General features: G+C 65.9%; 59 protein-coding genes and 1 tRNA gene (3 of these 60 only partly in view). 34 read left to right on the top strand and 26 right to left on the bottom strand.

The genetic code is table 11. The features are described from left to right. Both IFE19_RS01815 and IFE19_RS01810 read right to left on the bottom strand, forming a co-directional pair. Window positions 1-108, bottom strand: the 5' portion of a protein-coding gene (locus tag IFE19_RS01815; protein WP_207825186.1) for a DUF6525 family protein. It extends 117 nt beyond the left edge of the window; the window shows 108 of its 225 coding nt (coding positions 1-108); its start codon is at window positions 106-108; its stop codon lies off the left edge, out of view. After that, the gene (locus IFE19_RS01810) at window positions 105-428 is read right to left on the bottom strand and encodes a hypothetical protein (protein ID WP_207825183.1); all 324 of its coding nucleotides are present in this window, start codon (window positions 426-428) and stop codon (window positions 105-107) included. The genes IFE19_RS01815 and IFE19_RS01810 overlap by 4 nt, the downstream gene beginning before the upstream one ends. A gap of 87 nt (window positions 429-515) precedes the next feature. On the opposite strand from IFE19_RS01810, the gene IFE19_RS01805 reads away from it, so the two are divergent. The 13 genes from IFE19_RS01805 (at window position 516) to IFE19_RS01745 (ending at window position 9,997) form a co-directional block, all read left to right on the top strand. Continuing rightward, window positions 516-1,202, top strand: a complete 687-nt coding sequence (locus IFE19_RS01805; RefSeq protein WP_207825181.1) for a S24 family peptidase — start codon at window positions 516-518, stop codon at window positions 1,200-1,202. 164 nt (window positions 1,203-1,366) lie between these two features. Next, on the top strand, window positions 1,367-1,654 hold the full coding sequence (locus IFE19_RS01800) for a hypothetical protein (RefSeq protein ID WP_207825180.1): 288 nt from the start codon (window positions 1,367-1,369) through the stop codon (window positions 1,652-1,654). Between the two features lie 76 nt (window positions 1,655-1,730). Continuing rightward, on the top strand, window positions 1,731-3,668 hold the full coding sequence (locus IFE19_RS01795; RefSeq protein ID WP_207825178.1) for a ParB N-terminal domain-containing protein: 1,938 nt from the start codon (window positions 1,731-1,733) through the stop codon (window positions 3,666-3,668). Further along, complete coding sequence (locus IFE19_RS01790; RefSeq protein ID WP_207825176.1) at window positions 3,668-4,084, top strand: hypothetical protein; 417 nt, start codon at window positions 3,668-3,670, stop codon at window positions 4,082-4,084. The genes IFE19_RS01795 and IFE19_RS01790 overlap by 1 nt, the downstream gene beginning before the upstream one ends. Window positions 4,085-4,101: 17 nt before the next feature. Continuing rightward, window positions 4,102-4,506 carry a TetR/AcrR family transcriptional regulator gene (locus IFE19_RS01785; protein ID WP_225910349.1) on the top strand — a complete coding sequence of 135 codons (405 nt, stop codon included), beginning with the start codon at window positions 4,102-4,104 and terminating at the stop codon, window positions 4,504-4,506. Between the two features lie 7 nt (window positions 4,507-4,513). Further along, entirely contained in the window at window positions 4,514-5,578 is a 1,065-nt protein-coding gene (locus IFE19_RS01780; protein WP_207825173.1) for a DUF5131 family protein, read from the top strand. Beyond that, the gene (locus IFE19_RS01775) at window positions 5,575-6,081 is read left to right on the top strand and encodes a hypothetical protein (RefSeq protein WP_207825171.1); all 507 of its coding nucleotides are present in this window, start codon (window positions 5,575-5,577) and stop codon (window positions 6,079-6,081) included. The genes IFE19_RS01780 and IFE19_RS01775 overlap by 4 nt, the downstream gene beginning before the upstream one ends. Further along, window positions 6,078-6,635, top strand: a complete 558-nt coding sequence (locus IFE19_RS01770; protein ID WP_207825169.1) for a hypothetical protein — start codon at window positions 6,078-6,080, stop codon at window positions 6,633-6,635. Before IFE19_RS01775 ends, IFE19_RS01770 begins: the two co-directional genes overlap by 4 nt. After that, window positions 6,632-6,901, top strand: coding sequence for a hypothetical protein (locus IFE19_RS01765; protein ID WP_207825167.1), 270 nt, complete (start codon window positions 6,632-6,634; stop codon window positions 6,899-6,901). The genes IFE19_RS01770 and IFE19_RS01765 overlap by 4 nt, the downstream gene beginning before the upstream one ends. Continuing rightward, on the top strand, window positions 6,898-7,599 hold the full coding sequence (locus IFE19_RS01760; RefSeq protein ID WP_207825163.1) for a DUF7168 domain-containing protein: 702 nt from the start codon (window positions 6,898-6,900) through the stop codon (window positions 7,597-7,599). Before IFE19_RS01765 ends, IFE19_RS01760 begins: the two co-directional genes overlap by 4 nt. A gap of 77 nt (window positions 7,600-7,676) precedes the next feature. Continuing rightward, a complete protein-coding gene (locus IFE19_RS01755) occupies window positions 7,677-8,093 on the top strand; it encodes a hypothetical protein (RefSeq protein ID WP_207825161.1) in 417 nt (138 codons plus the stop codon). Between the two features lie 222 nt (window positions 8,094-8,315). Continuing rightward, a complete protein-coding gene (locus IFE19_RS01750; RefSeq protein ID WP_207825159.1) occupies window positions 8,316-9,548 on the top strand; it encodes a tyrosine-type recombinase/integrase in 1,233 nt (410 codons plus the stop codon). After that, window positions 9,545-9,997: a hypothetical protein gene (locus IFE19_RS01745; RefSeq protein WP_207825157.1), complete on the top strand. Its 453-nt coding sequence runs from the start codon at window positions 9,545-9,547 to the stop codon at window positions 9,995-9,997. The genes IFE19_RS01750 and IFE19_RS01745 overlap by 4 nt, the downstream gene beginning before the upstream one ends. A gap of 226 nt (window positions 9,998-10,223) precedes the next feature. Here IFE19_RS01745 and IFE19_RS01740 read toward each other — a convergent pair whose 3' ends face one another. Genes IFE19_RS01740 through IFE19_RS01730 form a run of 3 tightly spaced genes read right to left on the bottom strand, consistent with a single transcriptional unit; the run spans window position 10,224 to window position 16,028 of the window. Further along, window positions 10,224-11,543: an alpha/beta hydrolase gene (locus IFE19_RS01740; protein WP_207825155.1), complete on the bottom strand. Its 1,320-nt coding sequence runs from the start codon at window positions 11,541-11,543 to the stop codon at window positions 10,224-10,226. A 23-nt stretch (window positions 11,544-11,566) separates the two neighbouring features. Continuing rightward, a complete protein-coding gene (locus IFE19_RS01735; protein WP_207825153.1) occupies window positions 11,567-14,614 on the bottom strand; it encodes a TonB-dependent receptor domain-containing protein in 3,048 nt (1,015 codons plus the stop codon). Window positions 14,615-14,672: 58 nt separating this feature from the next. Then, complete coding sequence (locus IFE19_RS01730; RefSeq protein WP_404822149.1) at window positions 14,673-16,028, bottom strand: dicarboxylate/amino acid:cation symporter; 1,356 nt, start codon at window positions 16,026-16,028, stop codon at window positions 14,673-14,675. Window positions 16,029-16,262: 234 nt separating this feature from the next. Between IFE19_RS01730 and IFE19_RS01725 the strand changes: the two genes are divergently transcribed. Beyond that, complete coding sequence (locus IFE19_RS01725; protein WP_207825151.1) at window positions 16,263-18,101, top strand: sensor histidine kinase; 1,839 nt, start codon at window positions 16,263-16,265, stop codon at window positions 18,099-18,101. Next, entirely contained in the window at window positions 18,098-19,441 is a 1,344-nt protein-coding gene (locus IFE19_RS01720) for a sigma-54-dependent transcriptional regulator (RefSeq protein ID WP_318780462.1), read from the top strand. The genes IFE19_RS01725 and IFE19_RS01720 overlap by 4 nt, the downstream gene beginning before the upstream one ends. A 25-nt stretch (window positions 19,442-19,466) precedes the next feature. Here the strand turns inward: IFE19_RS01720 and IFE19_RS01715 are convergent, their stop codons facing one another. The 6 genes from IFE19_RS01715 to IFE19_RS01690 all read right to left on the bottom strand — a co-directional run bounded on the left by IFE19_RS01715 (window position 19,467) and on the right by IFE19_RS01690 (window position 24,470). Next, complete coding sequence (locus IFE19_RS01715; RefSeq protein ID WP_225910348.1) at window positions 19,467-20,828, bottom strand: transporter; 1,362 nt, start codon at window positions 20,826-20,828, stop codon at window positions 19,467-19,469. 17 nt (window positions 20,829-20,845) lie between these two features. Then, the gene (locus IFE19_RS01710; RefSeq protein WP_207825149.1) at window positions 20,846-21,691 is read right to left on the bottom strand and encodes a Crp/Fnr family transcriptional regulator; all 846 of its coding nucleotides are present in this window, start codon (window positions 21,689-21,691) and stop codon (window positions 20,846-20,848) included. Window positions 21,692-21,778: 87 nt separating this feature from the next. Next, complete coding sequence (locus IFE19_RS01705; RefSeq protein WP_207825147.1) at window positions 21,779-22,510, bottom strand: hypothetical protein; 732 nt, start codon at window positions 22,508-22,510, stop codon at window positions 21,779-21,781. Between the two features lie 5 nt (window positions 22,511-22,515). Continuing rightward, window positions 22,516-23,229: a C39 family peptidase gene (locus tag IFE19_RS01700; RefSeq protein WP_207825145.1), complete on the bottom strand. Its 714-nt coding sequence runs from the start codon at window positions 23,227-23,229 to the stop codon at window positions 22,516-22,518. Then, window positions 23,226-23,657: a hypothetical protein gene (locus IFE19_RS01695; RefSeq protein ID WP_207825143.1), complete on the bottom strand. Its 432-nt coding sequence runs from the start codon at window positions 23,655-23,657 to the stop codon at window positions 23,226-23,228. The genes IFE19_RS01700 and IFE19_RS01695 overlap by 4 nt, the downstream gene beginning before the upstream one ends. A 69-nt stretch (window positions 23,658-23,726) precedes the next feature. Then, a complete protein-coding gene (locus tag IFE19_RS01690; RefSeq protein ID WP_207825141.1) occupies window positions 23,727-24,470 on the bottom strand; it encodes a hypothetical protein in 744 nt (247 codons plus the stop codon). Between the two features lie 463 nt (window positions 24,471-24,933). On the opposite strand from IFE19_RS01690, the gene IFE19_RS01685 reads away from it, so the two are divergent. Continuing rightward, entirely contained in the window at window positions 24,934-26,373 is a 1,440-nt protein-coding gene (locus IFE19_RS01685) for a glycosyltransferase family 2 protein (protein WP_225910347.1), read from the top strand. Here IFE19_RS01685 and IFE19_RS01680 read toward each other — a convergent pair. Further along, the gene (locus tag IFE19_RS01680; RefSeq protein WP_207825137.1) at window positions 26,360-27,409 is read right to left on the bottom strand and encodes an endo-1,4-beta-xylanase; all 1,050 of its coding nucleotides are present in this window, start codon (window positions 27,407-27,409) and stop codon (window positions 26,360-26,362) included. The two genes, IFE19_RS01685 and IFE19_RS01680, sit on opposite strands and share 14 nt — an antisense overlap. 302 nt (window positions 27,410-27,711) lie before the next feature. Here IFE19_RS01680 and bcsS point away from each other — a divergent pair, with 302 nt between their 5' ends. Next, a complete protein-coding gene (gene bcsS, locus IFE19_RS01675) occupies window positions 27,712-28,422 on the top strand; it encodes a cellulose biosynthesis protein BcsS (RefSeq protein ID WP_207825136.1) in 711 nt (236 codons plus the stop codon). Between the two features lie 63 nt (window positions 28,423-28,485). On the opposite strand, the gene IFE19_RS01670 is transcribed toward bcsS, so the two are convergent. After that, window positions 28,486-29,499 carry a UDP-glucuronic acid decarboxylase family protein gene (locus IFE19_RS01670; protein WP_225910346.1) on the bottom strand — a complete coding sequence of 338 codons (1,014 nt, stop codon included), beginning with the start codon at window positions 29,497-29,499 and terminating at the stop codon, window positions 28,486-28,488. Between the two features lie 62 nt (window positions 29,500-29,561). Beyond that, the gene (locus IFE19_RS01665) at window positions 29,562-30,674 is read right to left on the bottom strand and encodes an NAD-dependent epimerase/dehydratase family protein (protein WP_207825134.1); all 1,113 of its coding nucleotides are present in this window, start codon (window positions 30,672-30,674) and stop codon (window positions 29,562-29,564) included. Between the two features lie 371 nt (window positions 30,675-31,045). Between IFE19_RS01665 and lepA the strand changes: the two genes are divergently transcribed. After that, on the top strand, window positions 31,046-32,854 hold the full coding sequence (gene lepA, locus IFE19_RS01660; RefSeq protein WP_207825132.1) for a translation elongation factor 4: 1,809 nt from the start codon (window positions 31,046-31,048) through the stop codon (window positions 32,852-32,854). A 250-nt stretch (window positions 32,855-33,104) separates the two neighbouring features. After that, entirely contained in the window at window positions 33,105-35,963 is a 2,859-nt protein-coding gene (locus tag IFE19_RS01655) for a M16 family metallopeptidase (protein WP_207825130.1), read from the top strand. 61 nt (window positions 35,964-36,024) lie between these two features. Here IFE19_RS01655 and IFE19_RS01650 read toward each other — a convergent pair whose 3' ends face one another. Further along, on the bottom strand, window positions 36,025-36,462 hold the full coding sequence (locus tag IFE19_RS01650) for a hypothetical protein (RefSeq protein WP_207825128.1): 438 nt from the start codon (window positions 36,460-36,462) through the stop codon (window positions 36,025-36,027). Window positions 36,463-36,550: 88 nt separating this feature from the next. Here IFE19_RS01650 and IFE19_RS01645 point away from each other — a divergent pair, with 88 nt between their 5' ends. The 3 genes from IFE19_RS01645 to IFE19_RS01635 are packed head-to-tail and all read left to right on the top strand — an operon-like array spanning window position 36,551 to window position 40,182. After that, window positions 36,551-37,294, top strand: a complete 744-nt coding sequence (locus tag IFE19_RS01645) for an NYN domain-containing protein (RefSeq protein ID WP_207825126.1) — start codon at window positions 36,551-36,553, stop codon at window positions 37,292-37,294. A gap of 48 nt (window positions 37,295-37,342) precedes the next feature. After that, window positions 37,343-39,214, top strand: coding sequence for a cobaltochelatase subunit CobT (cobT, locus tag IFE19_RS01640; protein ID WP_207825125.1), 1,872 nt, complete (start codon window positions 37,343-37,345; stop codon window positions 39,212-39,214). Next, window positions 39,211-40,182 carry an esterase-like activity of phytase family protein gene (locus IFE19_RS01635; protein WP_207825123.1) on the top strand — a complete coding sequence of 324 codons (972 nt, stop codon included), beginning with the start codon at window positions 39,211-39,213 and terminating at the stop codon, window positions 40,180-40,182. The genes cobT and IFE19_RS01635 overlap by 4 nt, the downstream gene beginning before the upstream one ends. A gap of 176 nt (window positions 40,183-40,358) precedes the next feature. Here IFE19_RS01635 and IFE19_RS01630 read toward each other — a convergent pair whose 3' ends face one another. From IFE19_RS01630 to IFE19_RS01620, 3 genes are read right to left on the bottom strand one after another with little or no spacing between them, the layout of a single operon-like run. Further along, window positions 40,359-40,949: a demethoxyubiquinone hydroxylase family protein gene (locus tag IFE19_RS01630; RefSeq protein WP_207825121.1), complete on the bottom strand. Its 591-nt coding sequence runs from the start codon at window positions 40,947-40,949 to the stop codon at window positions 40,359-40,361. 10 nt (window positions 40,950-40,959) lie between these two features. Next, complete coding sequence (locus IFE19_RS01625; protein WP_207825119.1) at window positions 40,960-41,499, bottom strand: disulfide bond formation protein B; 540 nt, start codon at window positions 41,497-41,499, stop codon at window positions 40,960-40,962. 36 nt (window positions 41,500-41,535) lie between these two features. Further along, entirely contained in the window at window positions 41,536-42,117 is a 582-nt protein-coding gene (locus IFE19_RS01620) for a YqaA family protein (protein ID WP_207825117.1), read from the bottom strand. A gap of 205 nt (window positions 42,118-42,322) precedes the next feature. On the opposite strand from IFE19_RS01620, the gene hppD reads away from it, so the two are divergent. The 10 genes from hppD to IFE19_RS01570 all read left to right on the top strand — a co-directional run bounded on the left by hppD (window position 42,323) and on the right by IFE19_RS01570 (window position 48,429). Further along, window positions 42,323-43,408: a 4-hydroxyphenylpyruvate dioxygenase gene (gene hppD, locus IFE19_RS01615; RefSeq protein ID WP_207825115.1), complete on the top strand. Its 1,086-nt coding sequence runs from the start codon at window positions 42,323-42,325 to the stop codon at window positions 43,406-43,408. Beyond that, the gene (locus tag IFE19_RS01610) at window positions 43,409-43,594 is read left to right on the top strand and encodes a hypothetical protein (RefSeq protein ID WP_207825113.1); all 186 of its coding nucleotides are present in this window, start codon (window positions 43,409-43,411) and stop codon (window positions 43,592-43,594) included. Between the two features lie 28 nt (window positions 43,595-43,622). Then, a complete protein-coding gene (locus IFE19_RS01605; protein WP_207825111.1) occupies window positions 43,623-44,702 on the top strand; it encodes an isoaspartyl peptidase/L-asparaginase family protein in 1,080 nt (359 codons plus the stop codon). Then, window positions 44,699-45,067: a cupin domain-containing protein gene (locus IFE19_RS01600; protein WP_207825108.1), complete on the top strand. Its 369-nt coding sequence runs from the start codon at window positions 44,699-44,701 to the stop codon at window positions 45,065-45,067. The genes IFE19_RS01605 and IFE19_RS01600 overlap by 4 nt, the downstream gene beginning before the upstream one ends. Continuing rightward, a complete protein-coding gene (locus IFE19_RS01595) occupies window positions 45,064-45,534 on the top strand; it encodes a methyltransferase family protein (protein WP_225910345.1) in 471 nt (156 codons plus the stop codon). The genes IFE19_RS01600 and IFE19_RS01595 overlap by 4 nt, the downstream gene beginning before the upstream one ends. After that, on the top strand, window positions 45,525-45,815 hold the full coding sequence (locus IFE19_RS01590; RefSeq protein ID WP_207825107.1) for a hypothetical protein: 291 nt from the start codon (window positions 45,525-45,527) through the stop codon (window positions 45,813-45,815). The genes IFE19_RS01595 and IFE19_RS01590 overlap by 10 nt, the downstream gene beginning before the upstream one ends. A gap of 67 nt (window positions 45,816-45,882) precedes the next feature. After that, on the top strand, window positions 45,883-46,890 hold the full coding sequence (locus tag IFE19_RS01585) for a fumarylacetoacetate hydrolase family protein (protein ID WP_207825105.1): 1,008 nt from the start codon (window positions 45,883-45,885) through the stop codon (window positions 46,888-46,890). A gap of 63 nt (window positions 46,891-46,953) precedes the next feature. Further along, window positions 46,954-47,475, top strand: a complete 522-nt coding sequence (locus tag IFE19_RS01580) for a CcdC protein domain-containing protein (protein WP_207825103.1) — start codon at window positions 46,954-46,956, stop codon at window positions 47,473-47,475. Further along, window positions 47,472-48,281, top strand: a complete 810-nt coding sequence (locus tag IFE19_RS01575; protein WP_207825101.1) for a hypothetical protein — start codon at window positions 47,472-47,474, stop codon at window positions 48,279-48,281. The genes IFE19_RS01580 and IFE19_RS01575 overlap by 4 nt, the downstream gene beginning before the upstream one ends. Before the next feature lie 63 nt (window positions 48,282-48,344). Next, window positions 48,345-48,429: transfer RNA gene (locus IFE19_RS01570), tRNA-Leu, on the top strand. Window positions 48,430-48,813: 384 nt separating this feature from the next. Here IFE19_RS01570 and IFE19_RS01565 read toward each other — a convergent pair. Genes IFE19_RS01565 through IFE19_RS01555 form a run of 3 tightly spaced genes read right to left on the bottom strand, consistent with a single transcriptional unit; the run spans window position 48,814 to window position 49,788 of the window. Next, window positions 48,814-49,047: a hypothetical protein gene (locus IFE19_RS01565; protein ID WP_207827733.1), complete on the bottom strand. Its 234-nt coding sequence runs from the start codon at window positions 49,045-49,047 to the stop codon at window positions 48,814-48,816. Next, complete coding sequence (locus IFE19_RS01560) at window positions 49,028-49,408, bottom strand: hypothetical protein (RefSeq protein ID WP_207825099.1); 381 nt, start codon at window positions 49,406-49,408, stop codon at window positions 49,028-49,030. The genes IFE19_RS01565 and IFE19_RS01560 overlap by 20 nt, the downstream gene beginning before the upstream one ends. Then, on the bottom strand, window positions 49,405-49,788 hold the full coding sequence (locus IFE19_RS01555; protein ID WP_207825097.1) for a M15 family metallopeptidase: 384 nt from the start codon (window positions 49,786-49,788) through the stop codon (window positions 49,405-49,407). The genes IFE19_RS01560 and IFE19_RS01555 overlap by 4 nt, the downstream gene beginning before the upstream one ends. Window positions 49,789-49,822: 34 nt before the next feature. Here IFE19_RS01555 and IFE19_RS01550 point away from each other — a divergent pair, with 34 nt between their 5' ends. Further along, window positions 49,823-50,122, top strand: coding sequence for a hypothetical protein (locus IFE19_RS01550; protein WP_207825095.1), 300 nt, complete (start codon window positions 49,823-49,825; stop codon window positions 50,120-50,122). A gap of 3 nt (window positions 50,123-50,125) precedes the next feature. Here IFE19_RS01550 and IFE19_RS01545 read toward each other — a convergent pair whose 3' ends face one another. The 4 genes from IFE19_RS01545 to IFE19_RS01530 form a co-directional block, all read right to left on the bottom strand. Continuing rightward, entirely contained in the window at window positions 50,126-50,380 is a 255-nt protein-coding gene (locus tag IFE19_RS01545) for an LptA/OstA family protein (protein WP_207825094.1), read from the bottom strand. Continuing rightward, a complete protein-coding gene (locus IFE19_RS01540) occupies window positions 50,377-50,619 on the bottom strand; it encodes a hypothetical protein (protein WP_207825093.1) in 243 nt (80 codons plus the stop codon). The genes IFE19_RS01545 and IFE19_RS01540 overlap by 4 nt, the downstream gene beginning before the upstream one ends. Window positions 50,620-50,735: 116 nt before the next feature. Next, window positions 50,736-53,006: a hypothetical protein gene (locus IFE19_RS01535; protein WP_207825092.1), complete on the bottom strand. Its 2,271-nt coding sequence runs from the start codon at window positions 53,004-53,006 to the stop codon at window positions 50,736-50,738. Window position 53,007: 1 nt separating this feature from the next. Next, window positions 53,008-53,364, bottom strand: a complete 357-nt coding sequence (locus IFE19_RS01530) for a hypothetical protein (protein ID WP_207825091.1) — start codon at window positions 53,362-53,364, stop codon at window positions 53,008-53,010. Window positions 53,365-53,437: 73 nt separating this feature from the next. Here IFE19_RS01530 and IFE19_RS01525 point away from each other — a divergent pair, with 73 nt between their 5' ends. Beyond that, window positions 53,438-53,655 carry the 5' portion of a hypothetical protein gene (locus tag IFE19_RS01525; protein WP_207825090.1) on the top strand. The gene runs 34 nt beyond the window's last position, so 218 of the gene's 252 nt are visible here — the first part of the coding sequence; the start codon lies at window positions 53,438-53,440; its stop codon lies off the right edge, out of view. After that, on the bottom strand, window positions 53,645-53,655 hold the 3' end of the coding sequence (locus IFE19_RS01520) for a cell wall hydrolase (RefSeq protein ID WP_207825089.1). 2,737 nt of this gene lie beyond the right edge of the window; only the last 11 of its 2,748 coding nucleotides appear in the window; its start codon lies off the right edge, out of view; the stop codon is at window positions 53,645-53,647. The genes IFE19_RS01525 and IFE19_RS01520 overlap by 45 nt on opposite strands.

The raw sequence follows: 53,655 nt of genomic DNA, 5'->3' as shown, positions 1-53,655 counted from the left end.
CTCGACCGGCGCCGCCCGCAGCCGCGCCCGCACGGCCGGCGGCAGGTCGTCATAGGCCGCCAGATCGGCCGCACCGGTGGCGGGATAGACCTTCAGGCGCGACCTCATGACGCCGCCCTCTCGGACGACGAACCGGGTTTGTCCGTTCGCGAGACGTTCCGCTCGGGATTCTCGGCGCCATCGACGATGGCGGGCGCCATGTTGCGGGCCTTTCCGGAGAACGCCCCGTGGGTAGCAGCCCCTTTTTCAAGCGCAGCGAGATCGACCTCAGCCTTTGCCAGCCGCCGAACACCAATGTCGGTCGCGCCAGCGTCGAGGTTCTCAATCTTGAAGGTGTCGTTGAACAGCCGCTTGGACAGCCAGACTCGCGACTGGCCATGCGCCTCACAGAAGGCGTCGCAGCGTGCGATGAAGTCCGGAATAAGCATGATTGCTTGAGTAGGGGGAAACTTCCCCCATCGTCAAGGGGAACTTCCCTCTCGGGGCTTTTCCCCCCGACAGGCACAATCAAAACCATGTCTTCGATCAACCGCGACCGCCTGCGCGAGCTTATAAGCGAACGGAAAACCTCGGCTCGGGCGGTCTCGCGCGAGCTTGGCGGAAACGACACGCTTCTTCGCGATATCCTCTCAGGGAAGAGCCGCAACGCTCGCGGGGACACACTCCCCAAGATCGCCGCTTACTTCGACGTCGATGTTTCGGAGCTGCTAATCGAGGACGGCGACGCCTCTCGACCTCGACCCTCGACGCCATCGATGACGGCCCTGCCGCTTCTCGGAAAGGTGCAGGCCGGCGCCTGGCTGGAACTGGACGACACCAGCCAGGAAGAACCACAATTGCTTTCGGCGGCGCTTGATCGTCGCTACCCCCAGGCAAGGCAATGGCTTCGCGAGGTCGATGGCGATTCAATGAATGCGCGAAACATCTTCCCCGGAGACCTCGCGCATATTGTTGAGATCGTAGGATCGGGTGTGAACCTCAACTCCGGGATGATCGTCGAAGTGACGCGCTATCGGGCCGGCGGCGCCCTGCGTGAAATCACCTTAAAAGAGGTCGAAGTGTCCGATCATGGTCAGGTCACGCTGTGGCCCCGATCATCAAACCCGAAGTGGCAAGAACCTGTTCGCCTTACCGAAGGCGACGACCAGGAAGTACAGGTCGAGATTACCGGGCTCCTGCTGGCGAAGATCACGCGCTTCTAGCGCAACAAGGGGAAATATCCCCCACATAGGTTGACAGGGGGAAACTTCCCCCATTAGGTTCCGTTCGTCCGCACCGGTCGAGCGTCCCATTGACCATCCCCTAGCCTGCGCCGCCGGTCCCCATCCGGCGCCGGTGCGGACACCCTCATTCGCGGAGCGTGTCCATGCCTTCACCTGCCGAACAGTTCCCCATCGTCGCGGCCCGCAGCTATGCCGGCGGGGCGATCGACTGCCTGTCCCTGGCTGACGCCTTCGAGTGCGCCGATCCCCGCCGCGCCGACCGGATGCTGGAAGAAGCCCTCGCCGGTCTGGACGCCGCCCGCGACCAGATCCGCGCCGCCCAGGCCCGGCGCCGCGCCACGCGCCGCCCCCTGTTCAGCCCCGCCGCCAACGCCGCCGCACTGGCGGGCGCGATCCTGCCCTGGCTGACCCTCGGCGGACTGCCGTCGTGAACGGAATTCAGGCCTTCGTCCTGATCCTCGGCCTCCTCGTCATCTCCTTCATCCCCCTTCGCCGGAAGCGCTGACCATGACCGCATCCCTGAATCTGCTCGCCGTCCAGAACGCCGCCGTCCTGCGCGCCCTGAATGAACGCCCCGAAGGGGGTTGGGCCAGCAACGCCGCCCTGGCCAACCACCTGAAGCGCGACGCCTCCAACCTGTCCAAGACGCTGAACAAGCTGGAAGACGAAGGCCTCGCCGCCTTCAATCCGCTGACATACGGCCTGACCCCGGCCGGCGTCGCGCAACTGGCCATGATCGACCGCGCCGAGGGCGGCGTTGGCGACGAACCCGGTTTGTCAGGGGCAGGGCAGGACCACGCCGAAGGCGGCGTCATCTTCCTGACCCACGTCCAGATCTTTCCCGACCACGCCAACGCCCGCCGCGACTGGGACAGCGACGAGGCCAAGGACGAGCTGGGCGCCCTGCGTCAGGACATCCTGCAGAACGGCCTGCTGCAAAACCTGGTGGTGCGCGCCGACGACTTCGGCGGCGTGATCAAGGTCGAAACGGACGAGGGAACACCCGTCCCGACCTATGTCCTGGTCGGCGGTGAGCGCCGTTGGCGCGCGATTGGCGAAGCCATCACCGACGGCGACTGGGAAGTCGACACCCCCATCCCCTGCCGCCTGCTGGATACCGACGACCTCGGCCACCGCCTGGCTGCACTGGCGGAGAACCTGCAGCGCCGCAACCTGAACCCGATCGAGAAGGCCAACGCCTTCGAAGGCCTGGCCAAAGCGGGCCTGTCGAACAAGGAGATTGCGGACCGCATCTCCGCGACCGCCGAGCATATCCAGCAGCATCGCCGCTTCCTCCAGTTGGACGACACCGACCAGCAGCGCATGACCCTGTCCAGGGACGACCCGCGCCACCTTTCGGTGCGCGAGGCCCGTCAGAAGCTGGCGAAGAAGGACGACGGTCCGCCCGCCATCGAACTGGAACCGCTGGCCCGCCTCGCCTGGATCGAGCTGACGCACGCCGCCCTTCACAAGGGCGAGTACCCGAACCTGTGGAACAAGGTCCCGGTCGCGGTCGGCGCGGCCGATACCGTCGAGGGCCAACGCCTTGCCGAAATCGGCGCTGTCGACTTCACATCTGATCGAGAGCGTCACGGCGCCTTGATCGGGCGCTTCGCCGCCAAGCGCGGCTACGACGCCAACAAGATCGTCCTGACCCAACCCATCCACTCCGCATCCGACGAAGTCGAAGAACACCTGCGCGCTGAACAGGTCGCCGCCCTGGGCGACGCCGCCCCCGTCTGGGCCGGCGACAAGCCCTGCTACGCCACTCCCTGGCTCGCAGACATCGGCGAGATGGACGCAGAGGGTCAGGCGATCATCGACGCGCACGCCGCCGAGCGCGCCGAAACCGACAGGCTCTACGCCGAACGTCAACGCCAGTCCGAGGCCCGCGCCCGCCTCTGGGCCGACGCCCGGGCCCGCCATGTCCGCCTGCTGGAAGCCGCTCAGACCGCCCCGACGGCTGGCGAACCGGCCGAGGTCATCGCCATCGCAACCGACATCGACCGACCCTTCCCGTGGTCCGCCCTTCCCAACGGCTTCATCGTCGCCGCCAACGGCACGACAGTGAAACAGCCCGCCTATTACGGCGCGCCATCGGACCAGGAACTGGCGATCAACCAGATGATCGTCGTCGCCGCAAACACCGCCGCCGGCCTCGCCACGCCGGTCGTCGCGGCCCCCGCCGAGGAAGACAGCTGCGACCTGGACGAAGAAGCCTTCGTCGCCGCCATCGCGGACGCCCTTCGCATCGACGCCGCGCTTGAGCAGTCCGGGGCGGATGAAACCGCCAACCGATTGATGGCCGAGTACCTGGAGGACAACGGCATCGCCTTCGGCGACGAGGGCTTCGGCTGGGATCGCGACGCCGCCCAGCTCATCGCCGAGGCGCACCTCAACCCCGAAGGCGACCTCGACGCCGACGAAGACGAGGTCGCCGCCTGATGGCCCGCCCCTTCATCGACGCCGCCCTGCTGGGCGCCCACGGCCATAGCGCCGCTCCCGTCACCCGCCTCCGGAAAGGACCCGCCATGTCGCTCGACATCCGCTTCGCCCTGCTGCCCGGCCTGAACACCCGCGAGCAGATCAGGGGCTTCACCGACCTCAACGCCCTCGCACGCCACATCCAGCGCGAGCGCGGCCTTCAGGGCCTCGACCTGACCGAGGTTGAGGACATGGAGATCGCCAACCGGCCCGAGGCGACCAAGGGCGTCGAGGTCTGGACCCTGAACGACGGGAACGACCGCGACCGCTTCCTCGGCTTCGCCTTCCTCGACAACCACGGCCTGGAAGCCCTGCAGATCGCCCTGCGCCGCAACCGCCTGGTCGTCGAACACGCCGCCACCGCCGAGGCCGCGTAATGGACGCGCAGTGCTTCATGACCCCGGCCATGACCCAGGCGCCGACCCCGGCTGAACCGGCCGAGCCCATCCGCCTGAACCGCCGTCAGCACGCCAAGGCCGTCACCCGTCAAAAGGTGCTGGACGCCGCTGAAAACCTGTTCGGGACGGTGGGCTACAAGGCCGCCACCATCCGGGGCATCGCCAAGGACGCCGGCATGTCCACCGGCGCCGTCTTCGCCAACTTCGAAGACAAGGACGCCCTCTATCTGGCCATCCACGGCCACCCGGCCCTGACGCCGGAACAGGGCCTGCACCTCGCCGCCGCCCTGCGCCGCGCTGTGGAGTTCCTTGAAGCTTCGAGGAGGACCCCTTTCAGGTCGGCCTACCCGACCTGCTGGCCGACTGCCGTGAAATCCTGCCGCCGCCCGCGCCCGAGGTGATTTCCTGATGGCTGATAACACCCACATCGAATGGACCGACGCGACGTGGAACGTCGTGACCGGCTGCGCCATCGTCTCGCCCGGCTGCACCAACTGCTACGCCATGAAGCTGGCCGGGACGCGCCTGCGCGATCACCCGTCGCGCAAGGACCTGACGATCGACAGCAAGGCCGGCCCCGTCTGGAACGGACAGGTGCGGTTCAACGCCGATTGGCTGACCCAGCCCCTGCGCTGGACCAAGCCCCGCAAAATCTTCGTCTGCGCCCATGGCGACCTGTTCCACGAGGGCGTCACCGACGACCAACTGGACCAGATCTTCGCCGTCATGGCGCTCTCGCCGCAGCACATTTATCAGGTGCTGACCAAGCGGCCCGAGCGGATGCGCGACTATCTGTCGGCCTTCACGCCCGAACGCCTCAGCCAGGCATTGCGCGCCTTCGTCCATGCCGGCGAGAAGGCGACGCAAGAGGACCGCTTCATCCCACTTCCCCTGCCGAACGTCTGGATGGGGGTTAGCGCAGAAGATCAGACCCGGGCCAACGAACGGATTCCTGTCTTGCTGGAGACGCCCGCCGCCGTCCGCTGGATCTCGGCCGAACCGCTTCTCGGCCCTATCGACCTGACGACATTCGACGATCAGGAGCCGCACCACAAGATCGACGCCCTGCGCGGAAAGTGGACGGCCTATTTCGCCGGCACCGCTAAGGAGTGGGGCAGCGGCCCCACCGATGCCCGCCTCGACTGGGTCGTCGTCGGCGGCGAGAGCGGCGCCGGATCGCGCCCCATGCACCCGGACTGGGCGCGCGATCTCCGCGACCAATGCGCCGACGCCGGCGTCGCCTTCCTGTTCAAGCAGTGGGGCGAGTGGACCCCGGGGGAGAACGCTCAGAACACCCTCGGCCGCACCGTCGAGACGGCCGACTGGTTCAACGACGCCTGGGACTACCAGACCCTGACCCCGGCCTCGGCCGAGGGCATGCACATCGACGACGAGCCCACCCTCTATCGCGCCGGCAAGCGCGCCGCTGGCCGCCTGCTCGACGGCCAGCTGCACGACGGGTATCCGGCATGAGCAACTTCCGCTTCCAGGAATACACCACCAGCGGCGCCTTCAACCTGTCGCTGTCGCGCACCCAGGTCGCGGCCCTGCATCGCATCGCGACGGGCGGCGACCATTACGCCTGCACGGCCACGGCAGCTCTTGAGCGCAAAGGGCTGATCGAGGCGCTGGCGGCGCCCGAGGACTACAGCCCCGACCGGCAGGAGTATCGCGCCACCGCCGCAGGCCTGCTTTGCGTGTCCTTGCTGGCCGAGGCAGGCCTGACCCAGGGGCCGCGCGACGCCATGGCTCAGGAGATCGCCTCCCTGCAGGCCGAGGTCGAGGACCGCCGCGCCGAAGCCCACACAGCCCGTACCGCCGCCCGGTCAGCGCTGGCCCGCCTCGACCAGGCCGAACTGGACCTGACGAACGAACGCGCCCGCCAGGCCGGCGGCAAGCTCCGCGTCCACCTGACCCGCCGCGACCCGACCCCTGACGTCAGTCGCGATGCTCTCAACCAGATGGTGAAGCCATGACCAACGCCAACAAACCCGGTTCGTCCACCGCCGCGCAGATGCGCCGCTTCGCCGCCCTGGAGGACATCCTGATCGCCTTCTCCGACGGCATTGATGGCGACCGCCTGCAAGCGGGCCTCATGTGGGCCAAGACCGGCAACACCAACTGGCAGCGCAAGGACCTGATCAACCTCTTCGCGTCGCCCTGGTGCGCGGCGGCAGAGGAAGCCGGATGGCAGGGCGACGCCATCGCCGAAGGCGAAAAGGATCTGGACGAGGTCACGGCCGCCGCCCTTGCCGACAATCCGGTCGACGCCTTCCTCGACGACGTCCGCGCCGAGCTGATCCGCGCCCGGGCCAAGTTCCCAGGCGACCGCATCATGACCATCGCCCTCGCCGAAGAGTTCGGCGAACTGGCCAAGGCCGTGCTGGACGAACCCGCCGCCAATGTCCGCAAGGAAGCCGTCCAGACCGCCGTCATGGCCGCCCGCATCGTCCTCGATGGCGACGGGTCGGTAAACGAATGGCGCGCCGCCAAGGGGCTGGACCCGCTGACGTCGGGAGATGAAGCTTGAAGACCGTATTCGAACCGTCCGATCTGGTCGGCGATAGGCACCCCTTCATTCTCGGCCGAATCGTGCGTCGCGGCCCGAAGGACGAGCACTGGATCGTCAGCTACGACCCAAGCAAGGACACTGACGAGAAGTATCACGTCACCAGCGTCCGCGACGGCATGATGATGTGGATTGGCTCCAGCGCTGAATCTCTGTGCCAGAAACTGAACGAAGGCGGCTTCGAGATCGTCGGCACGTTCACGCGGGTCGAGGACATTCTGAAATGACCCAGGGAACCGACCGCGAAAAGGCCGCTGCCCGCATCCGCGCCCTGCGTGCCAAGACGGTCGAGAACGGCTGCACTGAGGCCGAGGCGCTGGCGGCGGCCGAGAAGCTGGCCCAGCTGCTGGAAGACTACAACATGACCATGGACGAGGCCGACCTGCGCGCCTCGCCCTTCGCCGAGCAGACGCACGTCGGCGCCGGCAGCGTCGGCCTGAAGCTGTGGAAGGTCGCGGTCGCTATCGCCCGCCTGACGAACACGGAGCAGTGGCGCGAGCGCGAGGACGTCAACCGCCTAACCTTCCTCGGCCTCTCGCACGAGGTCGAAATCGCTACCTATCTCCTCGCGCTGTGCGAGCGGGCCATGAACACGGAGGCCGCGCGCCACATGCACGGCACGGCGCGCTGGACCTACGGTCGACGCGTCGGCCGCCTGATGCCCTTCCTCGACGGCATGGCCGACCGCCTGCAGCGCCGCATCCTCAGCATGATCCCACCGCGTCCGGCCGGGACCGGCCTGATCGTTCTGCACAAGGCCTTGGTAACCGAGGAACTGGCGCGCCGGGGCCATGAACTGGAAGACGGCGGCCGCCCCCGCCGCCCGATCGACGGCGCCAGCTATCGCGCCGGCCAGGCCGCCGCCGAGCGCGTCGCCCTCAACCCCGGCCTGCGCCGTGAACAGCCGCAGGGCGCCCTGCGATGACCCATCTACCCTCAACCCACGGATACGTCCCGGGCGGGCGCTGGGAGCGCATCCTGCGCCTGATGCGCAACCGCCCCATGACCCGCGCCGAGATCTTCGACGCCCTTCGCACCGACCAGACGGTCCTGCGCATCGAGCGCCGCAAGATTCACTTCGCCCTGTCCGAGATGATGCGCCGCGACCTGATCGCCTGGACGCCGTTCGGTTTCGTCGCCACCGCTCAGGGCGTTCGCGAACTGGAACGCGGCGAAACCAACCTCCTAAGCGCAAGCAGCAACGACACGGCCTTCAGCGCCAGCCCAAACCACACATCCAGATTGTTCAGCAGTTCAGCTTCCATGATCGATTCTCCTGTGACGTCACGGGAGCTTCCGACCGATTTCGGGACCGCAACGCGGTCTCCTAAAGAACCTCACGACCTGTCGGCGTCGACCATCGTTTGTTGTCCCGCCCGCACCGCACAACAAGAAGGGTTGCGCCATGGCGGGTCGTGATCCCCTCCTCCGCGTCCGCCTACGCCCCTCGCCGGACGACTGGGCGGCAGATGATGACATGACCTTGGCTGAGGCCGTCGCCGTGTTCTGGCCCAATGGGCCGCTGACCATTTCCTCCCTGCGCGCCGAGATCCGAAAGGGCCGCCTGTTGACGGCCGAGGTCGCCGGCCGCCTTTATGTCACCCCCGCCCGAATCCGGGCGTTGTTCGAGCCCCGCCCCGTATGCCCCGCCCCTCCAAAGGTCCCCGGCTCTTTCTCCGAAAAGCCCGCCCCGACAAGCGGCAGGCATCCGTCTGGGTTATCCGAGACGGATCGAAGGAAGTTGGCACTGGCTGCGGCCCAGGCGAAGTTGCAGAGGCTGGGCTCAAACTCGCCGAATACATCCAGGCCAAGTGGACGCCAGCCCCGTCAGGCCCCAATGGCGCAGCTGATCCCGCTGACGTCCTCCTTGCGGACGTCCTAGCCCTCTATGCGGAGGGCCGGGCGGCCAAGGCGCCGGACCCGAAAGCCGTCCGCGCCCGCCTGTCCGCCCTGCTGGAGTTCTGGGGCGAAAGCACAGTTGCCGACATCCGACGCTCGACCTGCGAAGCCTATGTCGCCCATCGCATCCTTCAGCCCATCAAAATGGCCAAGGACCCTGCGACCGCCCGACGCGTAACAGATCAAGGCGCCCGCCGCGAACTGGAAGACCTCTCGGCCGCCATCGGATACTGGCACGACGAACACCCGCTGACACGCCGCCCCAAGGTGGTCCTGCCGGCCAAAGCGGAAAGCACCCGCGACGCGCTCGACCGCAGTCAGGCCGCCCGCCTGTTGCTCGCCGCCATGGGCTGGCGCCTGAACCCCAAGACCGGCAAGTGGAAGCGCCTGCAGAAGTCCAGCCGCCTCAACCGGGCGCACCTGCGGCGGTTCGCCCTGATCGGCTTCTATACCGGCACCCGTCCCGGCGTGATCCCCAAGCTGCTCTGGGAGGAATCCCTCACCCAGGCTTGGGTCGATCTGGACGAAGGCATCATCTATCGGCGCGGCAAGGCTGAGCGCGACCATCGCACCAAGCGCCGCCCTCTTGTCGTCATCCCCAACCGCCTGCTAGCCCACTTGCGTCGCTGGCGTGAGATGGACCGCGCCGCCTCGATCGCCCTACGCGAAGACCACCTGAAGGCCGGCGGCGATCCGCTGCAAATCCCACAGCTGGTCAGTGTCCTGCATCACGGCGGCCGCCCCCTGGCGGGCCGCATCCGCACCGGCTTTGAGGGCATGGTGCGCGACGCCGGCCTGCCCGAGGAGATCACCCCTCACTGGATGCGCCACACCTGCGCGACCTGGTTGATGGAGCGCGACGCCAAGCCCTGGGAAGCGGCCAGCTTCACCGGAATGACCACCAAGACCCTTGAGGACTGCTACGGCCACCACCGGCCCAGCAACCGCGCCCGGGCCCGGAAGGCGCTAGGGTGAACACACATGCGCGCCTCGAACGCGCCGCCCGCGCCATAAACACCGCCGTCGACGCCGGCATTCCCGCCGCCTTCCAGATCATCGAATGGGCGATCGTCGTCAGCGCCCTGCGCTGGGCGGCCACCAAGACGAACAGCGCGCCGTTGATCTGGCTCTCTTGGGCCGCCTTCATCCTGCTGGTCATGCACGTCGTCCGCCAACTCTATCGGTCCAGACTTTGGTCCATGCCGACCTTCAACAGCTACGGCCAGCCCGTCCGACTGGTCGCCGCATGGATCGCCGGCATCGTCAGTGCAGGCTTTCTTGCCTACTCCATGGGGGCGCTTGTCTGGACGCTTGCTGACGCCCTGACCATTCTCACCGACGACCAGGCAGGGGCGACGATCGCGCCCCCCAGTTACCCCCCAGAAACACCAGAAAAGACCGTGAACATAGCTGGGGGGCAATGAACGCGAAAAGCCCGCAACATAAGGGTTTCGCGCGGAATGCCGTTCGTTGACATCGTAGGGGTCACAGGTTCAATCCCTGTCGCGTCCACCATTCTTTTCAATCACTTAGTTGATTGACAAGCCAAGCGCCCTCCAGTCCCTCCCCAGAAACGATCAGAAGCCGGGACATCTGCTGCCTCAGATCGACTGCGCATGCAGCCTCGGGCAGCGGCGGTGCTCCCATGTGTCACCGGACATCGGGAACAAACCCTTCATCAAACAGACAGGGCTGGTTGTAACGTGACCGGGCGCGTTCGCAGAGATGGTTCACAGAGCGAGCGTCTGGTTTACGGCCCTGCTCGATCCATTCCATCAGAGCGTCAAAGACGGCCACATATTCGGGCGCGCTCAGCGCACTGTGCTCGGCCTCATTGGTGAAGGTCTGGACCAGGAGGTCCGAACGGCCCGCCGTCGCCACGCGATCCCGATAGACGGCCTGGTTGGAGACAAAGGCCACAGGATCGTATTTTCCGTGAATGGCTATGGTCGGCGCCACGATCAGGCCAGACAGGTCGGCGTCATAGGCAAGGCGCGCCACCGCCATGGGATCAGCGGCGAAACGCTGCACGTCGGCGTTGAGCGCCGCATCATCGTGTGAGCCGGCATAGACAGCGTCAGCGTTCGAGAACGGATTGAGCCCGTCCAGGCGACGATGCACCAGATCCTGAAACAGGAAGGTGGCCCAGGCCAGGTGGCCCACCAACTGATCCTCCTCAATACCCACGACGCCGAGGATGTCGGCCAGTCGCCGCTTCTGGTCCCGGGAACGGGCGGCTTCGGGCAAGCCGACGCCGGTGCAGGCCTTCACCCGATCGGCCAACTGGGCGCGGGTCATGCGCACGCCCTCGGGCAGACCCTGCCATAGCGGATACTGAATCTCGTCGGACGCGGGATGGTTCTGACAGTAGTATTGATAGACGGCGCGCAGGTCGGCGCGGAACCTGTACGCTTCGGTCCCGCCCGCCAGAACGCCGCTGGTCAGGACAACACCGTCCCAGACCACCCTTCCCTCTGCATCTCGCGCATAGAGTTCGGCGGCCTTGGCCGCGACGTTTCCGCCCCAGGACTGACCGTGAAGGATGGTGCGGCGCGGCCGTCCGAAGGCGTCCCAGAATATCTGACGCAGATCGTCTGTGTCCTCGGCGGCCATGCGCACGCCGTAACCGCCGCGGCGATAGGTCGAGCCCGCCCAGGCAAAGCCCTCCTTCACCGTCATGGAGAAGCGTTCCAGATCCTCCAGCGGGTCGTCGGCCTCGGGCGCGCCGGTACGCGGTCCTCCGTGGGCATGGACGACCAGAGCGCCGTTCCAGTTCTGCGGCACGGCGATCCAGTAGTAACCGCCCTTGGCCGCCTGCCCCGACCAGCAGTGCGCCTGCTGCGGAAGGAAATCAGGACAGACGGCCGAGGCGGGCGCCGACGGGGATGAAACCGTCGGCGCATCCTGCGCGGCGGCGAAAGCTGCGCCGCAAAGGGTCAAAGCGAGGCTGCTCGCTGCGAGCCTGAACATGCGCATTCCTTCGCCCCCCCCGATCAGAACGACTTGCTGGCGTTGACGTACAAGTAGCGCCCCCAGGGGCTGTGCACCGCCCCCCGATAGCCGCCGTCAGCCAGCGGCGGCCCCTGATCCGTCAGGTCGCGCACGCCAAGACGCAACCGGGTCTCGGCGGGGAATTCATAGTCCACATAGGCGTTGATCGTCTGACGCGAGTCGACCACCCAGGCTTCGTTGGAGGCGCCCAGCAGGCCAGGCTGGTCGAAGTCGCTGATATACTGGCTGGACACGCCGGCGTGGAACGGACCCTTGCGCCAGGTCAGGCTGGCGTTGACCCGCCATTCCGGTCGACCGTTCTGGCCCACCAGTTGGGCCGTTTCCGGCAGGGTGGTTCCGGCGTTGATCGTGCCGGCGGCGCGGGCGGCGTACAGGGCGTTGACGATGTCGCCGGGATCGCGGGCGAATTCATCCAGCTTGCTGGCGTTCAGGTTGACCATGAAGGTGCCGAAGCGCGTGCGTCGCAGCGACCAGTTCATCCCCAGATCCAGACCGCTGACCGTCTGCGGCTGCAGGTTGATGAAGCGGTCATTGATCGAGACCACTTCGCCCACCGGCGTCAGGCCCGTGCCTTCGAACAGCAGGATGTCCTCGGGCGTGGCGGCGCGACGGTTCACCAGCGGGTTGGAACCGCCCTCGACGCGATTCAGATAATCCAGCGCCAGAGCCGTCTGGGCGCCCAGAAGACCGACGATCTTCTCCTGCTCGATGCGCCAGCGATCGACGGTGAAGGTAAAGATTCCGAAGCGATCGGGAATGAAGGACGGCTGCAACACCAGACCATAGGAGCTGTTGGTGCTCTCTTCCGGCTCCAGATCCGGGTTGCCCGCGACCAGCAGCGACGCGCCTGAGGTGTTCTGGGCGCAGGCCGAGAAGCTGGCGATGCGCCCTGCACGCAGGTCGGCTTCGCAACGGACATAGTCCACGCCGCTGGCCAGACGCGAATATTGCGTGGCGTTGGTCTGTTCCAGGTTGGGCGCGCGGAAACCTTCGGAATAGGAGCCCCGGACGCGAACGCCCGGCACGACGTCCCAGGCCACCGCCACCTTGGGCTTGGCAACCGAACCGAAGTCCGAATAGTGCTCGTAACGACCTGCCAGCTGCATATCCAGCTGATAGATCAGAGGAATATTCATCTCGGGCGAGACCAGAGGCAGGGCGAACTCGATATAGGTCGAAAAGACCTCCCGGCTGCCCCGGGTGTCGGGGTTGGGGCTGACCGCCGAGACGTTCGACAGATTGGTTTCGCCGGTCACCATGTCGGTGAAGGTGAAGGTCCCGTCCACATTGGCGTCGCGATCATCCTTCTGGGTCTCACGACGCGCCTCGATGCCGACGGCCATGCCTGCTGGTCCGGCCGGCAGGCTGAACAGATCGCCGCGCGACAGCTTGAAGTCCGCCATGGTCAGGGTCGTGCGCGACAGACGGCGCATGTCGAAGACGATGGCGTCGATCGCCGCTCGTGAGCTGGGTGAGCAATCGCCATAGCTGGTGGTGGCGACACAGCCGCCGCTGAAGGGGTTGTAGGCGTCGGGCGTGGACAGGGCCAACTGCTTCTGCAGCGCCGTCATGTTGATGTTGGGCGAAACGTCCTCGGCTTCGGCCTCCGAATAGACCAGAGCCGTTTCCCAGTCGAAGCCGCGCCATTCGCCGCGCAGGCCGCCCAGGACGCGCGCCTGATAGTTGTCGACCTTCACCACCTGGAAGCCGGTGTCGACAAAGCGGTAATTGGTCATCAGCACCGGCAGACCGGCTGTCGGAATGCCGGTCAGGCCCGGCAGCCGGTTGGGGTTGGCCGAACCGTCCGCGAAGGTCACGGGGCCGAACGGATTGTAATAGTTGCTGGCCGGGATCCATATCTGGTTCAGGTTGACCACCGGCGGCTGCACCGCGCGACTGTGCGCGCTGTAGTAGCCGATCTCGCCAAAGGCCTCGACGGTGTCGGTCAGGTCATAGCGACCGGTCAGGAAGAGGTTCAGCCGTTCGACCGAAGGCCGCACCGTCGTCTCGTGACGGGTGTCGTAGCGCATCTCACGGTTGGTGGTGTTGAAGTTGTGGTTGCCGCTGGCGATGCAGATGTCGTTTCCAACGCTGACGCCGCAGCCGAAGCCGGTCGGCTGGAAGCGGAAAGCCCCCGCCGTGTTGGTCACGGCGGTCCCGTTGGAGCGGATCACCGCGCGCGACCCGACCGACAGACGGGCCCAGGGCGTGTGCGACGAACGACCGTCCAGGGACTGGACGTTGGCGAAATCCGCGTAGTCGGCGAACAGCGGACGAATATCGTCCGAGCGGGTGAAATCCTGGTCCGACGCCCACAGGGCCGTCCGCTGGGCGTAGTTGGCGAACAGCGAGACGTTGCCGCGGTCGAAATTCTTGCCGGTGAACAGATTCAGCTCGGTGTCGCGCATCTGCGTGCCTTCGGCGCCGCCGTATCGGGCGCTGACCGTCAGACCGTCGATATTGTCGCGCAGGACGGTGTTGACCACGCCTGCCACGGCGTCGGCGCCATAGATGGCCGCCGCACCGTCCAGCAGCACCTCCAGCCGCTCCAGCCCTGACACCGGGATGGCGTTGGAGTTATAGCTCAACACCGGCACAGTGCCGGTGTCCGAGGTGCCCTGGCTGGTCGGGTGCTGGACCAGGCGACGCCCGTTCAGCAGCACCAGGGTGTTGCCCACGCCAAGCGAGCGCAGATTGACCGAGTTCACGTCGCCCCGCGCGGAATTCGAAGTCTGCGGATTATTGGCGGAGTCGAACAGGACGTCGCCCATCTGCGGAATGGTGCGCAGAAGTTCATCCCCGGTCGTGGCGCCGGTCGCCTCGATCTGTTCGCGGTCGGCGACCACCACAGGCAGGGCGGCGGTGGTCCGGGCGCCGCGGATATTGGTGCCGACCACGACCACGTCTTCAACCTGAGACGCCTGCTCGCCGCCGCCGACGGCGGGCGCTTCCTGGGCCAGGGCGGCGCCGGCGAACAGGACGGCCGATGCCGTGCTCGCCATCAGGACGATCTTGGATTTCATTTTCATTTTCCGCTCCCTTGCGCCGCCTGTTGCCGACGGTCGCGTTCTTGAAATTTTCAGTGTGTCAGTCGTCAGCCAGGACCAGATCGTCCCCCGGTCCCGCCGCCGGGTCAGGCGCGGCGGCCAAGGGTTGGGGCCCGCCGTCCAGAGCCGCCTTGAGCGCGTCGCGATCCAGCTCGCCTTCCCACCGGGCGACGACGATCGTGGCCACCGCATTGCCGATGAAGTTGGTCAGGGCGCGGCACTCGCTCATGAAGCGGTCGATACCGAGGATGAGGGCCATGCCCGCCACCGGCACAGTGGGGACGACTGACAAGGTGGCCGCCAGGGTGATGAAGCCCGCGCCGGTGATCCCGGCTGCGCCCTTGGACGACAGCATGGCCACCAGCAGCAACAGGATCTGGTCTTGCAGGCTGAGGTCGATGTTCAGCGCCTGGGCGATGAACAGGGCCGCCATCGTCATGTAGATATTGGTGCCGTCCAGATTGAAGGAATAGCCGGTGGGCACAACGAGGCCGACGACCGACTTGGACGCCCCTGCCCGCTCCATCTTGGAGATCAGGCTAGGCAAAGCCGCTTCGGAACTGGAGGTGCCCAGCACCAGCAGCAGCTCTTCCTTCAGGTAACGGATCAGCTTCAGGATGTTGAAACCGTTGGCGACCGCCACCAGCCCCAGAACCCCGACCACAAAGATGGCGGCCGTCAGATAGAAGGTGGCGATCAGGGCGAACAGGTTGGCGACCGAGGCGATGCCATAGGCGCCGATGGTGAAGGCGAAGGCCCCGAAGGCGCCGATGGGCGCGGCCTTCATCAGGATGGCGACCAGCTTGAAGAAGGCTGCGCTGACCGATTCCAGGAAGGTCATTACCGGCTTGCCCAGATCGCCGATCATGGCCAGGGCGATGCCGAACAGGATCGAGACGAACAGGACCTGCAGGATGTTGCCGGTCGAGAAGGCGCTGACGACCGTGTCGGGAATGATGCCGGTCAGGAAGCCGACGATGGTGCTCTCATGCGCGGCCTGGGCGTACTGAGACACCGCACCGGCATCCAGGCTGGCGGGGTCGATGTTCAGACCACGTCCGGGCTGGACGATGTTGGCCACGATCAGGCCGACGATCAGGGCCAGTGTCGAGAAGACGAGGAAATAGCCGAACGCCTTGGCCGCCACCCGACCGACCCGGCCGATGTCGCGCATCCCGGCGATGCCCGTGACGATGGTCAGGAAGATCACGGGCGCGATGACCATCTTCACCAGCTTGATGAAGGCGTCGCCCAGGGGTTTCAGACTCTCGCCAAAGGTTGGCCAGAAGTGACCGATGGCCCCGCCGAGAACGATGGCGACCAGCACCTGGAAATAGAGATGCCGATAGAAGGGGCGGCGTACGACCGTCGCCGTCTCTGATGCGTTGGGGATCAAGAAGGTCGCTCCTGACGGCGAGCCAAGGCGCTCGCGGTTTCCTCGGCGTGCTCTTCGTCACGCTTGCGCCTCAGTCTGCGTCAGTCACCGCGCGCCGCCAACAAGAGCCAAAATTCTATTGAATTAATTGAATTTAATAGGAAAAATATTCAACTCCGGCACGCTGGCGCAGTTTTTGTGCATGAAATCGCTCAAAAATATGGCCCATCTGTGCGAAATACCGCACAAACAATCATGACCCGCCCACCCCCGCCTTCAATCGACGCCGCGCCACGAACAGGCAATCGACGCGCCCTGGCGGTGCTGGCCGCGGCCTGGCTGGTCACAAGCCTCGTCGGCGCCTATGCCGCCGGCGAAACCGCACGTCGCGACTCCGAAACCGTGCTCGCACGACAGTCGGAAAACGCCGCCGCGCTTCATGCCGCAGTCCTTCGCAGCGAGCTGGAGAAATACCGTTCCCTGCCGCCCGCCATGGCCACGGACGCCGATGTCGCGCGTCTTCTGCAAGAGCCCGACAGCACAGATGCGACGGCGCTGAACCAGAGGCTCGAGGCCCTGGCCGATCAGACCCGCGCCTCGGCCATCTATGTCATAGCCGCAGACGGCGTGACGCGGGCGGCCAGCAACTGGCGTCGGCACATCAGCTTCCTCGGCGCCGACTATGGCTTCCGCCCCTACTTCATCAAGGCCATGCGCGACGGAGCGGCCGAATTCTTCGCCCTGGGCACGGTCAGCGGAAAGCCAGGGCTGTTCCTGGCGCGACGCGTCGTCGCCCCCGACGGGCGCGCTCTCGGCGTTGTCGTGGTCAAGGTCGAGTTCGACGCCCTGGAAGCCGAATGGCGATCTTCAGGAGAACCCGCCTACGTCGCCGATCCCGGCGGCGTGATCCTGATCACCAGCGTCCCCGCCTGGCGTTTTCGCACCTTGCGTCCGATGGACGCCGCGAGCCGCAGACTGACCCTGGCCGATCAGACCCTGGGCCACGGCGCCCTGACGCCCTTGAACTTCCGCACGCCCGCCGACGGGCGATCGCAGATCGTCGAGGCGACGGTCGATGATGCGCCACGTCCCTGGATGCATGCCTCGGCGAAAACCGCGACGCCGGGGTGGACCCTGCACCTGTTGACGCCCACGCGCGGGGCGATCGAGACGGCGGTCGCCAACGCGCGCGTCATCGCCGCCCTGATCATCACCCTGGTTTTCGGCGTCCTGGCCGTCCTGCTACGCCGCCGTCAGCAAACCGCCGCGCGTCACCGCGCCGCCGAGACCGCTCGCCATGATCTGGAACAACGCATCGTCGAACGAACCCGCGCCCTCAGCGAGGCCAACGCGGCCCTGAACCGCCAGATAGAGGAACGCATGCGCGCCGAGGCCAGCCGCGAGGCTCTGCGCGACGAACTGGTGCAGGCCGGCAAGTTGGCGGCCCTGGGCCAGATCGCCGCCGGCGTGGCGCACGAGATCAACCAACCCGTCGCCGCCATCCGGACCCAGGCGGAGACCGCCGCCGCCTATCTCGAACGGGACCAGGCCGCCAGGGCTGCGCGCGCCCTGACCCGCATCGGCGACCTGACGGCGCGCATCGGCGCCATCACCCGGGAGCTCCGTGCGTTTTCCCGCAAGAGCGAGCCCGGTCTGGCGGCGGTCTCTGTAAACGAGGCCATCGACGGCGCCTTGCTGTTGCTCGGCGGCCGCCTGCGTCAGGCCGGGGTCCGGCTGATCCGAAACAAGGATCAGGACGTCGTCGTCATGGCGGACCGATTTCGTCTGGAGCAGGTCATCGTCAACCTGATCCAGAACGCGCTGGAAGCACTGGAGGGCGCGTCCAGCCCTGTCATCACCCTGTCCGCCAGACAGGACGGCGACCAGGTGGAGCTGATCGTCGCCGACAATGGGCCGGGCGTGTCCCCTGAGATCCGCGAGCAGTTGTTCACGCCCTTCGTCACCAGCAAGACGACCGGCCTGGGTCTGGGCCTGATCATCAGTCGCGACATCGTCGCCGCCTTCAACGGCGAACTGGACCTGCGTCCGGCCGAAAACGGCGCCGTCTTCGTCATGACCCTGAGGAGCGCATGATGGACTTTCCGCGCCTCGACGCCGTCGCCCTCATTGAAGACGACGACGACTTCCGCGCCGCCCTGGCCGAACGGCTGGAACTCGCAGGCCTGTCCGTTCGCACCTTTCATTCCGCCAACCCCGCCCTGGCAGAGATCGACGCCGACTTTCCCGGCGTCGTCGTGTCCGCCCTTCGGATGCCCGGCATGGACGGAAGGCAACTGCTGACACGACTCCAGACACTCGATTCCGCCTTGCCCGTGATCCTTATCACCGGCCACGGCGACATCGCTGAAGCCGTGGCCGCCATGAGCGCGGGCGCCTATGACTTCGTGGCCAAGCCCTTTGCTTTCGAACGTCTGCACGAAAGCCTGAAGCGAGCGCTGGAGAAGCGGGCCCTGGTTCTCGACAACCGTCGCCTGGCCGCCCTGTCGTCCGAGGCGGGACTGGAACTGCCGCTGTTGGGCGAAAGCCGGGCGATCCGCGCACTTCGCGCCACCATCGCCCAGATCGCCGACGCCCGCATGGACGTCCTGATCGAAGGTGAAACGGGCGCTGGAAAGGAGGCCGTCGCCCGCGCCCTGCATTACAGCGGACGACGCCGTCCCCAGCCCTTCGTCGCCGTCAACTGCGGGGCCCTGCCCGAGGGTCTGATCGAAAGCGAACTGTTCGGTCATGAACTGGGCGCATTCGCCGGCGCCATGCGTCGTCGCGTCGGCCATGTGGAGCGGGCGCACAACGGCACATTGTTTCTGGACGCCGTCGACAGCATGCCCCTGTCGGTCCAGGTCAAGATGCTGCGCGTCCTTGAAGAGCGGGAAATCCACCCCATCGGCGCCGACACGCCTCGCGCCGTGGACCTGCGCGTCCTGGCCTCGTCGACCGGCGACCTCGGCGAAGCCGTGGCCGACGGTCGGGTGCGCGAGGACCTCTACTACCGGCTGAACGCGGTCAGGCTTCGCATGCCCCCCTTGAGGGAGCGCCGCGAGGACGTCCCCCTGCTGTTCGCTTGCCTTCTGGCCCGCGCCCAGGTTCGGGCTGATGGAGTCACGCCGCCGATTACCGACGCCGTGCGGTCACACCTGCTGGAAGCACCATGGCCCGGCAACATCCGGGAGTTGTCTCATTTCGCCCAACGCTTCGCTCTGGGTCTCGAAGCCTTAGGCGAAGGTCCGCACGGCGAACCCGACAGCGGGCTGTCCGAACGTGTATCCCAGTTTGAACGCCGCATTCTTCACGACACCCTGGAGACGTTCGGCGGCGATATCGCCGAGGCGCTTCTGCACCTGAAGATTCCGAGAAAGACCTTCTATGACAAGTTGAAGCGCCACAACCTCAAACCCGGAGACTTCCGCCGGTAGGCGCGCAGGTCAGATAGCCTTCGCCCTAGAAGACCACCGGCACGCGCAGCACGAAACGCATATCGGGGGCGTCCTCGGTCACGCCGAATTCGAAATTACCGTTCAGGGAGAACCTGTCCGTAATGCGATAGGACATGCCGAAGGTCAGGGCGCCGATCTGAAGATCGTCAGACTTCTCGGTGATGTTGTTCAACTCCGTGCTCGTCGGGCGAATGTAGTTGTGCTTGTAGCCCAATGAATAGGAGAAGCGCTGATTGAGCGCGAAAGCGAAGCCTATGCCCAGGCCGATGGAATCGCCGGGATCGACCCGTCCGATCAGAATGTCGCCTTCCCTCTTGTCGATATCCCTGGGCAGGTGGGCGAAGTAACTGATGTTGGCGAAGATGACTGCCGGATCACTGGGGAACAGCATGCTGAGACTGGGCTCGATCCCCCAGAAGCCCGAACCGGTCGCCAGACGGCTGGCCACGCCGAACTCATCACGCGGGATATCGAACGGCCCTTCGCCGGTGTCGCTCTTCACGCGCAGGCCAGCGACGAACACAGGACGTCCCTTTTCGCCCCCGTTGATCTGATAGCGGATGCCCGCCTCGACATCGCCGATGCCGTCGCCCTTGAGGTCGATGGTCCGGGTCACGGCCTCGTCGCGCTGCTGGACGGTGGTGATGGTGTCATTGCGCTTCAGATAGGGAATGCGCGCATCCACCTCGATGCGATCGGTTATGCCGTAACGCCCTGCAATCGTGGCGCCGAAGGTGTCGCGGTCCGCCTCGCTGGCTTCGATGACCCCGATCTGCAAGCCGGGCACGATCTCGACGCCGCGGAACACCAGGCGATTGGCCGAGGAACGCGTGTATTCCGCCGAAACGTCGAAGGTGAGCCGGCCTTTCGGGCTCAACACCGCGACCTCTTCAGGCACAGCGGCAAGTTGCAGGCGCCGCTCGTTCAACGAGGGCGGCGGCGGCGGCTGAATCGGCGAGCGTCCATCCGGATTCTGACCCGTCGTATCCTGACCCGCGCGCCATGCTTCCAGGCCCGCCGGCCCCAGCAAGGTAGCCCCCGGTGGAACAGACGCGACTTCACTATAGCGGTTATCGACGCGCCAGCGCTCGTCGATGCGTCGGGATTGCGCCTCCAGGAGTTCAGCCTGACGCGCCAGCATGGCTTCCTGTTCACTCAGACGCCGGCTCTGTTCGGCCACTAGAGCTTCGAGCCGGGCCAGGCGAGCAGAGGGGTCTTCCTCCTGGGCGCGCGCCGCGCCCTCCGAGGCGCAGACCATGACGATGGCGAGCGACGACACCCCCAGAAGATGAACGGCCTTACGAAAATACACGTCAGCCTCCCATTCAATATTCGTCAGCCAATCACGCCGCGCGACCACGCGCATTGCCATTTGATGGTGAACTAGAACTCCCGGACCAATGACACCGATGAACCATCGCCGCCGACCGTCGGCCAGCGCGATTGGTAGTCACAGATGAACTTCAGCCTGTAGGCGTCGAGAATCTCGACCCAGCCTCGTTTCATTTCGATCAGACGCTCACGCTTCATGTGCTGGAGCGTCCGGTTCAGGTGAACGATGCTCAGGCCCAGGGCGTCGGACAGCACTTCCTGCGTCAGGGGCATGGGAAAGCGCTCGGCATCCGCCAGACCGGCGACACGGCATCGCTGGCGCCACTCCAGCAGGAAATGCGCCGTACGCTCATGCGCCGACTGCCGCCCCAGACGAACCACATGGTCCAGCAGGCAGGCCTCCTCATAGCGACGCGCGGCGGCAAGGGCGTTGCGCAAACCGGCATGGCGTCCGTCCTGGACCGCCAAAATCTCACGCAGCATCAAGGCGTCCACACACTCGACCCGCGTGACCGCCACGGTCGAGACCTCGTCCAGGGGACGCGGCCGCAGCCCCAGACCGATGGCGTCGCCGGCCATCAGGAAACCGAAAATCTGACGCCGCCCGTCAGGCAAGGACTGCTGCCGGCAAGCCCAACCGCTAACGATCAGGCGAGCTGGAGCGGCCTCGCCCTCGCGCGCGAACTCGGCGCCGGCGGGAATGGATTCACGGTACAGACACAGCTTGCGGACCAGGGCCCGTTCGTCCTCGCTCAACGGGGCGACGGCGCTCAGGACCTTCAGGGCCGCGACATCGGCGGGAGGGCGCTGAGGGCGCCGCAAAGGCGGGCGCGCCAGACGCTCGGCGCGTATGGATTGACGCGCGGCTTCAGAATAGCCGGCGTAGGGAACGCCCATCTGCATCCTCACCCCTCCCCGGGCCCAAATGCTTCCTTAACGAATGGTAAAACGAAGCCGGCGCTCATCCGTTCCGCCGAGCTCCTTTCAGTGCGCAAATCCCATAATATTGCCCCAGTCGATATCCTGGGAAATCTGGGACCCCAGACGCGCGATGCTGTAATCGCGCTGCATTGCTTCGAAGTTCGGCAGGGTCAGCATCAGCTGCATGTCTTGGCGAATGTCGCGATTGTCGGCGGCGTTGAACACCATGTTCTGCAGATGACCGTTGAGCACATTGTGAATCAGGGCGGTCGTGCCGTCGGCGTCGGTCAGGATCATGCCCGTCGAGCCCGGCGACAGGCCCGTCAGATTCAACCCGCCCGCCTGGATGGCGCCCCCGTCCGCAAGAGGAATCCAGCCCGGCAAACCGCCACTCACCTGTTCGGTGACAGGCCCGGTCGGGGTCCAGGTCAGGCGCGTTTCCATCGCCAGGGCCCCGCCGACATAGGTGCGGACCACGGCGCCGAAATCGAAGGTCACGCCGCCCGCCGTCATATAGCCCCCCCGCATATCGGCCAGCTCATCGTCGCTGAGCGGCGTGGCCCCGTCGGGTACGGGCGTCCACAACTCAACGGAGGCAAGGCGCGCGGCCTCTGGCGAAGCCGCGGACGCAGCCGCCAGAGCGTCCTCAAACCCGAAGTCCGCCAGACCTGTCTGAGCGAACTCCGGCTCGGCGGTCGCGCCGGTATGAGAAGAAGCGGCCTGCGCCAGGGCGGACTGGGCCGCCAGCAAGGCCGCCGCGCAGACTCCCCAGGACAGAACTCGAACTCGGAACATTTTCATCACCGCAGGTAGGGATCCAGCGAGAAGGTCGTTGTGATCTGATAGAGCGGCGGCAGCTCCCGGGTCAGTTCGGCCAGTGAATCCGTGGGCAGGGCGCGATCCATCGGCGCCCTAGCGAAAGGCCGCCACTCATCGACGGCGTTGAAGCGATCGGCGGAATCGCGGATCAGGAAGGCGATGCCGTTCCACATCCCGACGAATTCCTCGCGACTGTAGGTTTTCAGCCCCAGGGCCGGGTCCCCGACCAGAACACGATCGGCGGCCAGCCCCTTCACCACCACAAAATGCCGATAGCCATTCAGGTTGATGACGACGATGGCCGGAGCGTGCGCCTCCTCGAGCGCCGCCAGCGTCATGCGAAAGCCGTCGGCCTGGAAGCCGTGGCTGTCCAGATAGCGCTTCATGTCCAGCAGGGAGAAACCGACCCTCTCGATCGCCTGACGGTCGCCGTTCTCGTACATGGAGAGAAAGACTTCGTGTTCGGCGACGTCACGGCCGTAGTGATAGCGCAGCAAGGTCGCTAGGGCGGCAGAGCCGCAGCTGTAATCATATTCCTGGCGCACCACCGTCCGAAAGGGGATGTCGCGATAGCTGACGACCTGGAGCGAATAGGTGCCGCCGCCCTGGCTGAAGCTGACCTGGGCCGCCGCCGGGGCGCCACAGACGACCGCCAGCAGGACCGTCGCTCCGACGCCAAGGAAACGGCCAGTCATTGCGGCGTCACGAGAATGATGCTGAGCGAGCCTTGCAGATTATTGTTGTGGCCGCTGTTGACGACAAAATTGCCGATGCCGGAGAAGCCCGCGAACGCCCCCTCGCTGAGCGTGATATTGCCCGAGCCGACCTGATCGGCGTGAATGCTGTTGCCCGAGTTGACCGCCGACAGGTTCTGGTTGGCGCCGGCGTAGATCTGAATGCCCTGCCGACCGCTTTCTTCCTGCAGCTCCTCAAGGCTCAAGGCCTGAGAGGCCGACACCGCCGACGCTGGAGACGCCACAGCCGTCGAGACTGCGTCTGGCAAGACAGGCGCCGGCAGAACCGGATCGGGAGCCTCGATCTGCGGAACGACCTGGGCTGCGGCCCCGGCGGCGATCATGAAGACCAGCGCACCCGGCAAGACGCCGCTCAGAATGCGAAACATGGGTCACCCTCCTCGAAAGCGAAAAAGAAAACCGGCCAGACGATCCGCCTGGCCGGTTCATTGTTGCTTTCAGCCGCCGTTGCCGAAGGTGACGTTGGCGTTGGCGCTGATCGCCGTCGCAGCCTGATTATTGGATGCGAAGCCCGTGTTGTAGGTCACGGTCTGGATACCCGCGAAGCCGGCGAAGGCGCCGCCGGAGTTGCTGATATCACCGGTGTCCAGCGATCCGCCGTCGTCCTCGCCGCCGACGTTGAAGCTGAAGCCGCTGACGCTGGCGTTCAGGTCCTGAAGCGACAGGGCGACCCGAATATTGGTCGTCGAGTGATCAGAATTATCGTTGTTCGAATCATTCATCGAGTTGTCGTTGAACGAATCCGCCACGGCGACATCCAGATTGGTCGAGTTGTCGTTGTTCGAATCGGTCTGGGAGTTGTCGTTGAACGAATCCGCCACCGACAGGTTGGTCGAGTTGTCGTTGTTCGAGTCCGCCTGCGAGTTGTCGTTGAACGAGTCCGTCACGCCGACATCGAGGTCCGCGGAGTTGTCATTGTTCGAATTCGAGCTGTCATTGAACGAATCCGACACGCCCACATCAAGGTCGGTCGAATTGTCGTTGTTGGAGTCGTTGGTCGAATTGTTGTTCAGCGAATCCGCAAGCCCCACGTCCACATCGGTGGAATTGTCCTGGAGATTGGAATTCTGAACAGTCGAACTGTTCACTTCCGGACCCGCCAGGGCGGCGGTGGCCGGCAGAGCGCCGAACGCCAGAGCTGCTGACAGCGCAAAAGCCGAAGTCATGAGTTTAGTGGTCACGATGAACCCTCCGAAGCTGATTTAAGGAAGGCCCCTCGGCCTCCGCACCCTCCAATCAGAGCGAGGCCGACATGTTCCCGTCAGCTTTCGACCTAAAAGCGCGCGGAAAATCGCCAAAATTCAGACGGTAATCGGTCTCAATTTAACATTTGATCTTTTCATTGACTTTGAAATCTTCAAAATTGAATGAATTGAGTTATCAATTAGAGATTTAAAACATCCATTTTTGGCCACAATAACGTAAACGTGAGCCATAAAAAACAATAATCGCCACCACGACTGGCGCAATAATCACCAGATTTGCTCTCACTCATCGACACAAAAAGTACAAAGCGAAGCAGCTGATGCATCTTCGCGCCCTTGAACGCGTTGCGCAGTCGGTGATCGCCCCGCTGGGGGGCCCTGACCCATTGTCATGTGTTTGACGCCAACCGGCGCCGGCAGTCTGGAGGGGAGTTTCCAGGTGAACGCCATTGATCTGACATCCGGCCAGAATGTCTGGCTAATACTCTTCGCCATCGCGCAAATTCTCTACGCCCTGACCTTCCTGGTCGACTTCTATCTGTTCTCGCGCCCAGTGAATCTGGTGAGCGCGACGACAGCGCCGCCTGATGAAGCCTCGCCGCCGATCCTGATGTTCTATCCGGTCCTTCACGAACTGGAGGAGACGATGCGGACCACCTTCACGGCCCTGGCCCGCATGGACTATCCGAAAGACCGCTGGCGCGTGGTGGCGATTCCGAACGCCGACGACCGCGAGACCATCGCCAGCCTGGAACGGCTGAGATCCGAATTCGGCTTCCTGAGCATCATGGAGGTGCCGCCGACCAGCGACGCCACATGGGATGTCGTGTGGAAAGCCTGGGACCAGAATCCCCGAGCCTACTGGTGGCGGCGGGGACCACATGCGCAGAACCGCGACCTGCCGCCCAAAAAGACCCGCCAGTTGATCTACGCCCTGTACAGGGTGCTCGACGAAACGCCCCAGGGCGAGGACTTCCTGATCGACTACATCGACGCCGACAGCTGCCCGCCGCCGGATCATTTCCGGGCAGGTGCCGCCGGCATGCTGAAGTACGACGTGCTCCAGGCGGAAAACGTCGCGGGCAATCTCAACGCGAGCCTGGCCGCCAGCTGGCACGCCTTCGACCATATGGCCTGGGACGGCCGCAAGTATCGCCATCTGAGCGCAGACGGGAAACATCCCTACTGGGTGCTGGGCAAGGGCGTCTTCTTCCGCGCCTCGGACCTGCAGGCCCTGGGCGGCTTCCATCCCTGGCTGGCGATCGAGGACCCCGAGGTGGGGATGCGCTTCTGGGCGGCCGGCAAACGCCTGGGCGTGATCGAGGAGCCGTTGATCGAGGAAACGCCTCTGACCTTCGGTCGAGGGATCACCCAACGCAAACGTTGGGTTTGCGGCTTCTTCCAGAGCCTGGGACGGCCGCTGGACGAACTGGACTTCACGCCCGTTCAGAAAATGAAAGCCTGGACCAACTTCCTGCCTTGCGCCTCCTTGTGGGTGAATGCGCTCGGCTTCCCCACCGGGGTCTGGGCGCTGACGCTCGGCTTCCACAACGCCGCCATTCCGGCCTGGCTGTTCTGGCTGTCCCTGATCAACGTCACACTTCTGATCCTGACCCTGATCGGGCTCTACGTCAGCACCTGGAAGCGCACAGCCCTGGTCCTGGACAAGACCTCCGACCGGCTGATCTACATGCTGAAGGTCAACCCCCTGTTCCTCATGATCTGGTGGGTGGTGTGGCTGATCCCGCTGTGGCTCGGCTTCTGGATGTTCATGCGCGACGGCGGCCTGGTCTGGGAGCGCACCGAGAAGATCAATGCGAACGAGGCGCTGATCCGCTCAGAACGTCGCGGTCAGGCGTCCATTGTCAGCGGTTCGTGAGCATCGGCGACGCCTTGGCGTCGAGCATGGCCTGCTGGATGGTCCAGTAGACCGGCTTCGGCGTCAGGGCGCCGTCATAGGGCAGGCCGCGGTTCAGACCCGCCGGACTGGCCGTCGGCCGGACGGGCTTCTTCTGCAGCCAGGAGTGGCGGTCGCTGAGACCCCATGTGGTCACCCCGGTCACCGATGCCTGCTCCAGAGCGATGTCGAGATAGGCCTGGACGTGATCCGCGACCTGACGGTCGCGCTCCGCCACATCGCCGCGAAGATCGTGTTCCTTGACGTCCAGCTCGGTGATGGCGATGCCCAGCCCCAGATCGGCGATGCGACTGAAGAAGGGGGCCAGCAGTTCGCGCTTCAGCGGTCCCTTGCCGAGATCCAGATGCGCCTGAACGCCGACACCGTCCAAGGGCGCGCCCCTGGCCTTGAGATCTTCAAGCAGACGCAGGAAGGCTGCGCGGCGCGCATTCTCGACCGGATTGTCGTAGTCGAACCCGTAGTCGTTGACGACCAACCGCGCATGAGGCGCATGGGCCCTAGCCTCATGCAGGGCCCGCGCGACATAGTCGGGACCATAGGCCTTGCGGAAGACGGTCGCGCGCAAATTGTCGCGCACGCCGGTATCGATGGGTTCGTTGACCACGTCCCATTCGTCGACGAAGGCGCCGTAACGCCCGAGCACCGTCTTGAAATAGTCGGCGACAAGGCTCCAGTCGCCAGGGTCGCGCTCCAGCCGCGCTCGGACCCAGGCCGGGGTGCTTTGATCCCACAACAGGGTGTGGCCGCGCACGGCCAGGCCATGCTGACGTGCAAAGGCGACCAATCCGTCGGCCGGTCCGGTGCGCCATTCGCCCGGTCCAGGCTGCAGCGCATCCCACTTCATGTCGATTTCCGGCGTCAGCGAGGCGCAATCGCGCAGCACCGCCTCCGCCAGACGGGGCTCGGCCTCGATCTGGTCGATTCGCACCGCCGCGCCCAGGTAGCGCCCGTCGCGGGCGGCTCCTCGCGACGGGCCGCGACGATCGACGGCGCCCATGCCGCCCTCCGCATCGGTGGAATTCGAAAAGCCCATCAGAGCAGGCGCAATGATTACGCCGCCGAGAAAGCCTCGGCGCGTCGAAGAAATACGCATCAAACCGGTCCGTCGTCGGTGATGTGGGGGTCAGCCTGCCCGATCAGGCTTAACGAGCCGTGCACGGCTCATCACGACGACGCTCTGAAATCAGGCCCCCCTGTTCATTTCATGTCAATTGATAGGGCGGAACTGTGGCATCTGGTGGAACGTTCGGGACGGTCGCCGACTGGCGAGCGGGCCCCTTGAGGGAGGATACAGGTTCGATGCCTATCGCCTTGCGACACAGCCGACCCGCGCTCTTGCTCGCCGCGACTCTCGTCGCTTGCGGCCTGTTCAGCCCGGCCATGGCCCAGGACCGGCCTGCGATCTTCGGCGGCGGCTTCGTCGCAAACGATCAATTCGGCTACCTTGGCGCCCTGGTCCCCCTTCCCGGCGCGCACCCGGATCAGGGGTGGGCCGTGCGTCCCATCGCCTCCGCCGGCAGCTATGATTACCGGCGCGGCGGCTCCGATTTCGACGCGGACTTCGTCAATCTGGAGCTGTCGCTGGTGCACAGACGATCGGGCGAGTGGGGCTATCTGAATCTGGGCGTGGGCGCGCGCTATTCGGACACCGACCTGTCCCGGGACGATCCGCAGAACCCGCGCCAGGGACAGCAGTGGGACGCCCTGCTGTCCGTCGACGGCGCTCGCTACGCGGGGGCCTGGCGCACGGTCGGCTTCGCTTCCTATGGCGTCGATATCGAGGACTACTATGTTCGCGGCGAGGTCACGCGCCAAATGCGGCCGGGCGGGCCGCGTCTGGGCGCCGAGGCCATACTCGAAGGCGACCCCACCTATGATCGTCAGGCCCTGGGCGCGGTGATCGCCTTCGAACCCACGGCTGGAACCGAGGTTCGCGTCTCTGTCGGGGGACGTGTCGGCGATGGCGACACCGAGCCCTATCTGGCTATCGGCCTGAGCCGCAGCTTCTAGACGACCGGATTCCGGCGGCGCTTCCACACGGCGCCGCCGGTTCTGCCTTCACGAAATCAGAAATCACGCGGACAGGGCGACGCCGTCTGCGGCCGAGGCGACCTTGCGCGCACGCGCCTGTTGGTCAAACCAGTCGATCGTCGCGTTCAGCCCCTGCGTCAAAGACGTCGAGGGACGCCAATCCAGCACTGTGGCCGCCTTGGAAATGTCCGGGCGACGCCGCCGGGGATCATCCGTCGGCAGCGGAGCATGCGTCACTTCGGACGAAGAGCCCGTCAGTTCCAACACCACCTCGACCAGTTCGCGGACGGTCAGTTCAGTGGGATTGCCCAGATTGATCGGACCGGGCTGAGGCCCGTCATGCTCCATCAGCGCCATGAGGCCGCCGACCAGGTCGGCCACATAGCAGAACGACCGGGTCTGGCTGCCGTCGCCGAAAACAGTAATGTCGGCGCCCGCCAGGGCCTGGCTGACGAGATTGGACACCACCCGCCCATCCTCGGCCGACAGACGCGGACCATAGGTGTTGAAGATGCGCGCCACCCGGACCTCGCCCCTGCCCGCACGGTCGAAATCGAAGCTCAGGGTCTCGGCGCACCGCTTGCCCTCGTCGTAACAGGCGCGCGGCCCGGTCGAGTTGACATTCCCCCAATAGGTTTCGGGCTGAGGGTGAACATGGGGGTCGCCGTAGATTTCGCTGGTCGAGGTCAGCAGGAAACGCGCCGCCTTGGCCTCGGACAGGTCAAGCAGGTGCTTGGTGCCCAGGACGCTGGTCAGCAACGTGTGTTCCGGATCGGCCTGATACAGCGGCGGTGAAGCCGCACAGGCCAGGTTGTAGATGCGGTCGAAACGCCGCCGCGTGATCCGTCCCGGCAACGGCTTCACCACATCCGCCAGAATGAACTCGAACCGGGGGTGGCTGAAGGCGCGCTCCAGATTGTCCAGACTGCCGGTAAGCAGGTTGTCGATGCACAGCACACGTGCGCCTTCCGCCAGAAGACGGTCGCACAAATGCGAGCCCAGAAAGCCCGCGCCGCCGGCGACGAGCACGCTCTGATTTCGGATTCTGGACGTCATGGCCTCTTCGTGTCCTCCACGATTGCGCGCATCGCGACCCGCGGCGCCTTCAGGAGCCCGGGTCACAGGACCAGCCCCCGCATCTCCAGTTCATTCCGCGCCTCGACCACACGGTCTTCGCTCTCCTGACTGGCCACCCACTCGGCCAATTCAGCCAGGCCGTCGCTGAAATCCTGTTGCGGCGCATAGCCCAGAAGGGTTCGCGCCTTGGTCAGGTCCGGAATATTGTGACGTATGTCGCCCGCCCGCGCCTGCTGGGTGATGAGAGGCTCCAGATCGGAACGCCCCATGGAGGCGGCCTGAAGGCGCGCCACCTGTTCGACCGAACGATCCTCGCCAGAGCCGATGTTGAACGCCTCGCCTGTCGCCATCGGCTCTTCCAGAGCCAAGGCGAAAGCACGAGCCACGTCAGCAACATGGACGAAATCCCGCCTCTGACGCCCGTCCTCGAACACCATCGGCGGATGGCCGTTGGCGATCCGTGAGGCGAAGATGGCCAGAACCCCCGTATAGGGGTTGGAGAGCGCCTGGCCGGGACCGTAGATGTTCCACAACCGCAGCGCCACGCCCTCCATCCCGTACTGGGCGGTCAGGGTCAGGGTCAGCAGTTCCTGCACGTATTTGTTGATCGCATAAACGCTCTTCAGCGTCGGCGCCTTGGTCTCGGGCGTCGGCGCCGGGATCATGGGTCGCCCGCTCGCATCGAGCGGGTCCCACGAGCCATCCGCATTACGCCGTCCGCGCACGACATCCTGCCTCAGTTCACCGTCAACCGTACGGTACAGACCTTCTCCGTAGATGCTCATGGAGGAGGCCACGACGACGCGGCGAACCGGCTGATCGATCAGCTGCTGGAACAGCACCGCCGTACCGTAGTCATTGACCGAGGTGTAGCGATCAACCGCATACATGCTCTGGCCCACCCCGACTTCAGCCGCCAGGTGAACCACCTTGTCGACGCCCGCGAGCGCACGGCGCACAGCAGCCGCGTCGCGAATATCGCCTTCCAGCAGTTCAACTTCAGGGTCCAGATCGGCGGGCCGCTCGCCGCGCGGGTGAACCTGCGCGATCAGCCCGTCCAGGGCCCGCACCCGGTGACCGCGATCCAGCAAGGTCCTGGCGACATGGCGACCGACAAAACCCGCGCCGCCCGTGATGAGAATGGTGTCGCCCATGACTAGGCCGCCGCCTCGCAATTAACACATGCGTTGGCGGGCGATTCAATATTCGCACAAGATTCCACCAGCCCGAATTTGCAATTCTCGCTGTATTCACAACGGTTCATAGCGGCCCACTCCCAGCCTTAGCTCCAGAGCGCCAACGTCAGCTTTCGTCGAACAGTTCCGACAGGTTTAACCTTTCGGTAACTAAAACTTTCGAACAAAATCAAAAGATAAGATAATAGAGATTTCTGTCGCGAAACTTCCGCCTTCTTCGCCTGAAACACGAACCCGCCAGGCGCGCCGCTTTCACGCCGACGGCGAGCGCGCACGCCACACGCCGTTCCCGTAGCCTTCCGGCCCGGCGGATGCTAAGCGCGCGGACCATGACGACGCCCCCTATCGAACGCATCCGCAACTTCTCGGTGGTCGCCCACATCGACCACGGCAAATCGACCCTGTCCGACCGCCTGATTCAGTTCACGGGCGGCCTGTCCGCGCGAGAGATGTCGGAACAGGTCCTTGATAATATGGATATCGAGAAGGAACGCGGCATCACCATCAAGGCGCAGACCGTGCGCCTGAACTACAAGGCCAAGGACGGGCTCGAGTATGTTCTGAACCTGATGGACACGCCCGGGCACGTCGACTTCGCCTATGAGGTGTCGCGGTCGCTGGCCGCCTGCGAAGGCTCGCTGCTGGTGGTGGACGCCTCGCAGGGCGTCGAGGCCCAGACCCTGGCCAATGTCTATCAGGCGATCGACAACAACCACGAGATCGTGCCGGTCCTGAACAAGATCGACCTGCCGGCCGCAGAGCCGGAGCGGGTCAAGGCCCAGATCGAGGACGTCATCGGTCTGGACGCCTCGGACGCCATCGAGTGCTCGGCCAAGTCGGGCATCGGCATCGAGGACGTGCTGGAAGGCATCGTCACCCGCCTGCCGGCGCCCAAGGGCGACGTCAACGCCCCCTTGAAGGCCATGCTGGTCGACGCCTGGTACGACCCCTACCTGGGCGTGGTTCTGCTGGTGCGTGTCTTCGACGGCGTGCTGAAGGCCGGGATGCGGGTGCAGATGATGCAGTCCGGCTCGACCCATCTGGTCGATCGCGTCGGCGTCTTCCTGCCCAAGAACACCCCGGTCGATCAGCTCGGCCCGGGCGAGGTCGGCTTCATCACCGCCCAGATCAAGGAAGTGGCCCACGCCGCCGTCGGCGACACCATCACCGACGAGAAGAAGCCGACCGCCGAACCGCTGAAGGGCTTCAAGGAAGTCCAGTCAGTGGTCTTCTGCGGCCTGTTCCCGGTCGACGCCGCCGACTTCGAGGACCTGCGCGCCGCCATCGGCAAGCTGCGCCTGAACGACGCCAGCTTCACCTATGAGATGGAATCCAGCGCGGCGCTCGGCTTCGGCTTCCGCTGCGGCTTCCTCGGCCTGTTGCACCTGGAGATCATCCAGGAGCGCCTGAGCCGCGAGTTCAATCTGGACCTGATCGCGACGGCCCCCTCGGTCGTCTACAAGATCGGCAAGCGCGACGGGACCGAGATCGACCTGCACAACCCGGCCGACCTGCCCGACGTGATGCAGATCGAGACCATCAGCGAGCCGTGGATCAAGGCCACCATCCTGACCCCCGACGAATACCTGGGCGGCGTCATCAAGCTGTGTCAGGACCGCCGCGGCACCCAGGTCGAGCTGTCCTACGTCGGCAGCCGCGCCCTGGTGGTCTATGAGCTGCCGCTGAACGAGGTGGTGTTCGACTTCTACGACCGCCTGAAGTCGATCTCGAAGGGGTACGCCAGCTTCGACTACGAGATCACCGACTACAAGGTCGGCGACCTGGTCAAGATGAGCATCCTGGTCAACGCCGAGCCGGTCGACGCCCTGTCGATGCTGGTCCACCGCGCCCGCGCCGAGACGCGCGGCCGCGGCATGGTCGAGAAGATGAAGGAGCTGATCCCGCCCCACATGTTCGTCATCCCGATCCAGGCGGCCATCGGCGGCAAGATCATCGCCCGCGAAACCGTCCGCGCCCTGCGCAAGGACGTGACCTCCAAGTGCTACGGCGGCGACGCCACCCGCAAGAAGAAGCTGCTGGAGAAGCAGAAGGCCGGCAAGAAGCGCATGCGCCAGTTCGGCAAGGTCGAGATCCCGCAGGAAGCGTTTATCGCGGCCCTGAAGATGGATGAGGATTGAGGGCTTGGGCGCAGCTAGCGAACGCTGCGCCCTCCCCGTCGCAATTGCGGCTTGAACCTCGCCTACTCCCTGAGCACGCTGAAAGGCGTAGCCCTTCGAGGCGCAGGCGGTGGCCGATGCGCGAGGCGCTGGAGGCGTTGAAGGCGGCGCCCTGAACATGAACAATCGTTCATATAGCAATGTGTCGCGTTGCCGTTCGAAGATGCGCGGCTAAGGTTCGGCCCAACATCATTGTTGGGGACTGAAATCCATGCGCCTTGCCGCCTCTTCCGTAGCCCTGGCCGCCCTTGTGGCTGTCGCTTCGCCCGTTCTGGCCCACACCTCGACGCCCGCCGTCGCGACCGCCGTGACCGCGCCGTCGGCCACGCCGCTGCGCGGAGCGCCGGTGTCGGAGCTGGTCGCCCGCGTCGACATTCCGTGGAAGCGCTTCCAGCTGGATAACGGCCTGACCGTCCTGGTCCACGAGGACCGCAAGGCGCCCGTGGTGGCGGTGTCGGTCTGGTATAATGTCGGCTCCAAGGACGAGCCCAAGGGTTCGACCGGTTTCGCGCACCTGTTCGAGCACCTGATGTTCGGCGGGTCGGAAAACTCGCCGTCCAGCCACATCCAGACGATGAACGCGGCGGGGGCCACGGGCCTGAACGGCACGACCTGGTTCGACCGCACCAACTACTTCCAGACGGTGCCGACCCCGGCGCTGGACTACACCCTGTATCTGGAATCCGACCGCATGGGCTATCTGCTGGGCCAGGTCAGCCAGGAGGTGCTGGATCTGCAACGCGGCGTCGTCCAGAACGAGAAGCGCCAGGGCGACAACCAGCCCTACGGCCTGACCTACTACGCCACGCTGGAAGCCCTGTTCCCCGAGGGCCATCCCTATCGCCACTCGACCATCGGTTCGATGGCCGATCTGGACGCCGCCAGCATGGAGACGGTGCGCGACTGGTTCCGCCAGAACTACGGCCCCAACAACGCCATCCTGGTCCTGTCGGGCGACATCGACGAGGCCAAGGCCCGCGAACTGAGCCAACGCTACTTCGGCGGCATCGCCCGCGGCCCGGTGCATACCCCGCTGCAAGCGCCGATCCCGACCCTGGCCGCCCCGGTCGAGCAGGTGCTGCATGACCGCGTCGCCCAGACCCGCATCAGCCGCACCTGGGCGACGCCAGGTCTGAATGACCCGGACTCGGTGCCGCTGAGCGTCGGCGCATCGGTGCTGGGCGGGCTGGCGAGTTCGCGTCTGGACAATGTGCTGGTGCGCGACGAGCAGATCGCCTCCAGCGTCTCGGCCGGCAACCAGGCCTTCCAGCGCGTCAGCATGTTCAGCTATTCGGCCATGGTGAAGCCGGGCGCCGACGCCGACGCCGTGGCCCGCCGCATGGACGCCGTCCTGGCCGACCTGATCGCCAACGGCCCGACCCAGGACGAGATCGACCGCGTGGTGACCCAGTTCGCCTCGCGCCGCATCCAGGGTCTGGAAATGGCCAACGGCAAGGCCTCGGTCCTGGCCGAAGGGCAACTGTATTCGGGCGATCCCGACTTCTACAAGAAGGAGCTGGCGGCCTATGCCGCCGTGACTCCGGCCCAGGTCCAGGCCGCGATGAAGAAGTGGCTGAGCCGCCCCGTCTACAGCCAGATCGTCGTGCCGGGCGAGCGCGAGGCCTATGTCGAGGCCGCCGCCGCCCCGTCGGGCGCGACCCCGGCGCCGGCGGCGCCGATCCAGCGCGTGGCCCGCGAGGCGACCCCGGCCATCGGCCAGGTGTCCAACGTCGACTTCCCCGCCGTGGAGCGCGCCGCCCTGTCGAACGGGATCGAGGTGGTCTACGCCCGTTCGACCACGGTGCCCGTGACGCGCGTGGCGCTGGAGTTCGACGCTGGCGTCGCTGCCGATAGCGCCGATCGCCTGGGCGCGCACACCCTGATGCTGAACGTCATGCAGGAAGGCACGACGACACGCGATTCCAAGGCCCTGGCCGAAGCCCAGGAGCGTCTGGGCGCCAGCGTTTCGGTCGGTTCGTCGATGGACCGCACCTCGGCCAGCCTGTCGACCGTGACCACCAACCTGCAGCCGTCGCTGACCCTGCTGTCGGACATGGTGCGCAACCCCGCCTTCGCCCCGGCCGAGGTCGAGCGTCTGCGCGCCCAGCGCCTGGCCGGCCTGGCCAATGAAAAGACACAGCCGGCCGCCATCGCTGCTCGCGCCCTGCCGCCGCTGATCTATGGCGAAGGACACCCCTACGGCCGTTCGTTCAGCGGTTCGGGCGACGAGGCGGTGATCCGCGGTCTGACGCGCGCCGACCTCGCGGCGGAACACGCCCGCTGGATCCGTCCCGACAACGCCAAGCTGTTCGTTGTCTCGGATCTGCCGCTGGCCGAACTGAAGCCGCAGCTGGAAGCCGCCTTCGGCGACTGGCGCGCGCCGACGACCGCCAAGGGCGCCAAGTCGTTCAACGCCGCCCTGCCCCAGACCTCGGCCCGCATCGTCCTGATCGACCGCCCGCAGTCGCCGCAGTCGCTGATCTACGGCGGTCAGGTTCTGCCGGTGTCGGGCACGGACGACCTGCTGACCCTGACCACGGCCAACACGGTTCTGGGCGCCGACTTCCTGTCGCGGATCAACGCCGACCTGCGTGAGACCAAGGGCTGGTCCTATGGCGTGCGCGGCAATGTCAGCACGATGCAGAACCGCTCGCCCTACATCGTCAACGCCCCGGTCCAGGCCAACCGCACAGGCGAATCGATCGCCGCCCTGATCGGTCAGTACGAGCGCTTCCTCGGCGCCGACGGCGTCACCAAGGCCGAGCGCGACCGCACGGTTCTGGGCGACACGCGCGGCCTGTCGGGCAGCTATGAAACCTCGGCCCAGGTGCTGGGCGCCCTGCGCTCCAACGCCCTGTACGGCCGCCCTGACGGCTATCAGGAAGCCCTGGCCGGCCGCATCAACGCCCTGACGGCCCAACAGATGGACGCCGCCGCCCGCGCCGCCATCGATCCGGCCAAGTTCGTCTGGGTGGTGGTCGGCGACGCCTCGGTGGTCAAGCCTCAGCTGGACGCGCTCGGCCTGCCGGTCGAGGTGCGCTCGGCCCCGGCCCCGACGACGGCCCAGTAGGGCCAGTCGATCGAGAAAACGGAAAGGCCGGCGGGGCGACCCGCCGGCCTTTTTCGTTGCGCTATCGTTTTCTGAAGCGCGCCGCCTCGGCGGCCAGGCCGGCGCCCCAGTCGGTCGTGGGGTGATCAGGCTCGGCCACAAAGGGCAGCTCGCCGGCCACGCCGCGAATGGCCAGCGCCAGAGGCAGGGCGTAGTGGGGCAACAGACGCAGCGGCTTGCGACGCTTGTCGGTCACGTCCCAGCCCAGGGCCTCGAAAGCCTCGGCCAGATCCACGCCGGACAGACGGTGGATGTCATCCCAATCTACAGGCCGTTCAACGGCCTCGGCTTCGTCGCCGGTCAGGCCGAACAGGTCGGCGGTCAGGGCGTCGATCTCGGGGAACTCGTCGCGAGCGTCGGGATCGGCGTAGCGCGGCTTCATCAGCGCCTTCAGTTCCAGATCATCGACGCCGGGCAGGTCGATCAGGCGGCGCATGGGGGCTTGGGAAGCTTGGGTCATGAGGCGTCCTGTAGCACGCGCGTCGGCGGTTGACCGCGCCCGCCTGCGGGTCGAGGCTGGCGGCGTGTAAACAGAGAAGGCTTCGCCCATGCCGACCGACCTGCCCACCGCCGCTCGCGCGCCGCGTCTGGCCGTGCTGATCGACGGCGAGAACGCCTCGGCCCGGATCGCGGAAGCCCTGTTCACCGAAATCGCCACCCTGGGCGAGGCCAGCGCGAGACGCATCTATGGCGACGCGGCCAGCCCGGCGCTGAGGTCCTGGATCGAAGTCCTGCCCCGCTGGGCCATCCAGTGGCAGCAGAATTTCCAGAACACCAAGGGCAAGAACTCGGGCGACATCGCCCTGGTCATCGACGCCATGGACCTATTGCACTCGGGGCGTTTCGACGGCTTCTGCCTGGTGTCCTCGGACAGCGACTTCACCCGGCTGGCGGCGCGCATCCGCGAGCAGGGCGTGCCGGTCTACGGCTTTGGCGAGCGCAAGACGCCCGAGAGCTTCCGTCAGGCCTGCACCCGCTTCATCTACACCGAGAACCTGACCGGGCGGGGCGGCGGCGGCGACAACGACGAAGCCGCCCCCGCCCCGGTCGCCGAGAAGAAGCCGTCGGACGCCGTGCGCCTGATCGCCGCCGCCATCGCTGACATGGACGAGGACGGTGACGGCTGGGTCAATATCGGCGGCATCGGCAACCGGCTGAGGAACGCCTATCCCGACTTCGACCAGCGCACCTATGGCCACGCCAAGCTGTCCGAGCTGATCCGCGCCACGGGCCGGTTCGACGTCGAGGCCGGGGCGGGCGGGGCCATGCGGGTGCGGGTCAGACCCAAGTAAGAGCGCCCGCCCCCTTCCCCCCCGCGCGGCATGGTCTATGTGTGGCCCATGGCCGCCGCAGAGACCCCCGCCGAGACCTTCAAACGCGCATTAGCCAATGCCGCGCGCGCTCTGGCCGAGCAGGCCGAGTTGGAGGTGCATTTCGGCTCGGACGGGCCGCGGCTGTCGAACGGGGTCCTGACCCTGCCGCATCCGCCGCGCGACCCGGGCGCGCCCGAGAGCGCCGCCCTGCGCGGTCAGGCGGACCGGCTGGCGCTGCGGCTGGCCAATCACGACGAGGGGCTGAACGCCCGGCTGCGCCCGATTGATCAGACGGCGGCCGAGGTCTTCGACGCGGTCGAACAGGCGCGGGTCGAGGCCGTGGGCGCGCGCGCGTTGAAGGGCGTGCGCGACAATATGAACGCGGCGCTGCTGACCCGATTGGAGAAGTCGGGCGCCCTCAGGGCCGAGGCTGAACGGGTGCCGGTGGCCGAGGCCGCCGCCCTGCTGGTGCGCGAACGCCTGACGGGCGAGCCCGCGACCGACGGGCTGAAGACCATGCTGGACCTGGTCCGGTCCAATCTGGAGCTGAAGGCGGGGGCCGAACTGGACGCCCTGGCCGCCGTGGCCGACGACCAGACGGCCTTTGCCGCCAGGCTGAAGGACGTGCTGCGGGCGCTGGACCTCGATCCCGGCGACGGTCAGGCCGAGGACGCCAACGACGAGCAGGGCGAGGACGAGCCCGACCAGTCGCAGCAGGATACGCCCGACGAGGACGAACAGGAAGAAGAGGACGGCGGCGAAGGCGGCCAGTCGCTGGAAGGCACGGCCGACGACCAGTCCGCCGAGGACGAGCGCCAGACCCGCCCCGACGGCGCCCCGGCCGATCCCGACGGCGAGGCCAGCGACGATGGCCCCGAACTGAACGAAGGCGCCCTGCCCAATCGTCAGGACAGCACCGACGACGGACGCGCCGTCAACGCCTACCACGCCTTCACCACCGCCTATGACGAGACGATCGGGGCCGAGGAGCTGTGCGATCCGATGGAGCTGGACCGGCTGCGGTCCTTGCTGGACGCCCAGCTGGCCACCCTGTCGAGCGTGGTGTCGCGTCTGGCCAACAAACTGCAGCGCCGCCTGATGGCGCAGCAGAACCGCAGCTGGGCCTTTGACCTGGAAGAAGGCGTGCTGGACACCGCGCGCCTGACCCGCGTCATCACCGATCCGACCAGCCCCCTGTCGTTCAAGATGGAGAGCGAGAGCCCGTTCCGGGACACGGTCGTGACCCTGCTGATCGACAACTCGGGCTCGATGCGCGGGCGGCCGATCATGGTGGCGGCGGTCTGCGCCGACATTCTGGCGCGGACGCTGGAGCGGTGCGGGGTCAAGGTCGAGATCCTGGGCTTCACCACCCGCGCCTGGAAGGGCGGCCAGTCGCGCGAGGCCTGGATCAGCGCCGGCAAGCCCGCCAATCCGGGCCGCCTGAACGACCTGCGCCACATCATCTACAAGTCAGCGGACGCGCCGTGGCGCCGGGCCAAGAAGAACCTGGGCCTGATGATGCGCGAGGGCCTGCTGAAGGAAAACATCGACGGCGAGGCCCTGACCTGGGCGCACGAACGACTGCTGGGCCGCACCGAGTCGCGCCAGATCCTGATGGTGATTTCGGACGGCTCGCCGGTCGACGACTCGACGCAATCCGCCAATGCGGCTCTCTATCTGGACAAGCACCTGCGTCAGGTGATCGAGCAGATCGAGACGAAGTCGCCGGTCGAGCTGATCGCCATCGGCATCGGCCACGACGTGACCCGCTGGTACCGCCGCGCGGTCACCATCGTCGATGTCGAGCAGCTGGCCGGGGTCATGACCGAGAAGCTGGCCGAACTGTTCGACGCCAAGCCCAAGACCGTGGCGCGGTCGGCGAAGAAGCGCGCAGCGTGAACCGGCGGGTCTATGTCGCGGCCCTGGCCGCGCTGACGCTGGCGGCCTGCGCCAGCGCGGTCGTCACCTCGCAGCCGTGGACGCCGACGTCCGAGGCGGACGGCTGGAGCCCGGTCAGCGCCTCGACCCGCACGGTGGGTCTGGGCATGCCGGGGGCGGCGGTGCTGGGCAAGGGCGTGCGTTACGCCGGGGGCGTGACGGTGCTGGCCGGCATGGATTCGCCGCTGCATAGCCTGTCGGACCTGAAGCTGACCGGCGACGGGGGCTTCATCAGCGTGTCCGACGTCGGCGATCTGGCGCGCGGGCGGCTGGCGCTGGATGCGCGCGGGCGGCTGATCGGGCTGGAAGGCTTGAGCGTGCGTCGCCTGACCCTGACCGACGGCGCGCCGATCAGCCAGAAGATGGAGGGCGACGCCGAGGGGCTGGCGATCACCGCCGGCGGCGACCTGCTGGTCAGCTTTGAGCGCGACCACCGCATCTGGAACTACGGCCCGCTGGCGGCGCTGCGGGCGCCCGAGGCTGTGCGGCGGCCGGACTTCCCGTTTACCGAAAACGACGGGATGGAGGGGCTGGCGGCGTCGGGCGACGGATGGCGCGTGGCCGGGGAATCCGGCGGGGTGTGGAACTGCTCGGCCGTGCGTTGCGCCGTCGTGACGCCGCCGCCCGAGAGGCCGCTGACCGACGCCGACTACCGCATCACCGGCATGGACCGCGATCCGGCGGGCGGCTGGTTCGTGGTGCAGCGCTCCTATCGCGCGCCGATCGACGTGCGGGCGCGGGTGCGACGCATGGCCCAGGACGGAACCCTGGGGCCGGTGCTGGTCGAGCTGAAACTGCCCGGCACGACGGATAATTTCGAGGGGATCGCGGCCGAGCGACGTGGCGACCGGACGCGGCTCTACATCCTGTCCGACGACAACTTCAACGCCGTGCAACGGACCATGATGCTGGCGTTTGACATCCGATGATCCTTCTCCCCTTGAGGGAGAAGGTGGGCGCCGAAGGCGCTCGGATGAGGGGTGTCGGCGAGGCGTCTGGAAACAAGCAGTGCTGACGTCGAGCCTGACTATCGAAGGCGCCGTCATCACCCCTCATCCGTCATGCTCCGCATGACACCTTCTCCCTCAAGGGGAGAAGGAAGAAGTCAGATCCGTTCGCTGATCTTGATGGCGGCCTTGCAGCCGACCTTGATGACGCTGCTTAGCAGGCGGTAGGCCGGGGCTTCACGGCTGCCATGCTCGATGGCGTGATCGTGGTGGGCCAGTTCTTCTTCGCGGAACTTGGTCAATTCAGCAGCCAGTTCGGGGTCGCGCTCGCGGACCTCCTCGATCTGGTCGGCGTAGTGCTTCTCGATGACGCTCTCGACCGCCTCGGTGCAGGCGTGGGCGGCCTTCTCGTTGATGAGGGCGGTGCCGGCGCCGAGCGCCGTGGCGGCCAGCTTCCACAGCGGGATCATGGCCGTGGGGCGGACGCGGTTCTCGGTCAGCAGGGCCTCGAAGCGGGCCAGGTGGACGGCCTCATGACCTTCCATTTCGGTCAGGTCGGCGGCGATGGCGGCCTTGCCCTTGCGGCCTTCCAGCACGGCGCGTTGGGCGCGGTAGATGTGGACGGCGGCGAACTCGCCTGCGTGGTCGACGCGCAGCATCTCGGCCATGCGGGCGCGGGTCTGGCCCACGCCGGGGCGCGGCAGGGGAATGCGGCGAGCGGCGGCGACGGTGTCGGATGCCTGGGTCATGATCGCCTCTTTACGCCCTCGGGGCGCGCGCGTCCTTGGGACGTTTCGCCGCCAGCAGGCTGAAGACAGCCAGCGCCAGGGAGATCAGGAAGTTCCAGCCCGCCATGGAGATCCCGAACAGGCTCCATGGGACGTCGCCGCAGCCGACGATGGGCTTCATCTCGGCAGTGCCGTCGGCCAGAGCGCTCAACCCGTCGAGATTGAATGCCAGCGGATCACCGCCCGAACAGGTCGCCGGCAAAGCCCACCAGTGCAGCTCGCCGCCCGCGTGATAGCCCGCCGTGATCGCCCCGGTGAAGAAGACGGCGGCCAGCAGGAAGGAGGCGATGCGCGGCGTCCCGCGACTGGCGCGGCTGAACACGGCCCAGAAGGTGGCGGCCCCGGCGATGGCCACGGCGGCCCAGTAGACCTCGCGCTGCTTGAGGCAGAGGTTGCAGGGCGGCAGGCCCGCGAACCGCTCGAAGGCGTGGGCCGCGCCCAGCATGGCCAGGGAGGCCGCCAGCGCAAAGGCGGTCCACCAGCGGGTCAGTCGTTGATACAGGCGCGTCATGACGCCTTTCTTAGCCTCAGCCGAAGCCCGCGTCGATCAGTGTCCGATCAGCTTGACCGCAAAGACGGCGCCGACCAGCAGAACCAGGAAAAGCACAGTGAAAAGGGCCAGCCTTTTCTCGATCACGGCCAGCATGGGCTCACCCCAGCGTTTCAGCACAAAGGCCACCAGGAAGAAGCGGGCGCCGCGGGTGACGACGCACAGGGCGACGAACAGGGCCAGGTTGAACTGGAAGATGCCCGAGGCGATGGTGATCAGCTTGAACGGAATCGGCGTCAGGCCCTTGATCAGGATGACCCAGGCCCCGTGCTGCTGGAACAGGGCCTTGGACGCCTCGAACGTATCGGCCTTGCCCAGCACCGACAGCATCCACATGCCGACCGGCTCTAGGAAATAGCCGATAGCGTAGCCCAGCAGGCCGCCCAGCACCGAGGCCACGGTGCAGACCGTGGCGTAAAAGTAGGCGCGCTCCGGTTTGGCCAGCACCATGGGCGCCAGCATGACGTCGGGCGGAATGGGGAAGAAGGAGCTTTCCGCGAAGGAGACCACGGCCAGCGACCGGGTCGCGTGACGGTGGCGGGCCAGAGAAAAGACCCAGTCATAGAGCTTGCGAAGCATACAGGCGTCCCGGTTGAGCCTGCGGCTCTAGCAGGCTGGACGCCCGCGCGCATCCGCCGATCATCGACTGCGACACCGCAACGTGTCCTGTTTCGACGCAGCTCCGCCTTGCGCCCGACCGGGGCCGCCCATTAGGTTCCGCCCCAATCGGCGCCCCGGACCGAAGAATGGGTCGCCCTAAAAAGGCAGTATGAGGAGACGCGCCATGATTGACGCCGCCAAACTCGACCAGGAAAACCCGCTGGGCGTGGACGGTTTCGAATTCGTCGAATTCACCGGCCCCGAGCCCGAGGCCATGATCGCCCGACTGGAGCTGATGGGCTTCACCCCGACCCATGTGAACCCGACCACGGCCGCGGTGCGTCTGAAGCAAGGCGACATCACCATGCTGGTCAACCGCAGCCCCAAGGGTCAGGCGGCGGACTTCGCCAGGGACCACGGCCCCTCGGCCAACGGCATGGCCTTCCGCGTCGCCGACGCCAAGGCCGCCTATGAGGGCGCTCTGGCGCGCGGCGCCCGCGCCGCCGAAGGCGTCCACGGCGGCGCTCTGGGGAACGATTACCCCTACATCCTGCAGGGCATCGGCGGTTCGCTGCTCTATGTCATCGACCAGTACGGCGAGACCGGCTCGCTGTATGAGGCCTGGGATGAGATCGAAGGCTGGGAAGAGGCCGAGCGCAAGAACTCCATGGGTCTGGAGATCCTGGACCACCTGACCCACAACGTGCGTCGCGGCGAGATGCGCACCTGGTCGGGCTTCTATGGTTCGGTGTTCAACTTCGAAGAGCAGAAGTATTTCGACATCAAGGGCAAGGCGACCGGCCTGTTCTCGCAGGCCATGATCGCGCCCGACCGCGCCATCCGCATCCCGCTGAACGAGAGCCAGGACGACAACTCGCAGATCGAGGAGTTCCTGCGTCGCTACAACGGCGAGGGCATCCAGCACATCGCCCTGACCACCGAGAACATCTACGAGACGGTCGAGGCCATGAAGGCCCGCGGCGTGGACTTCCAGGACACGATCGAGACCTATTTCGAACTGATCGACAAGCGTCTGCCGGGTCACGGCGAGGACGTGGAGCGGATGCGCAAGAACCGCATCCTGATCGACGGCTCGGACGAAGAAGGCCTGCTGCTGCAGATCTTCACCCAGGACACCTTCGGCCCGATCTTCTTCGAGATCATCCAGCGCAAGGGCAACGAAGGCTTCGGCAACGGCAACTTCCAGGCCCTGTTCGACTCGATCGAGTTGGACCAGATCCGTCGCGGCGTCATCAAGGTCGACGCCTGAATGAAGATGCGGCCGCCGCACTGGCTGCCCTGGCTCGGCCCGCTTGTCGCGGCCGGGGCCGGGGCGCTGGCCGGGGAATACTGGCTGGGGGGAGGCTTCTGGATGGTGCTGCTGGCGGCGCTGGTCTGCGGCTTCGCCCCCATTCTGGGCTACCGCGTCTGGAAACGACTGCACCACCGACGCTGAGGGGCGTCGTCAACCGGGGAAACCGCCGATGAAATCCGTCCTGACCGCCGCAGCCGCCTTGACCCTGCTGGCGTCGCCCGCGCTCGCGCAGGAGGCGCCGACCTGGTCTCTGGCCATCCACGGCGGGGCGGGCGTCATCGAGCGGGCCAGTCTGAGCCCCGAACGCGATGCGGCCTATCGCGCCGGGCTTCAAGCCGCGCTGGACGCCGGGTCGGCGGTGCTGGCCCGGGGCGGCTCGGCGCTGGACGCGGTTCAGGCCGCGGTCGAGACCATGGAGGACAACCCCTTGTTCAACGCCGGACGCGGGGCCGTCTTCACCGCCGCTGGCAAGAATGAACTGGACGCCGCCGTGATGAACGGCGCCGACCTGAACGCGGGCGCCGTGGCCGGCCTGACCCGCACCCGTCACCCGATCGCGGCGGCGCGCGCGGTGATGGAGCGATCGCCCCACGTCATGCTGATCGGCGAAGGCGCCGAAAGCTTCGCCGCCTCGGTCGGTCTGGAACAGGTCGAGCCGAGCTTCTTCTTCACCGAGAGCCGCTGGCAGGCCCTGCTGAAGGCCCTGCGCGACAAGGGCCTGCCCCTGCCCGCTCGCCCGGCAGGCGCCCCGCCGGAACCATCGACCCTGGCCCGGCCGGTCCCGCTGGCCTCCCTCAACGAAGCCCCGCTGGACGAGCGCAAGTTCGGCACGGTCGGCGCCGTGGCTCTGGACAGTCAGGGCCGTCTGGCCGCCGCCACCTCGACCGGCGGCATGACGGCCAAGCAGTGGGGTCGGGTCGGCGACGTGCCGGTGATCGGCGCGGGCACCTACGCCTCCAACGCCGACGGCTGCGCCGTCTCAGCCACCGGATCGGGCGAGTATTTCATCCGCGCTACAGTCGCCCGCGACATCTGCCACCGCACGGCGGAGGGCGTGGCGGTCAAACCCGCCGCCGACGCCGAAATCGCCGAGGTCGGCGCCATCGGCGGCGAGGGCGGCGTCATCGTCATGGGCAAGGACGGGGCGGTCGCCTTCTCGATGAACACCTCGGGCATGTATCGCGGCGAAGCCGGTTCGGGCCGCGCGTCGCGCGTCGCCATCTACGCCGACGAGGAAGCCTCGCGATGACCGGCGACGTCGTCGATCTGGCGCAGAAGTTCGGCGGCTTTTCCGACCACTGGCGGCCGCGCGTTGCGGCGCAGCTGAACGGTCAGGACGTGCGGCTGGTCAAGATGCAGGGGGTCTTTCCCTGGCACAGTCACGCCGAGGCCGAGGAGATGTTCCTGGTCTGGAAGGGCCGGTTCCGTGTCGAGTTCCGCGACCGTGTTGAGACTCTGGAACCCGGCCAATTCATCGTCGTGCCGCGCGGCGTCGAACACCGCACCGCCGCCGACGAGGAGGCCGAGGTGATGATCTTCGAGCCTTCCGAAGTCATCAACACCGGCGACGCCCCGACCTCGGACTTCACCGCACCTTCCGGCCAGACGATATGAGCAAGCCCGACACCCCCGGCGTCCTGCTGCCGCCGCCGCTGATCTATTTCGGCTTCCTCGCCGCCGGATGGGGGCTGGGCGTCTGGACTCATGAGCCGTCCCTGGGGCTGGCGGTCGAGGTGCGGCGCGGGGTCGCCCTGACGCTGATTCTCGGCGGCCTGCTGCTGGACGGGGCGGCGGCGGGCTATTTCCGCCGTCTGGGCACCCCGCCCGAACCGTGGAAGCCGACGACGGCTCTGGCCACAGAGGGCCTCTACAGGTTCAGCCGCAACCCGATCTATCTGGGCTTCGCCATCACCTACCTGGGTCTGGCCATCGCCATGGACAGTCCGATTGCGGTCGCTCTGCTGATCCCCTGCCTGATCGTCGTCGATCGCTTCGTCATCGCTCGTGAAGAACGCTATCTGACGGCGAAATTCGGCGCTGAATACCAAGCCTACAAAGGAAAGGTCCGCCGATGGCTGTGACCCCGAACATCCCCGCTCCGCACGCCGACGAACTGTCAGAAATGGCGATTGAAGAACTGGACGCTGCCTGCGGCCTGCTGTGGGTCGAGATGAAGGCCGTCACGCCTTGGGGCGACACCTATGACGGCATGGCCCCGTCCGGCCGGGCGGTCGAGATCGAGCGTCGCTATCTGTGGGCGCACGAGCCCGCGGGCGCCATCGCCGTCGAGGTCGAGGTGCGCGATCCGGCCCTGCGCACGGGGGCCGAGGCCCGCGCCGTGATCTCACCCCCAAATAGTTGATCGAACTGCGGCTTTTCGGTCGTCGTCGCCGCTTCCCAACCGTCTCGCCCCGGATTAGCTTCGCCCTATGAAACTCGCCTCGCTCAAGCACGGCCGTGACGGCCGCCTCGTCGTCGTCTCCAACGACCTGAACTGGTTCACGGACGCCTTCCTGATCGCCCCGACGCTGCAGGCGGCGCTGGATGACTGGGACCGCTGCGAGCCCCTGCTGCGCGCCCTCGCCGAAAGCCTGGAGCATGAAGCCGTGCCGCGCGGCCGCTTCCATGAGCGCGACGCCGCCGCCCCCCTGCCCCGCGCCTATCAGTGGGCCGACGGCTCGGCCTATGTGAACCACGTCGAACTGGTCCGCAAAGCCCGCAACGCCGAGATGCCGGCAACCTTCTGGACCGACCCGCTGATGTATCAGGGCGGTTCGGACCACTTCATGGGTCCGCGCGACGCCATCCCGCTGAAGGACGAGGCCTGGGGCTGCGACCTGGAGGCCGAGATCGTGGTCGTGACCGGCGACGTGCCCCTGGGCGCCAGCCGCGATGAGGCCCTGGCCTCTATCCGTCTGGTCGGTCTGGTCAACGACGTCAGCCTGCGCAACCTGATCCCCGGCGAACTGGCCAAGGGCTTCGGCTTCGTCCAGTCCAAGCCCGCCAGCGCCCTGTCGCCGGTCTTCGTCACGCCGGACGCGCTGGGCGATCGCTGGAAGGACGGCAAGCTGTCCGGCGCCCTGTCGGTGCAGTTGAACGGCAAGGACTTCGGTCAGGCCGACGCGGGCGTGGACATGACCTTCGACTTCGGCGTGCTGATCGCCCATCTGGCCAAGACCCGCGCCTTGATCGCCGGCTCGATCATCGGCTCGGGCACGGTGTCGAACAAGGACGCCGACGGCGGTCCGGGCAAGCCGGTGGCCGAGGGCGGTCTGGGCTATTCCTGCATCGCAGAGGTCCGCACGGTCGAGACCATCCTGACCGGCGAAGCCAAGACGCCCTTCCTCAAGCACGGCGACACGGTCCGCATCGAGATGCTGGACGACAAGCACCACACGATCTTCGGCGCCATCGAACAAACGGTCGCGCCCGCCTGATCTCCGCTTTTCGAGCGCCGTTCGCCAAGCTAGGCTGACGGCGCTCGGAGGGGGAATTCCGTTATGTCGCCGCAAACCATGGGCCCGCTGATCGGCATCGGCGTGGCCCTGATCATCATCCTGCTGCGCAACCGGCGCAAACGGACGCTTCGACCGCACCTGCTGTGGGTCATGCCCCTGCTGGTCACAACGGCGATCGGCTTTGGCCTGTGGGCCAATACCCAGCATCCGCACTTCGGGCCCTTCGCCTGGATCGCCTTCGTGGCCGCCCTGACCCTGGGCGGCGTCGCCGGTTGGCAACGCGGCAGGACCATCACTATCGAGAAAGAGCCGGACGGCTCGCTGAAGGCCCAGGCCTCGCCGCTGGGGCTGATCCTGATCATCGGCCTGGTCGCGGCGCGCGCGGGCCTGCGCGAGGTGATGGAGGCCAACGCCGCCGCCTGGCATCTGGACGCCGTGGTCGTCACCGACGCCTTCATGCTGTTCGCCATCGGCATGATCGTGGCGCAACGCGTCGAGCTCTACATCCGCGCCCGTCGCATCCTGACCGGTGGCGCCGACAATCACATGGAGGTCGCGGCATGAAGTCCGTCCTGATTCTCAGCGCCACATTGGCCGTCGCCTTGCCCGCCCTGGCCCAGGACACGGTCGCCGACTGGGATGTCACTCGCGATCCGGACAGGAAGCTGACCGTCGCCTTCACCGCTTTCGACAATGGGCTGGCCATCGGGACGCGTTGTCTAAACAACTCCTTCCAGGTGCTCATCAACGGCTTGCCGCCCGCAACCGGCGAAATCCGGACGCTGAAGATCGCCTTCGGGGACGAAGAGGCGGATGAACAACGCTGGAACGTGGGCGAGAACCGCGAAGTCGCCATCAGCGACTATCCCAGCCCCCTGGCGCGCAACCTGCGCAAGGGAGGCAGAATGCAGATCGTCGTGCCCGGCGGCGCCGAGAACGGCCGCAACCTGCGCTATGTCATAGATCTTCCGGCCTCGGGCGCCGCCATCGACGAAACCCTGCAGGCCTGCGGACGTCCGTTGGTCGATCCGCGCGACGCGGAGCGCTCGGCCCTGCCCGAAGACGGTCTTCCGCCGGAGATCGAGTGGGCCCGGCAACCGCGGCCGGCCTACCCATCGGGGCGCACCTATACGCGCGGTTTCGCCACGGTGACGTGCCTCAGCCAGGCGGACGGGCGACTGCGCGACTGCATGATCGAAAGCGAACACCCGATGGACGGCGGCTTCGGCAAGGCGCTTCTGGACTCGACCCGCGACGCTCGTGTGCGCAACCGGCAGGGCGGCGAACTGGCTACGCGCATGATCGCCTTCCGGACCAACTTCCGCATGGAAGAGGAAACGACGACAGGACGACGTCTGCGTTCTAACTAAAGGTCACGGCGGCGATTGACCCGGCGGTTTCCGCCGCTAGATTGCGCCGCCTCCCAGACCTGTGCGGGTGTGGTGGAATTGGTAGACGCGCTGGATTCAAAATCCTGTTCCGAGAGGAGTGCCGGTTCGAGCCCGGCCACCCGCACCAAGGCTTTTCCGGGGTTTTCCGGGGACGCTCCGATCTGGCGAGGCGCGTGATTCCGCCATGTCCCGACACAAAACGCGAACGCTGCGGCACACATGCGGCACAGTACGTGCTTGTTTTGTTCTACGAAGGCGAATCAGGCTGCGGTGCGGAAATCGTCTGTCAGCATTTCCGGCGTGACGACGGTTTCGAAAACCCGCCCCGTCCTGTCGCTGTATGTCGTCGCGCTGGCCTGCCGCTCGGACACATAGCCGCCTGCCGATGGTGTCGTTGGCCAGACCCAGAGCCCGTTCCGCAGCGCGCTGCGATCCGTGAGCCTCCACGGCGTCGAGATAGGTGGCCTGAAGCGGCGTGGCGTAGTCGCGCAAGGTCTGGGCCATGGTGCCTCTATCTTTTGGGGCGCTGGGCCAGCCACTGATCAATCAGCGACCGTTCAGCCTTGAGGGTGTCCACCGCCAGTTGCCGGGCGGCGTTGCAGGTCACGATCCCGGCGCCGCGCGTGATGTAGACGGCTTCCAGATCGGCTTGTGTCGGGTTGTCGGGCATGACGGCGAGACGACAGGGCGTCTCAGCGAGCGCCGGCAGCGTCAGGCGCGGCGGGTCAGCATAGGTCGGGCGCATAGCCACAGAGCATCCGGTCAGAAGACTGCAAACGGACAGCGCGGCCAGGCTCCAGGGGATCGTTCGCATCAGGGGCGCTCCGGGCTTGGGTGATGGCGTCTTGGGTGGCGTTCTGGACGGTCACGATCTGTCGATGCACCGTCTCGATGCGCTGAATCTGGTCGGCCTGCCCTTCGCTCTCGATGGATCGGGCCGTAGCGTCGTCCTGAGCCACGTCGCGGGCCGTTTCAGCGCGCTCAAGGCTGCTTTCGGCAGACCACGGCAGAAAGGACCACAGCCCGTTCCATGCGTTCGCCAGCAGGATCAAAGCGACGACGACGGCGAGGCACCCGACGATCCAGAGGATGAGGCGGCGGCTCACGGATAGGCCTTCCGACTCAGTTCGAAGTGCGGGCCGTCGCGCAGCTTCGGCCAGTCGCCGCCCCACTCGATGGGAACCTTCAGTTCGGCCGCCGCCTGCCGGAACGCCTTGGCGATGCGGGGATATAGAGGCCAATCCCAGCGGACCTCCGAGCCGATGTAGGCCACCACGTCCACGGCATGGCCGGTCAGGTGGCGGCTGTTCATGGTGCGGCTGGCGCCCTGAGCGACAAGCTGACGCTGGCGCTCCTTGGTCCGCAGGCCCTCGGTGATGCCGAAATCCACCGGGGTCAGTTCGATGGCCCGCTTCACCACCCGGATCAGATCGGGGTGAACGCCTTCGAGCCGCGCCAGAGAGCGCGACGACAAACGAAAAGCCATGTTGGCCTCCGGTCAGTTGTGGTAGGGTTTGGGGATGGAAAACGTCGTGAAGTTCGAGCCCAAACGGGCTTCGGTTGGACCGATGGTCACAGTGTCTCTGGACGACGTGATCCGCGTGCTAGCGGGGCAGACCACGGTTCAGGACTTGGAATGGGAACGCCGCCACAAAGAGCGGATCGACGCCCTCATGGCCTTCGATGTTCCGACCTTGCGTGAGATTTGGGACAACATCGGTGATGACAGCTACTACGATGGCCCGCACGGGTGTCATGACATCGCAGACGTTTATCGCGTCATGAACATGAAGGGTGACGGCCACTACTGCGCCGTCTGATCCTCACGGCCTCTTCAACAGGCTCGCCAGACGCAGCAGCTTGACCACATGCTCTGCTGACGGCGCGATCAGGTAGTAGGTGGCGAACAGGGCCACCAGACCGATCAGCCCGTAGGCCACGCCAGCCAGATGAACGCCATCGGTCAGCTTGGCGACGATCCATCCGATCAGGATCAGGGCGATCAGGGTGACGGCGTAGGTGAACCAGCGGCGGAAGGTCCACGACGCCTCGGGCAGCGGGTCTTGCGGATCGGTCATCGCTCGCCCTCCGCATGGCTCGCCGCCTGGTCGATCCGGGCGTTGTTGGCGTCCCAAAGCTGGACCGCCAGCCAGCCGATCAGCGACAGCATGATCCCGATCGCCAGCCGGATCACCCACTTCATCCCGTCCTTCAGGTCGCGGATGGAGTTGTTCAGCGCCTCATAGCGTAGGGTGCATTCTCGTTCGTGGCTGTCGATCTTGGCGTAGGCTCCAGCCACGGTCTGGCGGTCGGTCATTGCATCAAGGGCCTTTCAGGCAAAGAAAAAGGCCCCGACCGGGGCCTGTGGCAGTTCGGTTAGGGTGGCTTACGGAACGGGGACTCTTCCGTGCCCCTTCCAGTTATCCTCTGTCGTCAAGACGCCTGCAAGCAAGTAACCCAGAGGCGGGTAGCGGCCTTCAGACGTAAGGTGCCGCCGTTCTGGTAGGCGCGGAAATCTACCGTGTCGCCGACGTTGAGAACGGCCTGCACGGTGCGACTCATGACAGTTTCTTGAGAGGCGTCGGGGGAGGCCTGCATCCATGCGCGCTCACCGACATAAGCACCGTTCACGCGCACGCCGCCGGCGCGATAGCCGACGTTGCTCGCCGCCACCCCGTCTTCCCAGGACTGGACAAATCCGAGTTCGTAGAGGCCCGCCCGCTGAATGGTGAAGACGCCGGTTGATGGGTTATACATCGCGTCGGCGTCCGTCTTACCGACGCCGTTCAAGATAACGGTCGTCTCGGTCGTGCTGGGAATGGTGACGAAGTTATTCGTGGTGATGACGGCAAACGGCCGATCCGATGTGAACCCGAAACTGTCCGCCACCGTCGCGCCGCCACCCAGGTTATTGCGGAAGATGTTGGGCGCGGCCGTGTCCTTGACCGAACCATGCGTGGCGTAACCACGATAGTCCATGAACGACTTGCCGGTCATGGTGTGCGTTCCCGAGCCGCCCGAAAGGGTCAGGAACACGCCGTCCAGCGCGTTGATGTAGGACGTGGCGACGCGGACGGTCAGGCTTCCGTCAGAGGATAGCCAATAGGTCGTTCCCGGCGTCAGACCCGTCGGCAGGGTGCCGGTCGTGGTGAAGGTCACAGGCTTTCCGGTCGAGACGGGGAACGATCCGTCTGCCATCACCAGATTGCCGCCGGAGCGCGTAACGACGACCGAACCCACATAGGATACAATCGTGTTGCCTTCGACGACCACGTTTTTGGGGAACGAGGCGCGCAAGGAATCGGCGCTGTTTCGGTCCAGACAGACGCCCGCGACAGTGCTGCCGAGGCCGCTGTAATATCCGTTCGACCCCGCTTCCGAGATCGCCAGGCCAGACACCCGGATCATCTGCTGATACGGCGAGCCCTCGCTATCGTTGGGGCCGCCGATCAGAACCGGCCAGCGGCCGCAATGCTCGATATTCAGGTTGGCGATGTTGTCTACGAAGTGCCCGTGGGCCAGCTTGACGCCGTTGGTGAAGCAATGGCGAACGTGGCCAGCCGTCTTGACGCGTGAGGAGCCGATGCCGGAATAATCCACGCCCTGATCGACCTGACTAATATCGACATTGATCACGCCATTTCTACAGCGATCCAGCGTCAGGCCGCGCGAGTAGCGATCCCTTTGGACGGTGGTGCGATCTGTTCTGCCAATGCGGGCGATCTTGACGTTCAGGAACGCGGTGTCGACTTCGCTCAGCACCACGCCCTCAACTGTATCATTTGTCTGTGTCGTGTGGACGTAGAAGCCGTCGTGGGCATACACATCGCCCGTGACAAGGCCGACTTTCTCGAACCGGATCAGCTCGCCCGCGTTGTTGCCGAACGCCTCCAGCCCTCTGACGCGCGCCCAGCCCACATGGCTGATCTCTACGCCGACGTTATAGTGTAGCGCCGTATCGGACGATCCGCCGTTGCGGTCGATCTTGACGTTATCCAGCGCGATCCAGTCTGTAGAGCTGGCCCCGGCCCCCGAGAACTGAAGGGTCCGCGACGTTCCGGTCGTCTGGTTGGGGTTCAGGTCCTTGAACCGCGCGTTGCGGATGGTGAAATTCGCCCCCAGCCCCGGCAGCACACCGTTGAAGAAGCCGAAGTTCACGCCATACAGCTTGTTCCCGCCGTCGATAGGCAGGCCCGTCGATTTGGCGGCGGCGATCACCGCCAGCCACGCGGTCGTGTCGTTGGATGTGCCGTCCCCGGCCGCGCCAAAGATCAGCGGGCTCAGATAGACGCGAGACGCCAGCCCTAGGTTCGCGACCGCCGCGTCCGCGTCAGCCAGGTCGCTCAGGTTCGACGACTTCTGCGCCGCGCCCACGATCCGGCTGTCGTCACCCGCCGCCAGCGTTCCCGCCGCCGTGCCGGTGTCCTTCAGCGCCGCGTCGCCAAGCTCAAGGGCGTCGCGCCAATCGGCCGCTGAGGTGATGTCCGACCCATCCTTGCTCGCCCTGGCGTTCAGGCCGGTGATCGTGTCGTTTTTCGCCTGTTCGGCCTGCTGAGCGTAGTTGCTGGCGTCCTGAGCCGCCTGTTGCGCCGCCGCTGCGTTCGCAGACGTGTCCGCCATCTGCTTGAGGGCAAGCCCGAGGGTTCCGGACTGGACCAGCAGCACACGCTTCTGGCCGTTGGGGTAGATCGAGACGTGGCGCATGTCAGATACCCCGCTGAAGAATGAAAGGGCCGCGATCCAGACTGGTCACGGTGCCGTCGATTTGAGTGAAGTCCGCTTCGAACCAGCCGACCCACGGATCAGCCGGAGGCGTCGCGAGGGGCAGCGTGTCCAAGTCCTCGACCGTGATTTTCACGACGATGACCTGACCTTCGCAGAGGGTGGCAGACCCGTTCGCAGTGGCGCTTTGCGTGATCGTCAGGAGCGGCGCGTCACCCTCCTGCGCCGCGATCCGGAAGCTGGCGGCGCAGTTATCGAAGGACAGTTGCCCTGTCTCATCGACGTATTCCGCCTCAAAGGTGGACGTGCGAACGTGTTCAAAGCCGTCGTTGCAGCTCATGGAGCCTCGCATGAAAAAGGCCCGCCGAAGCGAGCCTGTGGAGGGGATGGGCGAACCGTGTTAGGATCGCCGGATGCGGTTTGTTTTGCTCGTCGCGACGTTGGTCGCCATGAAGATTTGGCCAGAGCAGATGGCCTGGATCGCGGTCGGGGCCTGCGCCATCTTCAACCTTCAGTGCATCGCAGCGGAGGAGAAGGCGAAGGCCCGCGTTCGTGAGTTGGAGCGCGAGCTAGGCTATGTCACCCGCTCGCGCCGATCCGTGAAGGATCTGATGAAAGGCCTACCGCTGGG

The sequence above is a fragment of the Brevundimonas pondensis genome, assembly GCF_017487345.1.
Classification (GTDB): Bacteria; Pseudomonadota; Alphaproteobacteria; order Caulobacterales; family Caulobacteraceae; genus Brevundimonas; species Brevundimonas pondensis.
The sequence above is the reverse complement of the archived record's forward strand: the minus strand, read 5'-3'. Positions and strand labels throughout refer to the sequence as shown.

Bases quoted from the DNA above. Each gene is read 5' to 3' on its own strand.
- IFE19_RS01810 (WP_207825183.1), bottom strand. From the start codon at position 428: ATGCTTATTCCGGACTTCATCGCACGCTGCGACGCCTTCTGTGAGGCG.
- IFE19_RS01805 (WP_207825181.1), top strand. From the start codon at position 516: ATGTCTTCGATCAACCGCGACCGCCTGCGCGAGCTTATAAGCGAACGG.
- IFE19_RS01800 (WP_207825180.1), top strand. From the start codon at position 1,367: ATGCCTTCACCTGCCGAACAGTTCCCCATCGTCGCGGCCCGCAGCTAT.
- IFE19_RS01795 (WP_207825178.1), top strand. From the start codon at position 1,731: ATGACCGCATCCCTGAATCTGCTCGCCGTCCAGAACGCCGCCGTCCTG.
- IFE19_RS01790 (WP_207825176.1), top strand. From the start codon at position 3,668: ATGGCCCGCCCCTTCATCGACGCCGCCCTGCTGGGCGCCCACGGCCAT.
- IFE19_RS01785 (WP_225910349.1), top strand. From the start codon at position 4,102: ATGACCCCGGCCATGACCCAGGCGCCGACCCCGGCTGAACCGGCCGAG.
- IFE19_RS01780 (WP_207825173.1), top strand. From the start codon at position 4,514: ATGGCTGATAACACCCACATCGAATGGACCGACGCGACGTGGAACGTC.
- IFE19_RS01775 (WP_207825171.1), top strand. From the start codon at position 5,575: ATGAGCAACTTCCGCTTCCAGGAATACACCACCAGCGGCGCCTTCAAC.
- IFE19_RS01770 (WP_207825169.1), top strand. From the start codon at position 6,078: ATGACCAACGCCAACAAACCCGGTTCGTCCACCGCCGCGCAGATGCGC.
- IFE19_RS01760 (WP_207825163.1), top strand. From the start codon at position 6,898: ATGACCCAGGGAACCGACCGCGAAAAGGCCGCTGCCCGCATCCGCGCC.
- IFE19_RS01755 (WP_207825161.1), top strand. From the start codon at position 7,677: ATGACCCGCGCCGAGATCTTCGACGCCCTTCGCACCGACCAGACGGTC.
- IFE19_RS01750 (WP_207825159.1), top strand. From the start codon at position 8,316: ATGCCCCGCCCCTCCAAAGGTCCCCGGCTCTTTCTCCGAAAAGCCCGC.
- IFE19_RS01740 (WP_207825155.1), bottom strand. From the start codon at position 11,543: ATGTTCAGGCTCGCAGCGAGCAGCCTCGCTTTGACCCTTTGCGGCGCA.
- IFE19_RS01735 (WP_207825153.1), bottom strand. From the start codon at position 14,614: ATGAAAATGAAATCCAAGATCGTCCTGATGGCGAGCACGGCATCGGCC.
- IFE19_RS01725 (WP_207825151.1), top strand. From the start codon at position 16,263: ATGACCCGCCCACCCCCGCCTTCAATCGACGCCGCGCCACGAACAGGC.
- IFE19_RS01720 (WP_318780462.1), top strand. From the start codon at position 18,098: ATGATGGACTTTCCGCGCCTCGACGCCGTCGCCCTCATTGAAGACGAC.
- IFE19_RS01715 (WP_225910348.1), bottom strand. From the start codon at position 20,828: ATGCGCGTGGTCGCGCGGCGTGATTGGCTGACGAATATTGAATGGGAG.
- IFE19_RS01710 (WP_207825149.1), bottom strand. From the start codon at position 21,691: ATGGGCGTTCCCTACGCCGGCTATTCTGAAGCCGCGCGTCAATCCATA.
- IFE19_RS01705 (WP_207825147.1), bottom strand. From the start codon at position 22,510: ATGTTCCGAGTTCGAGTTCTGTCCTGGGGAGTCTGCGCGGCGGCCTTG.
- IFE19_RS01700 (WP_207825145.1), bottom strand. From the start codon at position 23,229: ATGACTGGCCGTTTCCTTGGCGTCGGAGCGACGGTCCTGCTGGCGGTC.
- IFE19_RS01695 (WP_207825143.1), bottom strand. From the start codon at position 23,657: ATGTTTCGCATTCTGAGCGGCGTCTTGCCGGGTGCGCTGGTCTTCATG.
- IFE19_RS01680 (WP_207825137.1), bottom strand. From the start codon at position 27,409: ATGGGCGCCGTCGATCGTCGCGGCCCGTCGCGAGGAGCCGCCCGCGAC.
- bcsS (WP_207825136.1), top strand. From the start codon at position 27,712: ATGCCTATCGCCTTGCGACACAGCCGACCCGCGCTCTTGCTCGCCGCG.
- IFE19_RS01670 (WP_225910346.1), bottom strand. From the start codon at position 29,499: ATGACGTCCAGAATCCGAAATCAGAGCGTGCTCGTCGCCGGCGGCGCG.
- IFE19_RS01665 (WP_207825134.1), bottom strand. From the start codon at position 30,674: ATGGGCGACACCATTCTCATCACGGGCGGCGCGGGTTTTGTCGGTCGC.
- lepA (WP_207825132.1), top strand. From the start codon at position 31,046: ATGACGACGCCCCCTATCGAACGCATCCGCAACTTCTCGGTGGTCGCC.
- IFE19_RS01655 (WP_207825130.1), top strand. From the start codon at position 33,105: ATGCGCCTTGCCGCCTCTTCCGTAGCCCTGGCCGCCCTTGTGGCTGTC.
- IFE19_RS01650 (WP_207825128.1), bottom strand. From the start codon at position 36,462: ATGACCCAAGCTTCCCAAGCCCCCATGCGCCGCCTGATCGACCTGCCC.
- IFE19_RS01645 (WP_207825126.1), top strand. From the start codon at position 36,551: ATGCCGACCGACCTGCCCACCGCCGCTCGCGCGCCGCGTCTGGCCGTG.
- cobT (WP_207825125.1), top strand. From the start codon at position 37,343: ATGGCCGCCGCAGAGACCCCCGCCGAGACCTTCAAACGCGCATTAGCC.
- IFE19_RS01630 (WP_207825121.1), bottom strand. From the start codon at position 40,949: ATGACCCAGGCATCCGACACCGTCGCCGCCGCTCGCCGCATTCCCCTG.
- IFE19_RS01625 (WP_207825119.1), bottom strand. From the start codon at position 41,499: ATGACGCGCCTGTATCAACGACTGACCCGCTGGTGGACCGCCTTTGCG.
- IFE19_RS01620 (WP_207825117.1), bottom strand. From the start codon at position 42,117: ATGCTTCGCAAGCTCTATGACTGGGTCTTTTCTCTGGCCCGCCACCGT.
- hppD (WP_207825115.1), top strand. From the start codon at position 42,323: ATGATTGACGCCGCCAAACTCGACCAGGAAAACCCGCTGGGCGTGGAC.
- IFE19_RS01610 (WP_207825113.1), top strand. From the start codon at position 43,409: ATGAAGATGCGGCCGCCGCACTGGCTGCCCTGGCTCGGCCCGCTTGTC.
- IFE19_RS01605 (WP_207825111.1), top strand. From the start codon at position 43,623: ATGAAATCCGTCCTGACCGCCGCAGCCGCCTTGACCCTGCTGGCGTCG.
- IFE19_RS01600 (WP_207825108.1), top strand. From the start codon at position 44,699: ATGACCGGCGACGTCGTCGATCTGGCGCAGAAGTTCGGCGGCTTTTCC.
- IFE19_RS01595 (WP_225910345.1), top strand. From the start codon at position 45,064: ATGAGCAAGCCCGACACCCCCGGCGTCCTGCTGCCGCCGCCGCTGATC.
- IFE19_RS01590 (WP_207825107.1), top strand. From the start codon at position 45,525: ATGGCTGTGACCCCGAACATCCCCGCTCCGCACGCCGACGAACTGTCA.
- IFE19_RS01585 (WP_207825105.1), top strand. From the start codon at position 45,883: ATGAAACTCGCCTCGCTCAAGCACGGCCGTGACGGCCGCCTCGTCGTC.
- IFE19_RS01580 (WP_207825103.1), top strand. From the start codon at position 46,954: ATGTCGCCGCAAACCATGGGCCCGCTGATCGGCATCGGCGTGGCCCTG.
- IFE19_RS01575 (WP_207825101.1), top strand. From the start codon at position 47,472: ATGAAGTCCGTCCTGATTCTCAGCGCCACATTGGCCGTCGCCTTGCCC.
- IFE19_RS01565 (WP_207827733.1), bottom strand. From the start codon at position 49,047: ATGCGCCCGACCTATGCTGACCCGCCGCGCCTGACGCTGCCGGCGCTC.
- IFE19_RS01555 (WP_207825097.1), bottom strand. From the start codon at position 49,788: ATGGCTTTTCGTTTGTCGTCGCGCTCTCTGGCGCGGCTCGAAGGCGTT.
- IFE19_RS01550 (WP_207825095.1), top strand. From the start codon at position 49,823: ATGGAAAACGTCGTGAAGTTCGAGCCCAAACGGGCTTCGGTTGGACCG.
- IFE19_RS01545 (WP_207825094.1), bottom strand. From the start codon at position 50,380: ATGACCGATCCGCAAGACCCGCTGCCCGAGGCGTCGTGGACCTTCCGC.
- IFE19_RS01540 (WP_207825093.1), bottom strand. From the start codon at position 50,619: ATGACCGACCGCCAGACCGTGGCTGGAGCCTACGCCAAGATCGACAGC.
- IFE19_RS01535 (WP_207825092.1), bottom strand. From the start codon at position 53,006: ATGCGCCACGTCTCGATCTACCCCAACGGCCAGAAGCGTGTGCTGCTG.
- IFE19_RS01530 (WP_207825091.1), bottom strand. From the start codon at position 53,364: ATGAGCTGCAACGACGGCTTTGAACACGTTCGCACGTCCACCTTTGAG.